The following is a 57,671-nucleotide window of genomic DNA, read 5'->3' as shown; positions in this document are numbered from 1 at the left end:
TAAAGAATTGCTAAAAGAAGATTCCGTTCGTTTATCCAAATCCCGATCTCTCGCATGGGAAGACTTGGACTTTAATGATCAATCGAAGCGCGACAAAGAGCCGGTTGTGCTCAGCCAAGCGAACCCGACGTTGACTTCTCTTGACCCGATTAAAGGGAATGACGGATCGATCAATATGCTGAATACGAATATGTATGTGCGCTTAATCAACCTGACCGATGACGATAAGATCACGTCTGATGGTTCCCTGTCATACAACTACAGCATCGGAGACGGCAATTCGGAGTACTATTTTATCCTAAGAGACGATGTGAATTTTGCCAAGATCTCTGACAAAGCAGCTGTAGATACAGGAGAGCGTGTAGGTGCCGATGATGTCATCTTCTCCTTGGATCGCGCGAAGGACAAGAATGCTGTGCCTGATCACCGCACGTACAGCTTGCACGAGCATATTAAGACCGTTGAAGTTGTAAACGATATTGCTCAATTGGACCAAAAGCAATCCGGCGGCAATGGCACTGTGAAGGAAGCGCTGGAGCAAGGCTTGGGCCAGAAGATTACGCAGCTTGTGACAGATAAGAATCAAGCAGATTCCAAAGCGGGCAAATATCAGGTAATCAAGCTAACTACGACCGAACCGTTCCCGCAAGTATTGAACTACCTAGCGCATCAATCGGCAGGCATTGTGTCCAAGAAGCAGGTTGAGAGCATCAATACGTATGATGTGGCTACCTTTGATGTGAACAAGGATATTCCATATGGGGATCAAAATACAGTAACAGAAGGGCCGAACTACAAGAACACGCTGTATGCAAGCGGCCCATACATTTTGTCCTATAAGAACGACTACAAAGCTGTATTTTACAAAAATCCAGGCTACATGAAGGGCACGGAGCATGAGCCTAAGATCAACAACGTTGAAGTGAAGTTCATTAAGGATTCCGACAGCTCCTTGTCTGCGCTTCGCAGCGGTGAGACGCATATCTTCTACGGCGTGCCTGAGACGAAGTATGATATCGTGAAGGGCGACAGCAAGCTGAAGCTGCAATCTATTGAGAGCAACGCAGTATCCTACTTGCTGTTCAACACCGCCAATCGTGAAGTTGCAAAGAGCGAGGATCTAAGAAAAGCGGTCTTGTATTCAATTAATCAAGAAGAAATCAAAGCATTCTACAATGGCAACAAGATCAACGCGGTGTCGACTGTGAGCCCGATGGTGAAGACTGGAAATGAGCTTAAAGCAGATCCTGCGAAGGCGAAGGAGTATCTGGAGAAATATAAAGCGAGCAAGTAATAGACTTTTCAGTAAGATCCAAAGACGATAGTTTGCTGCAATTCATCCACCTTGCAAAGGAAGAAGGTTATAGGAGTATTTCTACTGCCTAACTTCTTGCGCAGGGTGGATTATTTTGTTTGATTCCTGTTCTATGTGTGGATGTCTTGTTTATAGGTTTCTTGTCCCATTAATCGCAGTCGCGAGAGAACAACCACAGGCGGGTTATTGTTGAACCGGGTCGAAAAATATCATAAAACAGCATTTTGCAGGTCGGATTAATGGTAAACTAGGAAATGGACATTGCGTTGATAGTATCACTTATACATATAGAGGTGAGAGCATGATGGCACAGTATTGGTCAGAAGAGCAAATTGGCCGCATTCGTGCCCGATCGCTTGAGATGGAGCGTGCGGGAGCTGTAGATCCGGAATGGCTGCAGCAGATGGTCCATAAAAAAATGTTTAAATTGTTTGTGCCAGTTGAGCTCGGCGGAACGATGACAGCCTTGCCAGAGGCCTTGAAAGTATTTGAAGAAACGGCCTGGGTTGATGGGGGCTTAGGATGGACGGTGACGATTGGGGCAGGCGGAGGCTTCTTCGTTCCATTTATAGAGCCTGCCATCTGCAGCCATCAATTCCTGCCGGATGATGCCGTAATCGCAGGAAGCGGACAACCAACCGGGCGAGCCGTTCCTGCAGCAGGCGGATATCGTGTGAGCGGTTCATGGAAGTACTGCAGCGGGGCGCATCATGCCACCATGTTTACAGCCAATGTATGGATAGAGAGCACAAATCCGACGGATGAGCCGTCTATTCGTGCGTGCATCTTTCAGCCAGAACAAGTAAAGATTGTGGAGGATTGGGACGCATTTGGCATGAAGGCTACGGGCAGTCATACGATTGTCGTTGAAGAGGTGTTTGTGCCAGAGGAGCGAACATTTAGTCTTGCACATACTTACTCCGATTATGATCATCCCTTGTATCACTATCCGTTTGCGCTCTTTGCGGAAGTGTCCTTTGCAGCTCTTTGTCTAGGTGTAGGACGCCACTTCTTAGATGAAGCCCATCTTATGGTTGCAGATAAATTGGAGAGCTTCCCACCGCCTTCGCCAGAGAGAGCTGCTGGAATGAGCAAGGTGCTTGAGCGAGCAGAAGCTCAATTCGAAGAAATTCAAGGCTGCTTCTACGAGCAGGTGAATCTGTCCTGGCAGGAGCTAATGGATAGAGGCGAGCTTGATTCTGCGAGAGCAGATGAGGTGAGCCGCAAAGCGAAGCTGACGGCAAAGGCAATAAGAGAAATGGCGGATGGCGTATTTCCATACATGGGCTTGCTGGCTATTATGGAGAGTCATCGCATGAACCAGATTTGGCGGGATTTGCAGACAGCTTGTCAGCACTCTTCTTTGCTGATCTTTGAAGGAATTGTATAGCATTGGGCGAACAAGCCGCTAGAATGATGGAAGGCAAGCATGAGAAGTACACTGTAGTCATCACGCCTCGCGTTGTTTGGAGAGGCGGGAAATGTGTACAATAGTGAACATGAGCAAGTATTATACAAGTTAATACCTTGACTTCATTTGAAAGAGAAAGGCTGGGATATACGTGAGTTATGCGAATTACTTTAAGGAACATCGCGAGCAGCATCTGAATGAATTGAAGGAATGGCTATCCATTCCGAGCATTTCTGCATTGTCTGCGCACAAGGAAGATGTCGTGAGAGCAGCAGAATGGCTTGCAAATCGGATGCGTCAAGCAGGTCTTGAGCATGTTGAAGTACATCAAACAGACGGACATCCGATCGTAACGGGTGACTATCTGCATGCACCAGGCAAACCGACCATCCTCATTTATGGACATTATGATGTTCAGCCGGTTGACCCGCTGAATCTATGGACAACACCACCATTCGAGCCGGAGGTGCGTGACAATAAGCTGTTTGCCCGCGGTGCAACGGACGACAAGGGCCAGCTGTACTTGCACGTTCTGGCCGTAGAGGCGCTGCTGCAGCAGGAGAAGGAACTGCCTGTCAATATCAAGTTCTGCGTAGAGGGAGAAGAAGAGGTTGCGAGCGCAAGCCTGCCACCTTTCCTTGAGTCTCACCGCGATAAGCTTGCTTGTGATGCTATTGTCATCTCGGACACCTCGCTTCTAGAGCCAGGCAAGCCTGCTATCAGTACCGGTCTGCGCGGTTTATGCTCGCTTGAAGTGACGGTTCATACGGCCAACACGGATCTTCATTCAGGTACATACGGAGGCGGCGTGCCGAATGCGCTGCATGCGATCGTGGAATTGCTGGCTTCGCTTCATGACAAGGAAGGACGCGTTACGGTGGACGGCTTCTACGACGGCGTGCCTGAGCTGTCGGATATGATGCGTGAAGAGTTCAAAAAGCAGGGCTTCAGCGATGATAAGCTGCGTGAGGAGCTGCAGCTGAGCGCTTTATACGGCGAGAAGGGGTACTCCTTTGTCGAGCGTGTAGGAGCTCGTCCAACACTGGAGCTGAATGGGGTATATGGCGGCTTCCAGGGCGAAGGCACCAAGACGGTGATTCCCAAAGAAGCAACAGCCAAAATTACATGCCGGCTCGTAGGCGAGCAAGATCCACAAGCCGTGCTGGATCATATCATTAAGCACTTGAAGGAGCATGTTCAACCTGGAGCAAAGCTTACCATTACCGAAGGGGAAAAAGCGCGCGCCTTCAATATGGATCCTTCCAATCACATGCTTCAGGTGGCTGCGGATGCGTATGAAGCAGTATATGGCACACGTGCCTTGTTCACAAAGGATGGAGGCTCGATTCCGATTGTCGAGACGTTCTCCCGTGTGCTGGAATCACCGGTTGTCATGATGGGCTTTGGTCTGCCTAATGAGAATTTGCACGCGCCAAATGAGCACTTCAACCTAGAGAACTTTGATAAAGGTCTGCTTACACTGGTTGAATTTCTTAAGCGTGTGTAGCTTCCATACTCAGAGGAGAACACTTCTCCAGCATCATTTCGCCCTCACGTCTGTTTATTGCGAACACTCAACTTAGATGGCTTAGCGCATACGGCCGAGGGTTTTATAAGAATACAGGCATATTGAGCAGCATGGTTCTACTTCTTGATAAGAACAGCCGCTTTAATATGCCTGTTCTTTGTATAAGGGAGCAGTCCCCTTGATCCCTCTTGTTTGAGGGATGAATTATACTGGCTGCCTATCCTAGCTGGTTCTTTATTTGTTATAGTAGATGTACGAGTGCGATGAACGATGGGGGCGTGTCATGTGGTAAGTATAAAGGACATTGCAAAGAAGGCTGGAGTCTCCATATCAACGGTGTCTTATGCCTTGAATGGAAGCCCGAAGGTAAACGCAGACACTAGCCGTCGGATTCTTCAAATTGCCGATGAACTGAACTATGTGCCCAATGCAGCTGCACGAACGCTGAAAAAAAGGCATACGATGATTGTTGGAGCCTTCATCACAAGCTTTGAAGGGGCTTTCTATGGCGAACTGCTTCAAGGCATGAAGGATATGCTGAATAAACAGGGCTATGATCTAATTATTTGCAGCGGTACGCAGTCCCATCGACTTCTGCCTGAAGGGATGCTGGATGGCGCGATTATTTTGGATGCAACGTTCGATAGCGATGAGCTGCTAAAATATGCGAACCGCGGACATAAGCTGGTTGTGCTTGATCGTGAATTGAAGCATGAGAATATTTCACAGGTCCTTCTAGACAATAAGGCTGGCGCAACCTTGGCGATGGAATACCTCATTGAATCCGGTCATCGCAAGATCTACGCCGTCACGGGTCCAACGGAGTCATTTGATGCGGAGCAGCGGCTGCAGGCGGTCAGGCTGACGGTGGAGCGGAATCATCCGCTTGAGTACATCGAGATTCAAGGGGATTTTACAAAGAGCAGCGGAGAAGAGGCGGCTAGACGAATTAAAGATGAGTACAGTGGTCCTGCGGCTGTGTTCTGCCTGAATGATGAAATGGCGGTTGGGCTGTATCATGAGCTGAAGAAGTCGCCTTACCGTATTGGCGAGGACATCTTCGTAGTAGGCTTTGATAATATTGAGACAGCTTCGTACTTGCAGCCTCAGCTTGCAACGATCGATTATTCCAAGCGCCGCTTTGGTGCGGTGGCCGCGGAGCAGCTGCTCCATCTGATTGCAGGCGGGCCGAGTGTGCATGAGCGCATCTATGTCAATCTCATTAAGACCCCTTCGGTATTTTAGGTTTATCTCTAGCAGCATGCTGACATGCTGCTGCTGCTCTGCTGTGCCGATGAGCTATCTGCTAGCCTGTTGACATGATCAAAATGCTGTTTAATCTTATAAGTCAATACCCTATTAAGTCACAATAGGCTGAATGCTTGGGCAAAGTGCCCTGACCAAGCATTCAGCCTATTTCGCATGCTATCAACAGGTGAGTGGGAGGGATGCCAAAGCCAACATTTCTAACGAAGCAGGCAAATTGTACGCTTGTATGTGGTCCAATCGTCGTGCCGATACACGGTGTGGACTAATATATTGTAATACCTTGGCGAAGGAGGTGGACCGTATTCTGTTCACGCGAGCAAGCTGGGACAGAACCGTAGGGTATGAAACCAATTATTGCTTGTTTCTCTCATATGTGCAATCTCTCGTATATTACGGGGGCAGAGAAACTGATGCTGTTCTTGCTTCGTGAACTGTCGCATGCGTATACCTGCGTCTTGGTTGTGCCAGAGCATGGGATGCTCTCCAGGCAGGCCGAGGCTTATGGGATCCGCTGTCGTATCCAGACTTGTCCGCTGTTCTTTGAGATGGTTCACCCGAATGCCATGCTGTACGAACAGATTGAAATGGCGAAGCACCTCCCTGAATGGCATGGAATCGTTCGGGTGCTTCAGGAAATTCAACCTGATTATGTGTTTATCAATACGAGCGTTCATGTCCTGCCAGCGATAGCAGCCTATGAACAGCAGATTCCAGTCCTATGGCAAATTACAGAGCTCATTCATCACAACACTCATACCGAGATGGCGGTGCGGCTCATTCAGCAGCATGCGGCCCTTGTCATCGGCATTTCCGATACGGTTCTACAGCCTTTTCACCAGCATCCTGCTTCTGCTCGGACGCTCTATTACAAGCTTCCTCCTTCCTGGCATATGGAGACGCTGGAGCCTGCCACATGGCCGTATGCGCGCGAGTCATTGCGCATGCAGCTGGGCATACCGGGTTCTGCTTGCCTTATTGGTTATATTTCCTCCGCGATCTACGCACATAAAGGCTTAGAGCATTTTATCCAAATGGGGCTCTCCTTGCTAACAGAGACGCCTTCCCTTCATTTTCTCATCGTAGGAGAGCCGCATGACCCTGATTATCTGAAGCGCTGCTTGAAGCTGACCGAATATATGGGGCACTCGGATCGCTTCCATGTGCTGGAGTTCGAACCTCGGGTCCAGCAAGTGTATCCAGCGATGGATATTGTCGTCATCCCTTCGCTTCAACCTGAAGGCTTTGGCATGACTGCGCTTGAAGGGATGCTGTTCGGCAAGGCTGTCGTCAGCTATCGCGCCGGCGGCCTTCAAGAGATTCATGAGATGACGGGCAATGCTCACTATACAGCGGAATGCGGCAATATGCGCGAGCTTATGCATATTGTCGAGCAGCTGGCCGCTTATCCAGAAGAAAGACAGCATCTAGGCCAGCACAATGCCCGCGCTGCACTTGAGGCATATGGGGCAGCTGCCTTTCGCAGAAGGCTTGAACCGATGTTTGTGGAGCTCGTCATGGAGCGGGAGGACTGGTTCCCCGCCATACAGGGCAGCTCGAACCTTGTATATATTCGAGTCGGCAGGGCTTATCGTCCTATGCGCCATCCGCATGAGCTCAATGAACAAGGCATTACAGCGCCAAGGCGAATAGCAGAGCGAGTGCTGCAAGCCCTGCCCAAGCTTCCTGCTCCTGATGATAACGATACGAATAGGGATAAACCTGCGAAGCGAAGATCTTCGACAACACGCCGCTTGCGAAGACGAAAGAGAGGGAGCGGGCGCAAGCCCTACTCTCGAACAAGATCTCAATATCGCCAGAGAAGGTCTTCATCAAGCAGGATCAAGCGCGGCTTGAAGCGCCCTATCGCGAAGAGGCGAACCATCCGGCTTCGCCGCAAGCGAAGCATAAAGCGATGATTCAAAAGGAGGTGGCTCACGAATGAAAATCATGACGGTCGTTGGCACGCGCCCAGAAATTATCCGGCTGAGTCTGATCATCAAGCTGCTTGATCAATGGGCAGATCAGCATATTCTTGTGCATACCGGGCAGAACTTCGCTCCAACGCTAAGTGACATCTTTTTTGAGGAGCTTGAGCTTCGCAAGCCTGATTACATGCTGCAATTGAAGGAGCGCACATTAGGTGGACAGCTCGGCATGATGTTTTGCAGCATAGAGCAGATCTGTCTAACAGAGAAGCCGGATAAGGTTCTGCTGCTTGGCGATACGAACAGCGCCCTATGCGCTCTGCTGATCGAGCGGATGGGCATTCCTGTTGTTCATATGGAAGCAGGCAACCGCTGCTATGACTTAAGCGTGCCTGAGGAGAAGAATCGGCGAGTCATTGATGCGATTGCGTCCATTAACATGCCGTATACGATCAACAGCAAGCGCAATCTAGAGCGGGAAGGGATACCCAGTCACAAAATCATATTAACAGGCAACCCCATCTATGAAGTCATGAACCATTACAAGTCCAAGATTGATCACAGCACCATATTGGAGCTGCTGAAGCTTGAACCACAGTCCTACTTCATTGTAACGACTCATCGGGCGGAGAACGTGGATGACCCTAATCGTCTAGCGCACATTCTAGCGGGATTCCATGGCATAGCGGAACGGCTTCAGAAACGACTGATCTTAAGCGTTCATCCTAGAACGAAAGACAAGATCAAAGAGCTCTCCTTCAAGCTTCACCCTTTAGTGGAATGCTATGAGCCTTTTGGATTTTTCGACTTTGTTCAATTGGAGAAGCACGCCTACGGGGCGATTACAGACAGTGGGACCGTACAAGAGGAGTGCTGCATCCTGCGCGTGCCGACCGTAACGATACGACATTCTACAGAGCGGCCGGAGACTGTAGATTGCGGCAGTAATGTGATTGCAGGATTGAATCCATCACAGATCGTATCCGCAGCGGTTGTCATGACCGAAGGGAAGAGAGAGTGGTCCTGCCCAGAAGGGTACGAGGCAGCGCATGTATCAAGTATTGTGGCCAAATTTTTGCTTGGAGGGAAAACGGATGTTTAATAACAAGCGCATTCTCGTAACCGGCGGTACGGGATCTTGGGGGCACGAATTGGTACGACAGCTGCTTCCGCAAGAGCCGCTTGAGATCATTGTGTTCTCTCGCAATGAATCGAGCCAAGTCGCGATGAGCCGGGAGTTCGAGGACGCGCGGCTAACCTTTCATATCGGAGATATACGAGATAAGGAGGCCTTGTCTCATGCGTGCAGAGGTGTTGATTATGTCTTCCATCTGGCAGCGCTCAAGCATGTTCCTGTATGCGAGGAGCAGCCTTATGAGGCGCTAAAGACCAATGTGATCGGCACGCAAAATGTCATTGAGACCGCGATGGACAACAAGGTTGACAAGGTGATCTATATTTCCACCGACAAAGCCGCAAATCCATCGAATTTCTATGGCATGACAAAGGCTATCGGCGAGAAGCTGATTGTGTACGCTAATCTCCTGCGCAGCTCCACAAGCTTCGTCTGTGTCCGCGGCGGCAATGTGCTTGGAACCAACGGCAGTGTCGTCCACCTGTTCAAGGATCAGATCAAGCAAAAGCGCAAGGTGGGCATTACGAGCAAGGAGATGACCCGCTTCTTCCTCACCTTGCAAGATGCCATTAAGCTGTTGTTCAAGGCGACGGAAGTCAGCGTGGGCGGCGAGATCTTCGTGATAACGATGCCGACCTGCCGGATTGTCGATCTGGCGGAAGTGCTGATTGAGGCATCAGGGGAGCCTTCCGTAGAGATTGTGGAAAAGGGCATTCGGCCAGGAGAGAAAATTCATGAGATTCTTATGAGTGATTATGAGAGTCTGACGACGATCGTTTATGATGAGCAGTACCTTGTCATTTTGCCTACGCTAGAGATTCCTGGCTTGAAGGACGTGTATCGGCATTATCCAAAGGTAACCTTCCCAAGCTTCAGCTCCGAACACCAATTGATGACAAAAGAGGAGATTCGGCTCCTGCTGGCGGAGGGAGGCTTCTTATAATGAAGCTGCTCATCTTGGGTGGAAGCGGCATGGCGGGCCACACGCTGGTCCGCTACTTTCGCCGCTATACCGAGCATGCGGTATTCTATACACGCCGGGATGCTGATGATGACCATGCGCTGCTGCTTGATGGGCGAGATACGGAGCAGCTTGACCGTATCGTTCATGTGATTCGTCCTCAGGTGATCATCAATGCCATGGGAATTCTGAACGACGCTGCAGAAGAGCATCCGATCACAGCCTTTCAGGTGAACAGCCTGCTCCCTCATCGCTTGAAGGTGCTGGCTGACTCTATAGGAGCGAAGGTTATTCATATCAGTACAGACTGTGTGTTTTTAGGCGATAAAGGTAGCTATGCTGAAGCGGATCATCCTGATGGGCAATCGATGTATGCGATAACCAAATCACTGGGAGAGATTCGTAATCATCCCGTTCATTTGACGATCCGCACGTCCATTATTGGGCCGCAGATTCGACCGCAGGGCATTGGGCTGTTTGCATGGCTGATGCGGCAAACGGGCTCTGTATCAGGCTATAAGCAGGTATGGTGGAATGGTGTCACGACACTGGAGCTGTCAAAAGCGATTCATTACTACATGGATCGGCCTGTAGCTGGATTGATCCATTTGACCGCCCCGTGTCCGATCACCAAATGCGATCTGCTGGTGCAGCTTGCCATCGCATTCCGTCGAGAAGATCTCGTTATTGTTCCTCAGGATTATCCGATCTTGGATCGGACGCTTATCAATACAAGAGCGGATGCGGATTACACTGTGCCTGAGTACTCTCGCATGTTGAGGGCTTTGGCGGAATGGGTGGTACGTCTATGACCAACTTAGCGGGGGCCACTCTGCTTATTACGGGTGCCTCGGGTTTTACAGGCCGCCATGCCTGCACTCATTTTTCGCAAAAGGGAATGCATGTGGTTGCGCTGACAAGAGACAAGGCGGCATGGGAAGCTCAAGGAATTGAAGGGACGGCTCTTTATTGCGATTTATCAAACGAGCAGGGCATCCGGGACGCGGTAGCCCGTGTCCAGCCAGACTATGTTCTTCATCTGGCCGGTCAGAATGCGGTTCGTTCTTCATGGCAGGAGCCGCTTCACACGGTGCAGGTAAATATGCTGGGCACGCTTTATCTGTTGGATGCGCTTCGCGCGTGCAGATCGTCACGGATCATCGTGGTCACCTCCAAGCTTAAGAGCAGCTTGTTCGAATTGTTCACACCAACGCATCCTTATGGCTTCAGCAAAGGGCTGCAGGAGCTTGCAGCTTATGCGTGGGGATCGCTGTTTGATCTAGACGTTGTTCTTGCGGAGCCATCCAATCTGATTGGTCCAGGACCGTCAACTGGCATATGCTCGCTTCTCGCTCAGCATGCAGTCGAGCAGGAGCGGGGCTGCAATAAAGGGGCCTTTACTCTCCATCATGGCCATTCGACCCGTGACTATGTAGACGTACGAGATGCAGTGTCAGCTTATGAGCAGCTGTTTGTGGCAGGAGAGCGCGGGGTGTCCTATGAGATTGAAAGCGGGGTGCAGCGCACGCTCGTAGAGGTGGTTAAGGTGTTGAATGCCTGTGCTGCAGTGGATATCGAGGTAAAATGGCAGCAGGATCCTGCCGTTGGGGATGGCGATGCACAAATAGCGCTGGATAAAGCTTCTGAGCGCATATCCTCTACGGAAGCCTCCAAAATGTTGGAGGAGGAACAAGCGGCACAGCAGTCAAGCAGCAAGCCTCCCGTCAGATCTGCTGCCGTGCTTGGGTGGCGGCGGTCCTTCTCGTTTGAGCAGTCTATCCAAGATATAATGGCTTATCATCAGGAGCGAGTGAGGTGAGCGCATGAAGCCCTTAGTAACGATTGTCATTCCCTTCTATAATGATCCCTATGTTCCTGAAGCAATTGAAAGTGCCCTGGGGCAGACCTACAGCCCCATTGAAGTTATCGTTGTGGATGATGGCTCCAGCCAGCACGCCGACCGGATTCAGCCTTATCGCTCGCGCATTCATTATCTGGGCAAGTCGAATGGAGGGACGGCTTCTGCCTTGAATCATGGGTTGCGCTGTGCTTCTGGCAAATACATCGCTTGGCTTAGCTCTGACGACAAATTCTATCCGACCAAGGTAAGCGAGCAAGTGGCGTATATGGAGCAGTATCAGGCGATGATCAGCTTTACAGATTTTGATTATATGAATACATTCAGTCAGGTGACAAAAGCGAATGCCGCACAGCGGTATTTGAATGTATTTGAGTTCTACAATGCTTTCTTTACCTATAACCCTATTAACGGTTGTACAGTGATGTTTAGACAAGATTTGATCAAGCGGATCGGCATGTTCAATGAACAGCTCCCGTATACACATGATCTTGATTTATGGTTTCGAACCATATTGGCAGGAACGGATATTCACTTCATTCCTTTATCTTTGACCGCGTATCGATGGCATGAGGGCATGGGAACCCTGCGCCATCAGCCGGCAGTCGAGCATGAGATGCGCTCGGTTATCCAACATTACCATGATCGCTTGGCTCAGTTCATTCAACAGCTGATCCATCGTTAAAATAAGCCTCAATCCACGTAGTAGGTGGGTTGAGGCTTTCTGCTTATTCGTGTCAAGCTGTGCTGCCGAGGATTGCATCCTGTTTGCTTTAATCTGCGCTTGGGATCTGCGATACAATTGGGGCCAGCACTTCATCGTCAGGAAGCGTATACACAGGAGGCAGGTAGCGAATCAGCTCATTCCATATCTTTGACTCCACATGCACATCAGCTTCGCTTGGCGGTGTCGTAAACAGGTTGCTGTACAATCTGCCTGGTATTTGCACTTCAATCAGCTCCTTCTTAAGCCTTGCTCCTAGTGGAGGAATAGCTGCAGACTACACCTTCTTGCCAGTCAGTGCGTAATATTGACGGAATATATCCTTGTGATAGCGCTGGATCGACCAATGCTCGGCTGCTTGCCGCTTCGCTTCCTGCTGGAGCTTCTGTCGAAGCGCTGTATTCTCCAACAATTCATTCAGCTGCTGGCACCAGCCATCTGGCGTGTGTACAGGAACGATCCAGCCGGTTGCACCGTGCTCGACCATTTCCGGAAGTCCCGTGGCAGGAGACACGACAACGGCATTGCCTGCGATCTGCGCTTCGATCACGGATAAAGGCTGATTATCCTGCAGACTTGGCTGAACATATATATCTGTCAGCGCGAGCAAGCGGGGAATATCTTGGCGTGGACCTAGAAAGGTTACGTACTGCTGAAGTCCGAGCTCGGCCGTTAAGGCGGTGTATCGCTCTCGTTCAGCGCCTTCGCCAATCATCCAGCACACCCAGTCCTGCCGAATGGCTTGCAGGGCTTTGAGCGCATGCAGCAGAATTTCAATGCCTTTGAGGTAGACCATTCTTCCAGCAAAGGCGATCACCTTTTTGCCATAAGGACGCAAATATTCATTGGGAATTCGCATTTTTGCCTTGAATGGCTCGATAGGAATTCCATAAGGAGACACGCTAATGCGTTTTTCGGGGATCCCGTGTTCTTGAACAAAGATTTGCTTGAGCCAGCGGGAGGAGGTTGTAATATGAGTCGCCGACATCAAGCCAGCCGTTTCCATGCGTTCATAGTAGCTCTTCAGCAGATTCAATTGAATATTGGGCAGTCCATTCGACTCAATCAGCAGTCTGATCTCACCCTTTAACGAGCCGTGGGGATTGACGAGCAGGGGAACATGCGGAGGTTTGACTCTGGCTGCAGCCCGTCCGGCTATGGCATCCTGAACATGGATCAAGTCGTAGTCAGCAAGCCTTAATCTCGCAAGCACTAGCTCCATCATATAACGGTCCAGCTCTGTATTGTAAATAATAGGCGAGCGAGCAAGCATGGTTCCGTTAAGATGAGATTCTAGAAGAGGGCGGTAGTCTGACTTCATATAGCGCTTCTTGCGGTTGAACACATGATAGTAAGCCTCAGCATTGCCGAAGAGATCAACCTCATGACCTCTGTCCGCCAGAGCATGGGCCAGCCGCTGCATAAGCGGCCATACGCCTCCTAGATGAGGGATCTCCCAGTATGTGGCGAGCAGAATCTTCATGCTCTCCCTCCTTATTAAGCCGCTTATTGATTTTAGTATATGGATAAGAGAGAGGATCGGTACAGGGCAATCCATAGTCATATCAAAAGTCAGGCAGCAAATAGGCGCTGGCCCTCGCCTAATCCTAGATGCTTGCATATGTTAACAACGAATTGTAGGGGGAGTTCTAGAGATGGAGGGATCAACATGGGCGTCTATTATTCAGATATGTTTGACAACCCTGTTACGGACGGTGAACCGCTGATAAAGGCAGCAGAGCTTCAGCTTACCAACTTGTATGATCACGGAGCGAATGTGCTCATTCGATTGATCTGTGATGGAAGTGTGGCTGCCGAGCATCTGTATAAATTGAACCCGAAGGGCCAATCCCAATCCGTCGTTCGTATTCCTGAGCTGAGGCTTGCCTCGGGGCCTTTTTGCTTTCAAGTGTTCACGACGATTACAGGGCATCATCCCGTTGAGGTGCTGGTGCACCTGAAGGATCAACAGCGCACTACACTGAAGACGCTTCGAACGGATGCTTTTAAGGAAGTGGATGTTATCACGTAGAAGCCGTGCATAGGAAGGATGAACGACATGAGGGTAATCGTGACAGGCGGAGGAGGCTTCATTGGCTCTCATCTTGTGGAATTGCTGATCGAAGAGGGGCATGATGTGCATGTCATTGACAACTGGTCCACGGGCAATAAGGAATGGGTGCATCCAAGTGCCGCCGTGTACGAGATGGATATAACCGATCACAAAGTTATCCCCCTAGCCGCCTCCATCAAGCCTGAGGTGATTGTTCATCTTGCTGCTCAAGCAGATGTGTCGCGTTCAATTGCCAATCCTGTGCATGATCTGCAGGTCAATACAATTGGGACGCTTCATATGCTGGAAGCCTGTGTACAGGCGAACATCCCTTCGCTGCTGCTTGCTTCCTCGTCCGCCGTGTATGGAATGCCGCCAGCGCTTGATGGCGCATCGCCATGGAACATTACAGAAGAGACGCCTGTTAAGCCGACCTCCTGCTATGGATTGTCGAAGCTGATGGCAGAACGATATGCCGAGCTGTATGCCGAGCTGCACGGCGTTGAAGTTCTTATTCTTCGATTTGCCAATGTATATGGCCCAAGGCAGCTTCCGAAGGGAGAAGGCGGCGTAATCGCTTTGTATTTGAAGCAGGTTCAAGAGGGTCAATCCATTCGCATTCATGGGGACGGTCGGCAAACCCGTGACTTCATCTATGTGAAGGATATATGCGATGCGTGCCTATTGTGTTTGAAGAAGGGGATAACGGGAACATATCAGGTATGTACAGGGGAAGCCCTGTCTATTGAAGGGCTCGCGCATCAGATCGAGCGGATGCTGGGTCAGGATATAAAGCGAGAATATGCTCCGGCCCGAACTGGCGATATCCGACACAGCCAATTGTCGCCGTTGAAGCTTGAGGAGGCTTCGGGGTGGCGTGCAGGAACCCCTTTTAACGAAGGACTAAGAAGAACATTTGAAGCCTGGGAAAAGGGGGAGCCTTGAAGACAAAGAGGCAGAGTCATTGTCCTCGGGCGAGCGCGGGCAATGAGCAGCCGAGGACGACAGCGGGAACCTTCGAGCATTCTGAACATACAGAGCTATCGCCCTCATGGCAGCCTGGGCAGCTAACATCTCATGGATAATGCTACAAGACATGTAGTTCGTGAAGCATGCGCTTGAATGCTCTTCCATACTGCTGCGCAGAGAAGTTCTTCTTGATATGCTCCACACCTTGTGATCGAATCGACGCGCGAAGATCATGCTCGCTCATCAGCTCAAGCCCCTCATGAACAGCTGCTTGAATATTGCCTTGGGGATAGAATTTTCCAGTGACATTATGGGAAATAAACACTCTTACCCCCTCGGAATCCGTGCTGAGCACGGGACATCGGCAGGACATCGCTTCTGCCACCGCATATCCGAAGCCTTCCATAATAGAGGTGGAGAGCAAGAAGCCGCCAGAGTCTCCAACAGCAGAGAGCAGGGCGCTCATATCGGCGTGCGGCACGTTGCTCCTTAGCACCATGCATGAAGCAAGCCCGAGATGCTGGATCATGTCATAAAAATGAATTTGATCCTCCTTGATGTAGATTTGATCATCATGGAACATCCACAGCTCGATTGGCGGTTTGATGCGGCGAATATAATAGGCGATCTCCAAACAGTGCTTCCAGTTCTTATTTGGCTCAAGCCTGCCGATCCATGCTAGTATCGGGACGGGAGGGAGTGGACCCCGCTTGTAATGAAAATGCGCGATATCAACGACATTGTGGAATACATACTGAGGCAGGGACGGGCAATATTGACGAAATAAGGCGATCAAGTGAGGCGTTGAGGGGAGATGGACAGCTTGAGCGTGCTGCTTCAGCATAGCCGCAGCTTCTTGCACATAGAGCTCTGCCGCCTCCTTCGTGCCGAGACCTTGGGCCTCATAGATAATAGGGCCTTGATAGCCTAATCGGCGCAGGCGATCAAGCATCGTATAATCAGAAGAAACAACGATTGCCGCATAATGATGGCTTCGCAGCAGCACTTTGATGTCTTCATCATAATTGGTGATGTACGTAGGAATGTTCGAAATGTTCTGCACCCCGGCTCCTTGCTGGGTATACAGCAGATGCCCCTGAATTCCTACTCGTCTTAGTGCCATGCATCGCTGGCGATTCAAAGTTTCCATGCCGCCGCTTGGTACATAGAAGGTAAATAGTATATTCATCTTTATTCTCCTTCGTGATGAGGGGTTATAAAGGGTTCAGCCTTATATTGTTAATACCATATGATGTGAAGGGGATGTCGGTGTGGGTCGCTGCTTGTCCCAGCTGCCTTGGGAGACATGGGGATATGAGGACTTGTGCAGTCTTTAAGTTGAGGGATATGCCATCGCATACGATAAAATTGTATAGTTCATCTTTAAAATTGTTGGTAGCCAGAAGAGGGGATCGTCCGGTATGTTCATCACGTAGCGACCATTACTTCGGCAAAGGAGATGGATGATGTTGAGAAAAAAGAATGCGGAAAAGCGGCTTCGGCGTGGTGTATGCCTGCTAGCGCTCGCGGTATTCATGGTTCAGCCGCCAACCTTGGTGTATGCGCAAGACAGCCCAACAGCAGGTGAAGAAAGGCTGGCCGCAGCAAGCGAGAGCAGCAGGACTATTGTGCAGCATGACTTGGATGTGATTTATGAGGACCTATCTGGCTACCCTTCTGTATCTGCAACCTACAACGGCGGCGTAGCTGCCATTGGAGACCAAGCCTTCGTGCTTGCGACGAACCCCGATACGACCCCGATTCTAGCTGCAGCTCATTATGGAGCTGGACGAGTCATCCTTGCTGGAGATGATTCCTACTTCAAGTTCGCTTCGGACATTACAGATGATAGAAGCACGGTAGCACGCAACATCCTCTTATGGCTTACGGAAGATGCTGAGCCGCTGACGTATAGAGAAGCACTCGCTGGACAAGGAACCCTTCCCATCCTGACGGCTACGACCAAGAGCTTCCCGATTGCTTCCAACTACCCCATCGAAGTCATACAACGAGATTCCTTCCTGTCATTACCCTTAGATCCTGTAGAGCATCCTGTTGCCTATGTGGATGCAACGATGAAAGACAATGAGATTGATGCGTTAGCCGCTTATGTTGAGCAAGGCGGAAGCGTGGTGGTTGCGATGAAGGGCTGGGTGATGGAGCAGTATCCGCATGTCTTTCTTGGCAGTGCCTATCAAGGACGCACAGCGAAGCTGAGCGAGGATTATCCGCTGCAGCGATTGCTGAATCGCATGGGACTTGGAATAATGAACAATATTGCCACGACGAAGACCGCTACCTTACCGAAGCTGTCCGTATCCGCTGCCCAAGCTTATCACGCAGCAATGCTCGTCGATCAAGCGAAGCAAGTAGAGGCGGGACAATTTGACCCCAATGAACTTGAGATCGGCCCAGCAGGCGCGGATGCAAAAAAGAAGCTGCAGGTGCTGGCTGCTGTCACGGGCGGCACATTCGGCAGTCTAACAGATGAGAGCGCCATGTATGCTCAGATTAAGCAGGATGCAGAAGAGCTCGGCCAGCATCTTAGCTTTCCGCTTGATCGTTCGTTATCTCCTTATTCCAGTGCGCTGTTAGCTTACAACTTAAGCCTCGTCGGCAATCAGCTTGATGCTCCCAAATCGCCTTATGCGGACAACTTCCCAGGCGCTGTTCCCTCGGATGCGCCAAGAGTGGAGCAGAAGCGCATTCCAGTTGATTTTGATTATTCCACCTTTGATTATTTGCGTCAGGGAACAGTGCCCAAGCATTGGATCAGCACGGGATTGTATGCTCCTGCTGGTGAATGGATCACCGTTCATGTGCCTGAAGGCACGACAGGACTTGATGTGCAGATCGGCGCCCATACGGATAATCTGACGAGTCAGAATGTCTGGAAGCGCCTTCCGATTGTTACCCAGCGCAAGACGCTTTCTCCTGGCGACCATCAGATTCGCAGCCCCTATGGCGGGCTTCTCTATCTTATTCCTACGAAGCCGCAGCCAGGGATAGTAAAGGAGATTACGATCGAAGGCGGCGTTCAGGCCCCTTATTATGTGCTTGGTGAGACCACTGACGAAGCATGGACGAGTATTCGTGAATATCAAGCGCCATGGGCGGAGCTTCAAAGCAGACGTGTTATTCTCACGCTCCCTTCTGAATATGTAAGGACGCTTGATGATCCTCAAGCGCTGCTTGAGAAGTGGGATCAAATAGTGGATTATACGGATGAAGCAGCAGGCTTGTCCCCGGATTCGTCTCTGCCGCACCGAAGCGTTGATCTTCCATTCCGCTATGTGGCCGATCGGCAGATCAGCGCGGGCTTCATGCATGCAGGATATCCGATCATGTTCCAGATCGATCCATCTGCGGCACATGCCGTGGATATTGAGCGCGTCACGCGCAATGGATGGGGCTTCTGGCATGAGACCGGTCATGAATATCAGCAGGGCGCGTGGAATTGGGATGTGACCGGCGAGGTTACCGTTAATATCTACTCGCTCTATGTACAGCAGAAGTTCGGCAATCCGAGCAATCTCCTTACTCGCAATGCGCAGGGCAAGGATTTTTACGATCGTGCCTTTGAGCATATGGCGACAAGTGATCCGAATACGACTGTCTATGGCAAATCAGGCCAAGATTTGTTTGTGAATCTGGTTATGTTCAGACAGCTCTCCTTGGCCTATGGCTGGGACTATTATGCTGATCTGCACCGTGCTTATCGGGAGCTTCCTGCCAGTCAGCTGCCAGCGAACAATCAGGCTGAAATTGACACCTTCGTTGTTATGGCGTCAAAGACAGCAGGAGAGGACTTGACGGAGTTTTTTGACAAATGGTTCTTAAAATATACGCCAAGCACTGTGAAAGCTCAGATTGAAGCCTTGAATCTGCCCAAGCCTTCTCAGGACATCTGGACGCTTCGCGAAACGGAAGGAATAGAAGCGCCAACCTTAGAGCTCAGCAGCGGAACCGAGCAGGATTGGCATTCATCAGAAGTGACGGTGACAGTCACGAATCCAACGCCTATCGATGAGGGGAGCGGGCTGCGCAACCAATATAAGCTTGGCGCAGATGGCGCATGGACAGCTTATACGACGCCGATTGTGATTGCTGATGAAGGCGAGACTACCGTCTATGCACGTGTACGACAGCTGTCGGGTGTTACAAGCGATGAGGTAAGCACTACGGTTAAGCTGGATCTAACAGCACCATCAATTGAGGCTTCTGTGGCTGAGGCTGTATATGGCGATACCCCAATTGAAGTTCCCATTCAAGTGTTGGATGTCTTAAGCGGGGTGAAGACCATCACCGTGCTGCTTGATGGACAACCGCTTGAAGCCCCCTATGTGATTGATCCGGCAGTCCTGGCTCAAGGAACGCATGAACTCGTCGTCACAGCCATTGATCAGGCAGGAAATACTGCTGATAAGTCCGTTTCGTTTCAAGTGATCAAGGCGGCGGCTGTGCAGGATCTGTACGAGATCGTAGAACGTGCAAGCGATGCAGGCTTGATCTCGAACCATGGCATTGCTCAGGCGCTTAGGAGCCATATTGCGAAGCTGGAGAGACAGGATTTAACGAATCCTAAGTCTTATGAGCCGCTCGTAAAGTTTATCCAAGCGCAGACCGGCAAGCATATGGATGAGAACACGGCTCAGGAATTGCTGTCTGTCATTGAAAGGCTGCAGCAGCAGTAAGCAGAAGCAGCCGTTGTGATCTTGGAATCGGCAGCATTGCAGTGATCCTGAAGCATATCGAACAGAACAAGAGCTGCTGCTCGCAATTGCTTTATCCTTGCCCGCCTGCGGTATAATTGGGATGAACAAGATGCCCTTTCTAGAGCCATTCTTCGCATATGAAGGATGGCTCTTCTTCATCATGCCCGACTACATAAGGGGAAAAGACCACTAATCTGCAAAAAAATCAGCTGATCATAAAAAAAGTCAGTCCCCTTTCTTAAATAAATATGGTCGATCTAACAAGCTGAGCGTGTTCAGTCTAAGAAAGAATCAGGTATGGTAGAGGAAACACACGTGGAAGGCGGTTCCTGTTGTCTTGCGAACCTTATACGATTTGGCTGCTCTTTTGGCTGATCTTATTAATAAGGCTGGATAGGGAATTTGTTTCAACGTGGGGTATCCGTGAAGATAGCGAACATGTTATATCGGTTTTGAAATCTTTTAAGCTTATGTTAAGGGGGACATGTGAATTGAAGTCATTATATTCATTAAAGCGTGCAAGCATCCTAATCCTGGCAGTCATTTTATCCATCTCTTTGACCGCGTGCAGCGACTCCGGAACAAAGGGCCAAGCTGGGAGCGGAGACGATGCAGCGAACGAGCCTGAGAAGCTGACCCATCTATCCTATTGGGTACAGATGGTGAGTCAAGTGTCCGCAACGTTAAAGAGCTATAACGAGATTGAAGCTTATAAGGAGCTGGAGCAGGTTACAGGGGTGAAGGTCGACTTCCAGCATCCTCCGGAAGGCCAGCAGGCCAAGGAGCAGTTTAACCTTATGCTGACCTCGGATAAGCTGCCTGACGTGATTGAATATTCATGGATCGGCTATCCAGGAGGTCCAGAGAAGGCGATTAAAGATGGGAAAATTATTCGGCTGAACGAGCTGATCGATGAGCATGCGCCGAACTTGAAGAAGGTGCTTGAGGAGCATCCGGAGTGGAAGAAGGAAATCATGACCGATGAGGGCAGCATCTATGCCTTCCCGTTTATTCGCTCTCATGACCGTTTGAAAGTATTTCTAGGGCCTACGATCCGTCAGGATTGGCTCGATAAGCTTAATCTGGAGATGCCTACAACGATTGAAGAATGGTACACCGTGCTCAAAGCCTTCAAAGCAAACGATATGAACGGCAATGGAGAAGCCGATGAGATACCGCTCTATCTTACAAAAGGCGATGTTGACACCTCTACAGCGTTCCTAGGCGCCTTTGGCATCAATGCGGGATTCTATCAGGATGGGGGCGTGGTCAAGTATGGACCAACCGATCCAACATTCAAGGAATTCCTCGCGCTGATGAACAAGTGGTATCAAGCGGGACTGTTGGACCGTGACTTTGCCACCACGGATGCGAAGCTGCTTGAGGCAAAGATTACTGGGGGACAGATCGGTTCTGCTGTGCTGTATACCGGCAGCGGCATTGGGAAGTACAACACGCTGATGAAGGAAAAGGATCCGAATTTTCATCTGGTAGCAGCTCCATATCCGGTGATGAATAAAGGAGACAAGCAGATCTGGGGGTATAAAGACTTTGCTTATACCGGCATTGGTGCTGCCATTACGACAAGCAATAAGAATCCAATCGAGACGGTAAAATGGCTTGATTATGCATACTCGGAAGCCGGAACCCTTCTCTTTAACTTTGGAAAAGAAGGGGCGAGCTACACCATGGAGGACGGCAAGCCGGTCTTTAAGCCTGAGGTGCTGAACAATCCTTCCGGACTGCCGGTTATCCAGTCGATGTCCCAGCATAATCGTGCAACCTTCAGCGGTCCTTTTATGCTCGACATACGATTTGATGAACAGTACACCACGTCGGAAGATCAGCTTGCCTCTAAGGAGATCTGGGCTGAACCGACCCTTGATCTGAAGCTGCCGCGTACGACGCCTAACAGTCAGGAGAGCAGCCGCTACGCTTCGATCATGAATGATATCAACACCTTCAAGGATGAGATGTACTTGAAGTTCATTATGGGTCAGGAGCCGCTTGATAACTTCGATAAGTATGTCAAGACGATGGAGAGCATGGGGCTTCAAGAAGCCATTGAGATTCAGCAGCACGCACTGGAGCGCTACAACAAGCGTTAATGCTTATTTGCGAAGCGGGAGATTCACTCTCTCGCTTCTTCCATACAACAAGGAAAGTGGGGAAACGCATGGCAGCATCACCACGTGCACCACATGCGCCGCAGCCGGATTCTCCTGCGAAGCAGCGCAAGCTGGAGCGACGGTCCTTAATCAAGAAGGACCTTAAGCGCAATAAGTTTATCTATTTGCTCGCCCTTCCAATTATCGCTTATTACGGTATTTTTCACTATGGTCCGATGTATGGCCTGCTTATGGCGTTTAAGGATTTCAGCATTGCGGATGGCATATGGGGCAGCAGATGGATCGGCTTCGATCATTTCGAGAATTTCTTCAACAGCTATTATTTTGGACGCCTCATACGCAATACGATTCTCATTAATATTTACGAGCTATTGTTTGCATTCCCAGCCCCCATCCTATTGGCGCTGCTGCTTAATGAGATTCGCGGTCGAATCTTCAAGCGTACCGTACAGACGATCTCCTATCTGCCGCACTTTATCTCGATTGTGGTCGTAGTCGGCATGATGTTTGATTTTCTCGCACGCGACGGGCTAATCAACCAATTGCTCGGTTTCTTCGGCATCGACAGCATTCCGTTTATGTCTGAGCCTGGCTGGTTTCGAACTTTGTTCGTCGGCTCTGGCATATGGCAGGGACTTGGATGGGGTTCGATTATCTATCTTGCCGCTATTGCAACCATTGACCCTACCTTGTATGAGGCAGCGAAGATGGACGGAGCAGGCCGCTTCAAGCAGGTGCTGCACATTACGATTCCAGGCATTATGCCGACCATTGTCATTATGTTCATTCTGAATATGGGCTCAATGATGAGCGTGGGAAGTGAGAAAGTACTGCTGATGTATAGTCCGCTGACCTATGAGACGGCGGATGTCATCTCTACCTTTGTGTATCGCAGAGGGGTGCTTGATTCGGATTATGGCTTTACGACAGCGGTAGGCTTGTTCAACTCGATAGTCAGCTTTATTCTCCTTGTTGCCTCCAACACGATCAGCAAGCGAGTCAGCGAGCACAAATTATGGTAGAGAGGAGGCGCCCAGATGAAGACCACAATTGGTGAGAAATGTTTTGTCGCAGTAAATACGCTGTTCATGCTGCTGTTATGCTTCGTGACGCTTTATCCGTTCATCTATGTCTTCTTCGCTTCGCTAAGCAATCCGGCAGCGCTTGCCTCCCATCGCGGCTTGCTTCTGCTTCCGCTTGATCTGAATATGAACGCTTATAAGGCGGTATTCGATAACCCGATGATCACCACGGGGTACCGCAATACGATCTTCTATGTTGTCTGTGGGACGGCGATCAATCTGCTGTTGACCGCGCTTGGAGCATATGTGCTGTCTCGACGGAATCTGTATTTTAAAAATATGCTCATGCTGCTGATCGTCATCACAATGTTCTTTGGCGGCGGACTGATCCCAACTTATCTACTCATTAATAAGCTCGGCATGCTGAACAGTGTATGGGCGCTGTTGATACCTGGGGCCATCAGCACCTTCAATATGATTATCATGAGGACAGGATTCCAAGCCGTTCCGATCAGCCTCGAAGAATCGGCGCGAATGGATGGCGCCAATGATCTCGTCATTCTCTTTCGGATCATTATTCCGCTGTCCATGCCCGTCATTGCTGTCATGATTCTGTGGTATGCGGTAGGGCATTGGAATTCTTATTTCAGCGCATTGATCTATCTGAGAGATCGGGAGCTGTTCCCGCTGCAGCTCGTGCTTCGCGAGATTCTGATTACGAATTCCACAGACAGCATGATGACCGATGCGGGGGCGCAAGATCGGATTGCGATCGCAGAGACGATTAAGTATGCCACGATTATCGTGTCTACGCTGCCGATTCTGCTTCTATACCCATTCCTGCAAAAGTACTTTGTCAAAGGAGTGCTAATTGGGGCAATAAAAGAATAGTTTGGGCAAGCGCGATATGAGCAGTGAAGCCGCAATAAATAGCGGATAATAGCCGCAGTATAGCTGAGACGAATGCCAGAGCAAAGCCTGAAATACAATCACGATGTCCGAACATACGTCATACTTTAGATGGATTGTCAGGGCAAAAAGTATGATTTTGGATAAAATAATCAGGAAAAAGAAGGAAAAATAGATCGTGTTCACGAAGGATACATGATTCATTCCGAATTCATCTCATGGGGGGATCATGATGAGATCCATAGTGAGCCTTCTTCCGAAGCTTGGCAAGCGCAGCTTAAGTCGGGTATTCACGGCGATGATTGTATCGAACCTGATCTTGCTTCTGATTCCGGTCTCCATGGGGCTGTTTCTGTACACCAAGGTAGAGGACGTGCTGGAAGGGAATGCGCGCCGACAGAATACCGCGATGCTGGAACAGCTCAGGCTATCCTTGGATAACAAGCTTAAGGAGATGGACATTCTGGCGAAGCAGCTTGCCTTTAATCCGAAGCTCGCCACGCTGCTCAGCTATAGTGGAACGCCTGAAGATGAAGCCTACAAGCAGGTAGAGTTCGTGCGTAACGATCTGAATCGCTATCAGAGCTTCGCCAGCGGCTTTGTGAAGGACTTCTATGTCTATCTGCAAGCAAATGATCTGATTCTAAAGCCTGGAGTGCGCACGGATACAGAAACCTTTTACAACAAGTACTATCAATATGAGAATGCCAGCTATCATGAGTGGCAAGAGGTGCTGGGAAGCTATCACAACTTGTCTTTCCAGCCATCGGCAGCACTTTGGCAGGACCCTGTTAATCTAGGAAATAAGGCTCGCGTCATCACCTTTTTGCAATCGCTTCCAATCTATGAGGTGACTGAGACTCGCGGATCGCTTGTGATTCTGATTGATGAAGCTAAGATACAGGAGATGTTCAAGCAGCTTGAGCTGGCCAATGACAGCACAATCTTCATCGTCGATCAAGCCGAGCGTATTATAGCTTCTACTGATCAGGATACCTCTTTGGGTGAAGGCCTCCTTCAGCGACTGACGAGAGCATCAGGCTTATTTCACGATCAATGGAATGGTACCGATAGCATTATCTCGTATACGTCGTCCAAACAGGCGGATTGGTATTATGTCTCCATCATGCCGAAAGATCTGTTTATGCAAAAAGTAGAGAGCATGAAGCATATTGCCTTATTGGTGCTCATTGTGGCCCTTGTATGTGGAGGAGCAGCCGCGTGCTGGATCGCTTATCGCCAGTACAGCCCTGTGAAGAGGATGGTAGCGGCCATTATTCAGGGACGGCCGAGTGCAAGAGTGAAGGCAGGCAATGAGTATGATTTCATTACAGCGTCCATTGAGGGAACATTGCTTGAGGAACGGCATCTGAGAAGCCGGCTAATGGAACAAGCGCCAGTCATTCAGACCAATTTCTTGTCGCGCTTGATCCGAGGGTATGTCGATTTGGAGCAGGAATCGATGGATGCACAGCTTGACTTTATGAATATCCAATTCATCTCAGACACCTTCGCGGTATTTATCGTCCAGATTGAAGATATCGCGGAATATGCGCAAGTCGAGTCAGAAGCAAAGTGGACGCAGGTTCGATTTATCATTTCGAATATCGCGCTGGATCTGATGAATGAGCGTCATGTCGGCTATGCCGTGGAGCTGGAGCGGGATCGAATCGCCTTTTTGCTTAATATGGAGACAGAACGAGCTGATCGACATGCTGAGGAGCTTCATGTGATGCAAGAGCAGCTGCTGCAGATCATGCAGGATCGCTTCAAGGTGTGCATGACGATTGCAGTCAGCGATATTCATGAGGGGACAGCCGAGATCGGTCATGCCTATCTAGAAGCGATGGCGGCATTCGACTACCGGATGTTCCGCGGACAGAATGCGATCATCCACTTTGGAGAACTGCAGGAGACAACGCCGCATTACTATTATCCGCTGGAGTTCGAAGTTCAGCTTGTTAACCATGTGAAAAGCGGCGACATCGACAATGTGGCTAAGCTTTTGGACAACATCTATGAGATGAACTTCAATACGGCGAAGATGACACTTGAGCTGGGTTTATGCTTGTTTTTCAACATCATCAGTACATTCCTCAAAATAACAAACACCACGAACAGCCAGCTGGAACCGCTGCTTGGTCCTAATGCCGATCCGATTAAAAATCTGTTCAACTGCAAGACGGTTGATGAGATGCATAAGGAAACCAAACGGCTGTATGCACAGTTAACCGCATCTTTTAGAACATCTCAGAGTGACCACAGCAAGCAGCTGCTCATGGATATCACCGAGATGATCGACCTTCATCTGCGGGATCAAAATCTTGGGCTTGTGATGATCGCAGATCACTTTGGCATGACGCCGCAATATGTATCGAGCTTCTTTAAAAAAGCAAGCGGCCAGAATCTTACCGACTATATTACTCGCGCACGCATTGAGCTTGCCAAGCAATCTATGATGTTGTCCGAATACACCAATGCTCAATTGGCCCACATGGTTGGGTACACCAATGACGTGGTGTTTATCCGGGCATTCAAGAAGCTGGAAGGGGTGACGCCCGGCAAATATAGAGTGAGCATCCAGCGTGCATCTCGTGAACAAAACAAGGAGGCAAGAGGATGAATACAAGTGCAAAAGTCATTTATGAAGAGGTGTGCCGTCCTGAACGATTCCATGTGAAAGAAGACATCAGATGGACCAAGGAGCAATGCAGACAGGCTATCGACTATGTGCTGGCGCAGCTAGATCGCAGCTTGGATCTGTTTGCCCATCAATTTCCTGCCCCGGCGAGTGTAAATCTTGTCTATCCGGCGATAGGCAATACAGAATGGACCTCTTCTTTTTGGACGGGCATGCTCTGGCTCGCCTATGAGGTGACAGGTGATGACAAATACCGTGCCAAGGCAGAGCTTCAGCTTGACAGCTTCAAGGAGAGGGTCGAACAGCGAATTGGTACAGAAACGCATGATCTGGGCTTCTTATACACCTTGTCTTGTGTGGCGGCTTATAAGCTGACAGGCAATGAGGAAGCCAAGCAGACAGCGCTTCTCGCTGCCGATATGCTGATGGAACGCTATTTTGAGCAGGCAGGCATTATTCAGGCTTGGGGCAATCTCAACAATCCGAGCCAGCGCGGCCGTATGATTATTGATTGCGCGATGAATCTGCCGCTGCTCTACTGGGCCTCCGAGACAACAGGGGATCCGCGCTACTATCAAGCGGCAGAATGCCATATTCAGCAGACAGCCAAATATATCATTCGCGAGGATGCATCCACCTATCATACCTTTTATATGGATACAGAGTCGGGTGAGCCACGATACGGGAAGACCTCGCAAGGCTACTCGGATGATTCCTGCTGGTCTCGCGGTCAGGCTTGGGCGATCTATGGGCTGCCGCTCAGCTATCGCTACACAGGGGACTCGTCGCTCATCAGGCTTGCGGAGAAGGTGGCCAATTACTATTTGAACCGACTGCCAGAAGACTATGTCTGCTACTGGGATCTGATCTTCACGGAAGGCGATGAGGAGCGAGACAGCTCTGCGGCTGCTATTGCTGCCTGCGGCATGCTTGAACTGGCGAAGCATCTACCGCTCGTAGAGGAGTCTCGCCGACGCTATGAGAATGCGGCGCTATTGACGCTGGAATCCTTGGCGGCCCATTATACGACGGTGACACGACCTGAATCAAACGGTATCCTGCTCCATGCTGTATACGGCAAGCCGCTTGGCAATGGCATTGATGAGTGCTGCATTTGGGGCGATTACTATTACTTTGAAGCTCTCGTTCGAACGTATCAGGACTGGAAGCCGTATTGGTAGAGCTTGAGGATACTTCTTTCAATTTGTACATGTACCAATAGAGGATGTTAACAGAGAATAGAAGAGGAAGGGGCACAAACACATGCAACCGATTACAGCTGTATTGATTGGCGCGGGCGCCCGCGGTGCGGGAGGTTATGCGCCATATGCGCTTGATTATCCGCATGAATTGACTTTCGTCGCTGTCGCGGAAGCGAATCCAGAACGGCGCGCCAAGTTTGCGAACGCTCATCATATTCCGCAGGAGCGCCAGTATGCCTCTTGGGAGGAACTGCTCCAAGAGCCTAAGCTTGCAGATGCGGCGTTTATTTGTACACAGGATCGGATGCACTATCATCCGACGATTACAGCATTGGAGAAAAAGTATCATGTGCTGCTGGAGAAGCCCATGTCCCCTGACCCAAGGGAATGCATTGAGATGGAGCTTGCAGCGAAGAAGCATGACCGTCAGCTGACGATCTGCCATGTGCTGCGCTATACGCCATTCTGGTCAGCCCTCAAGAAGCTCATTGCCGATGGCCGCATCGGTGAGGTTGTATCTATCCAATTGAATGAGAATGTAGGCTATTGGCATATCGCACACAGCTTCGTGCGCGGTAATTGGAACAACTCCGATACCTCAAGCCCCATGATTCTGGCCAAATCCTGTCATGACATGGATGTGCTCTCATGGCTGATGGATCAGCCTTGCGTTCGGGTCAGCTCCTATGGCTCGCTCATGCATTTTCACAAGGGCAATGCGCCAGAAGGAGCAACGGACTATTGTCTGGATGGCTGTCCTGTGGAAGCGGGCTGCGCTTATTCTGCGCCTCGCTTCTATTTTGGCGAAGGCAAGGGCTGGGCAAGGCACTTTACGGAGGAGCTGACGCGCGAGAATATCATCAAGGGCCTGAAGGAGACGGACTACGGCCGCTGCGTGTATAAGAGCAGCAACAATGTGGTCGATCATCAGGTCGTCAATATGGAGTTTCAAAATGGAGCGACCGCTATGTTCAGCATGAGCGGCTTCACAAGGCATCAGGAGCGGCGCATACAGATCATGGGAACGAAGGGCGAGCTTCGCGGCGAGAATGGGCGTATCATGCTCATGGACTTCTTGACTCATGAGAAGACGGAGATTGAGATCCCGCCGCAGACGACCGGCCATGGCGGCGGCGACAGCGGTATTGTGCGCAGCTTCCTAAGAGAGATAGCCCAATATGGAACCAGCGCAAGCCTGACTTCTGCCGAGGTATCCGTAAGAAGCCATCTTATGGCCTTTGCCGCTGAGGAATCAAGACTGAACAAGGGACAGTCTATCGAGCTAGCTGATTACTATGCCAAGCTGATTAAGGACCAAGTCCATGCTTAGATGAAGGTGAAGCGGGTGAATGACAGGCTTGTCCAAACTGGACTATGGAGAGGTGTTGTGAGGATGCGTTGGAAAAAAGCAGCATGTACCTGTATTAGTGTATCCATGGTGTTGACGTTGATGGGGAGCATCGTTCAGGCAGAAGGGGACGACATGAACGTGAACGGCTTGGAAACAAAGTCTAGCCGGACACAGGAGCGAACAATGGACCTATCAGGACTCAATCACTCGCCTGTAAGACCGATGACAGATGAAGCTCATCTAGAAGAGGATCTTGCGATGTTGTATAAGGATTTGGACACGATCCCGATCTTCTCAAGCACCGGAGGTATCGGGATACTAAACGATGCAGCCTTTGCGATTACAGCTCCCGAAGGAATGGCCGGCCTTGGTGCGTCACGGCATGGGAAGGGACGGATTGTGGTGGCAGGCAGCACGTCGTATATGAACCTCAAAGAGGGAGCAGACGCTGTTCAACGCCTTATCGCACGCAATGTACTGTTATGGCTGACGGATGAGGGGCATCATTCGCCAGGCCTTGGAACAACCTATACAGGGCGATATGAAGACGCTCTTGCCAGTCAGGGCCACAAAAAGATCCAAGTGATGACGACCATGGATTGGAATATTGATCCGAGCTTGCCAATTGAGCTGGTGAAGGTTAACCAATGGGAGAAGCAAAAGCTGAATCCGCAAAAGATTGCGATTGCACTCGTGGATGCCTGGGCAACCGAGGATGAAGTCGAGGCGCTGGAGCTTTATATGGCACGAGGAGGCAATATTGTGCTTGCACAGAACGGCCGCAGCCTAGAGACCATTACTCGCTCCACGCCGATCGAAGAGCGGGCTAGAATTGGCAACTGGAGAGGGGCGCGCATCAGTGAGCAGTTCCCTATTCAGAAGCTGCTGAACCGTGCTGGCCTTAGCCTGATGAACCGTGAGGTGCCCGTTCAAGCAGCTCCTCCTAAGTTGACTGCGGAAGCGGCTAAAAATAGCCGTATCGGCTACTGGCTGGAGCAGGGAAAGGCCATTGAAGACGGTACATTGACTGATGATGGTCTTGCTATAGGCCTGCCTGATGCAACTGCAGCCAAGAAGAGGCAGCTGCTAACCGATGTGCTCTTTGAGACGCTAGAAACCATAACGATTGAAACATCTTGGTACACATGGGCGGAGCAGGAAGCTAAGCGCTTGGGCGAGGTTTCTTTTCCAATTGACCGCAATGATTATCCTTACCGCAATGCCCTACTGAACTTCCAATTCAGCCATTTTACGCTAGCGCCTCATCAAGAGGCTTCTCCATATGCAGCAGACTATCCAGGGGCGGTGCAGCAGGATGCGGAGATTGTGATGGGCCGTACGGTGGAGGTGGAGCTGGACTTTCCATATGACATGAATTACTCGCTGCGACTCCCCAACAAGAACTGGGTCAGTACAGGGCTATATGCTCCTCCTGGCAAGACGATTACGTTAGAAGTGCCACAGGGCGCAGGGCATGTTTCCGTGCAAATTGGGTCTCAGGACGATGATTTGCGTGGAGCGAAGACATGGAGTCGAGTTCCTTTGCTGACTCATTTCAAGAAGCTGAACCAAGGAACCACTCAAGTAAGCAGTCCTTATGGTGGCATGATTTATCTCATCCCGATGAAGCCCGCTGCTGGATCGAAGGTCAACATTACCATCAGCGGCGCTGTGCAGGCACCTTATTATGAGCTCGGCAAGACGACGCAAGAACAGTGGGATGCGATGAGAGCAGATCCGATGACACCGATCGCTGAATTAAAAAGTGAGCGTGTTGTGCTTAATGTCCCATCCGAGTTTATTCGTGAGGTCACCAATCCTGAGGAACTGATGAAGACTTGGGATAAGATTGTGAATGACGCAGACCGCTTGTCAGGACAATCAATGAATGCACCACTGCCTCATATGGCTGATCGATATCCGCGCTACTATGTGGTGGACCGCCAGATCACCTCGGGGGCGCTTCATGCCATTTGGAGCTGGCAAGGATCTCGTGAACCTTGAATATGTCACCACAAAGGCATGGGGGTATTGGCATGAGCTTGGCCATGAATATCAGCAAAGCGCATGGACATGGGGCGATGTTGGGGAAGTGACAGTCAATATCTTCTCCCTCTATATACAGGAGCAATTCGGCAATCCATCTGAGCTGCTGAAGGAGAAGAATGGCAAGACCTACTATGAACGGGCGTTTGAGTTTCTGAATAGTGAAGACCCGGACAAACGCTACGGCAAGATCGATCATTATGATCGCTTGGTGCTGTTCAAACAGCTCCAGCTTGCCTATGGCTGGGAACTATATACGTCGATATTTACTGCATATCGTGAGTTGCCTAAGGAAGATCTGCCAAGGACCAATCAAGAGCAGATCGATGCGTTTGCCGTGATGGCGTCACGACTTGCCGGGGAGGACCTGACCTTATTTTTCACCAAGTGGGCGGTAGGTCTGTCTGACGCAGGCAAGGATCGTATTAGGGCTCTTCAGCTTCCACAGCCTGAAGTAGAGCCTTGGACCTTACAGGAAACCTAAATTGAAATGGTTGTTATAAATAGGATGCTCTCCTGTTCAATGCCTAGTTTAGGTTCTGCGACAGGGGAGCTTTTTATGCTTATTTTCTTATAGATGCAGAAAAGCCGTTTGTTATCGCACCTTCATTCCAGTTCGCTGCCAGCGAGTATTAAAGTCGATTAGGAGGAAGGTGCTTGGAGAGGAAGGATGATGAAGGATAAGAACTATAGGCCCCGAGCATTCTAAAGGATGAAGTTATGACAATCTTGATCCCTTGAAGGAGGCCATTATGAAGATCAAATCCGCAATTCTTGTACTTTCTGCTGCACTCATGATGTCATCGATGTTCGCTGGTTGTGGGAATAAGGATATGACTGCAAAAGGTGTGCGTACCAACAACGTAACCAATGATGGACGTTTGAATCGTCCTGGAAGCACCATGTATGGTACGGGTAATTATGGTACTTATAATGTCAATGATCGAGGCATTTATTCGATGCAGGATCGCGATCTAATGAACAATCGTTATCCGGTAGGGCGCTATGGATTCAATACCGACAACAGCATGGGAATGAACAATAATGGAATGAATCGCAATGGCATGAACAACTACAATGCGAACAGTACGGATCGCAATGGCATGATGACTGGCAATATGCAGCTTAGTCAGAAGATCGCTGATCGTATTTCCAAGATCAACGGCGTCGATACAGCAAATGTGATGATTACCGATAACAACGCTTATGTTGCGGTTTCAACAGAATCGAAAATGAATACGAAGATGAAATATGCAGGTCCGGACCGTACGTATTTGAACTCGTACAATACGAAGACGAAATCCGATAATCTGCCCGCAAACCTGAAGTCACAGATTGCGGATATCGTTAAAAAGGCGGACCCAAGCATTAAAAACTGCTATGTATCTGCTGATGCCAACTTTGTGGATCGCATGAACGAATATGCGGACCATGTACGTCAAGGTCGTCCTTTGCAAGGTCTGAATACAGAGTTTCAAGAGATGATTAACCGCTTATTCCCTACTAATGCTGCTAATCAAACAGCACCAATGAACAGATAATTTGTTACAGTTAACATTAGGCTAGATTACCTGAATTCTTTGCGCCGAGTTCGATACGGATGTCAAGACAGGTGCGCTAGCCTATTTTTCTGATGAATCGCACCAAGTGCATGCGCCTGTCATAGTATAACTTTGACTGTATCCCTTAACCTTGTTATATAACAAAAACTTGGGCAAGGAGGGGTGACACTTGAAGGGTAGCGATCATAAAAGCAAATTCCTGTTGACTAACCGTGAGCGTGAGGTTTTTGAACTATTGGTTCAAGACAAGACGACCCGCGACATCGCACAGCAACTCTTCATCAGTGAAAAAACTGTGCGCAATCATATCTCGAATGTGATGGGGTTTGAAAAAGCAGATCCATACAAAAATGCAGCTTGCTGCATGCAAAGTCAGCTCAGCTTTAAGCAAGTGATAAGGGACAAACTGTCTATTTTATAGCTAAAAGTCGCACAAGAGACAAGTTCACAATTATTTCAAGACCTAATTTTGTCTAAAATGTGACGAATGGAAGCGAGATTTATATGCCTTTTCAGTCATAAAATAACAAAATAATATTTTTCGTATTTCACTTCTAAGATTTGTCTGCTATAATCGCGGTAACCATAGCTGATATATATGGTCAATTGCACAATAGCTGTAGATGAGGGAGTCCCAATGCTAAAAGATGAACGTGGTTTCGCACTGCCTATGGTGTTGATATTCGCGACGGCTCTGACGCTATTAGGCATTACCTTACTAGGCGTGAGCCTTAATCAAGCAACCCGCACGATGCAGCAAGAGAAGCGAGAGCAAGCCTTCTATATCGCCAAATCAGGCGCAGATGCTGTAGCTTCACACATTATTGAACGTTTTAATCCAATCACCTTAGATTCGGCCTCCATTACCGACCTCAACGACAATTATCTCAAAGACATACCTTTTGGCGCTGGAAGCTTTAGCGCTACCTTAACCAAAGACTCAAGCACAGATGAAGTAAAGATTCTATCCGTCGGAGAAGTAGACGGTGTTCACAACCAGACCGCGCTCACGCTTGCCATGGATGCTCCTGCAGAGACGATGACTCATGCAATCCTTTCAGGAAATAATATCAATACAAATGCTTCGATTGTTATTAATAACGGTGGAAATGTTGCAGCCAAGAACAATATCAATGACATCCCTGCAATTCATTTCTCTGGAGGCGGCAAAAAAGAACCTTCTTCATCCGTAGAATTTCCGAGTCCATTGCCTTCGCCTGATGTCAGTGCATGGCCTGTGCTTGGATTCAGCAGCGGCATGACGATTAACAAATCGGGCCGGTATGATTCGATTGAAGTTGCGGGTTCCCAATCTTTCAATATTGTCGTTCCTGATCATCGTGAGATGCACATTGTCTTCAAGAATGTAGTTGGCGAGAAGGTTGGAGAATTGATTAAGGGAGAATTGGAAATCAAAGTCTCGGGACCAGGAAATGGCATAGTACATATATACATGGATGAGCTTGATCTAACTAACTTCTTAATCAAAAATTCCACTGAAAAGAAGATCATACTTCATGTGAAGTCATCACTTAATTTGCGAGGGAGCAGTACTCTGCAAGGGGTATTGATATTCGCCCCTAGTGTTAATTACTCTAAAGTAAAAGGCTCCTTAATAATCCAAAAAGGAGCAATGGTAATTGGAGATATTACAGAACTTACAGGAAGTATTACTATCAATTATGATCCTGATTTCGCCAATCTGATCAAAGCAACCAGAAGATATGTGCGACACCATTGGAGCGGGACGTAGGGAGGGATCGTGCTGAAACAGTTGCAATCAGAACGAGGATTCACCTTGCTTGAAGTGTTGGCTGCCTTTGTTCTACTGGCGTTGATGTCAGCCCTTGTCATTGGCATCTTTCTCAATGGGTACAAGTCCATTACGAAGATGGGAGATCGCAGTGAGAAGATGCATATTACGCGAAGTCTAGTAGAGCAGTCCAGCAGCGGTACGGCGGTTAACTTGAACTTGCCGAATGCTTCCGGCTCAGGCAGCATTACGATCTCAGGCGAAGAAGTTAATGCGCTTATCGATGGTACAGCTAGCAGCAATATTACGCTCTTTATTCCAACACCGCCAGCATGGACAAGCGGCACCTCTTATACCCTGCATGATAAAGTTCGTCACAACAATGTGAACTATATTTGCCTAGTGCCCCATGTAGCGGATAGCAGCAACAAGCCGCACAATACAAGCTCGTACTGGAAAGTAACGTCGTCCTAATAAGTTAATGCGCTTAAATATATAAGTAGAATGGATGAGGAGGAGAGATCATGAAACGGAAAAGACTTGATGAGCGGGGAGTAACGCTTATTGAGCTGCTGGCATCAATGAGCTTACTCATGATCTTTTTAGCCTTAGCCTTTATGGCCTACTCCTTCGGCATTCAATCTTTTCAACGGGCAGATGAGCAAAGCGAGCTTCAGGATCAAGTACGTCTAGCCTCGACGCTTGTTACAGACAAGCTTCGATATGCGGGAGAAATCAACTTGCTAGGTGCCTGCCCAACGACCCCGGTTGCAGGGTATGAATACATATGCACAAGTTCAACGAAAAATACGATTCAACATACTTATGAGCAAGGCGGCACCTTTCAGACCGTGCCATTATTGACATCACGACCTTCACGCACAATAACCTACCATTTAACCTTCAAAAAGAATGACAGTACTCGATTGACTTATATCATTGCAAGCGATCTAGACAATCAGAGCTTTGAAGTTGCCTCAGATCTAACATTGCTTAATATGCAGCTTCGAAGCAATCCTATCAAAGACGACAGCTCGACGACTTTTACAGCCATAGCATACAAGGCGGCACCTTGAATCACAGACGTTAACCATCATAAGCGGATATGGGTGATGAAATGATCAATAAATCTCGCAAACGAATTGGAGATTTGTTAGTAGAGCATGGACTCATTACAGAAGACCAACTGCAGCTTGCCCTGAAGGAGAAGAAGCCGAATCAACGACTTGGCGAGACGATTATGCAGCTTGGCTTCATTACCGAGCAGCGCTTGATCGAGGTTCTTGAATTCCAGTTGGGCATTCCTCATGTCAGCTTATTCAAATATCCGATAGACACGAAGCTGCTAAGCGTCATACCTAAAGAAATCGCTGAGCGCAACAAGTGTATTCCGCTGAAGAAGGAAGGCAACAAGCTGTATGTTGCGATGGCGGACCCGATGGACTTTTATGCGATTGATGACCTGCGCTTGTCCACAGGCTTCCAGATTGAGGTCTCGATCTCGACCAAAGAAGATATTCATAAAGCGATTAATAAGTATTACAGCCTTGTTGAGAACATGGAAGACCTGATTGGCGAGGATTTGAAAAAAGGAAAAGGCAAAGAAGAGGATACCGTTACAGATGAGGATTCGCCAATCGTCAAGCTCGTAAATCAGCTGATTCTTGCTGCTTACCAGCAAAGGGCGAGCGATATTCATATTGACCCTAGAGAAGGGGACGTTGTCGTTCGCTACCGAGTGGACGGCATCCTTAGAACGGAGCGCAAATTCCCTCGCAACATGCTCAGCATGCTTGTGGCGCGCATTAAGATCATTTCGAACCTGAACATTACAGAGTTTCGAATTCCGCAGGACGGACGCATCAAGATTATATTGGACGGCAACCCGATTGACCTGCGTGTCTCGACACTGCCTACCGTATATGGCGAGAAAGTCGTTATGCGGATATTGGACTTGGGCAGTTCGGCCATTGACTTAAAGCGGATGAACTTTCACCCCGTTAACTATGATCGATTCATCGACATGATCGAGAAGCCGACTGGCATTGTTCTTATTACGGGTCCTACCGGATCAGGGAAGTCATCGACGCTCTATTCCGCGCTCAATCAACTGAATTCGCCAGAGGTCAACATCATTACGGTTGAGGACCCTGTAGAGTATCGGCTTGAAGGCATTAATCAGGTGCAGGTGAACACGAGCACGGGCATGACGTTCGCCAAAGGGCTGCGGGCTATTCTGAGACAAGACCCCAATATTGTCATGGTGGGGGAAATACGAGATACAGAGACGGCCGAGATCGCAGTCCGGGCTTCACTAACAGGGCACTTGGTGCTGAGCACCATACATACCAATGACTCGATTAGTACGATAACGCGCTTGACGGATATGGGAATAGAGCCGTTTCTGGTGGCGGCGTCACTATCGGGCATCGTAGCGCAGCGTCTCGTTCGCCGCATATGTCAAGAGTGCAAGCAGATGGATGCGCCGACTGAGCGCGAGCGCGAGATCTTCGCGAAGCGCGGCATGACGCTTGAGGTGGTTGCGCGGGGCAAAGGCTGCGGAACCTGCAATATGACCGGCTATAAAGGCCGCATTGCGGTTCATGAAATATTGGTCATCGATGAGGAGATCCGCCGCATGATCATGGACAATCGTTCGATCGAGCAGATCAAGCAGGCGGCCATCGGCAAAGGCACCATCTTTTTGATCGATGATGGCCTTATGAAAGTCAAGGAAGGATACACGACGACGGAGGAAGTGCTGCGAGTCGCAATCGATGACTAGGAGGGGAAACGATGGAGCGTTTGGACCAGATCCTTCATATGGCATTTGAGCAGAAGGCATCGGACGTGCATCTGACCGTTGGTGTTCCTCCCATGATTCGGATTAATGGTGATCTGAAGCAGCATGGAGAAGAGCTGCTTACACCTGAGGATACGGTCAGGATGGCTAAAAGCATTATGACGAAGGAACAGTGGGAGACGCTGCTAGAGAAGCGGGAGCTGGACTTTTCCTTTGGCATCAAGGAGCTTACACGGTTCCGCGTCAATGTGTACCATCAGCGGTCCAATATCGGGATTGCCCTGCGCCTAATCCCAACCAGGATTCCGGAGCTTGATTCCCTTCATGTGCCGGAAACGCTGCAGCAGCTGTGCACGAAGGCGCAAGGGCTGATTCTCGTTACAGGGCCGACGGGTAGCGGAAAGTCAACGACATTGGCATCGCTTATCAATTATATGAACAAGAAGATGCGCAAGCATGTCATCACACTTGAAGACCCGATCGAGTATTTGCACCAGAATCACTTTTCAGTCATTAACCAGCGCGAGATTGGCCATGATTCCCTTAGCTTCGCGAACGGGCTGCGTGCTGCCTTGCGTCAGGACCCGGACGTTATTCTGGTCGGCGAGCTTCGGGATCTGGAGACCATTTCGATAGCCATTACAGCGGCAGAGACAGGACATCTTGTATTTGGAACGCTGCATACACCTAATGCACCGGCTACGATTGACCGGATACTGGACGTCTTTCCTGCGAATCAGCAGGGCCAAATTCGTATTCAGCTGGCATCAGTGCTGATTGCGATTCTCTCGCAGCGGCTGTTCCCAACCGCAGACAATCGCGCCAGACGAGTCGCGACCGAACTTCTCATCAATAATCACGCTGTCGCGAATCTCATCCGCAACGAGAAGGTGCATCAGATCTTCAACTTCATGCAGACAAGCAAGTCGCTCGGCATGCATACGCTTGAGATGTCCATGAATGAGCTGATCGACAAGAAGATCATTACACGCGAGGTAGCCGCACCATACTTTAGGGAGATGAGTTGATGGCTCAGTTTGAATATGTTGGTCGGGACCGGCTTGGCAAGGCGCGCAAGGGCAAGGTGACGGGAGCCACGCGCAAGGAAGTCGTCATTGCGCTTCGAGAAAAAGGAATTGCGGTCTCAGACATCGTCGAGATCGAGACAAGCTTTCTCAATCAGGACATTTCCATTGGCAGTCCGGTGAAGACACAGGACTTTGTCATATATCTCAGACAGTTCTCCACCCTTATTGAAGCTGGGGTCTCAGTAGCGGAGGCTACACGAATACTTGGCCAGCAGACCGCAAGCAAGGCGCTGAAGAAGGCGCTGCTTCAGGTGGAAGAGCAGATTCGCTCCGGCAAGCCTATCTCAGTGGCGGCTAGGGAGCACCCCAAGATCTTCCCGCCCATGTTCATAAACTTGGTGCAGGCAGGCGAGGCTTCAGGGGATTTGGATGAGACGCTGGATCGACTGGCGACTTACTTTGAGAAGCAGCATTACACAGTCCAAAAAGTAAAGTCAGCCCTAACGTATCCGATTGCGATTACGATCGTAGCGATTGGCGTCGTCATCTTCTTGTTAACCAACATCGTGCCGACGTTTGCCTCCATGTTCATGCAATTTGGAGCGGAGCTGCCGTGGATTACGAAGATGGTGCTTGCTATCAGTGATTGGATGCAAGCCTTCTGGTGGCTCATTATTTTGCTTCTCATAGGCAATGTAATAGGCATTATCGCAGTGAGGCGTAATCCTACGAGCAAATATTATCTGGATCATGCCATTCTGCGGGTCCCGATCTTCGGCAAGCTGGTTCAGAAGTCGATGATCGCAAGGATGACGCGTACGCTAAGCTCCTTGTTCAAGAGTTCGGTTCCGATTCTTGATGCGCTTAACATCGTCGAGAAGGTCGTCATGAATGAGGTCATGTCCCGCGTGCTGAAGGAATCGCGAGTTTCTCTGCAGGACGGCAAGACGCTGTCTGGTCCGATGAAGGAGCACTGGATCTTTCCTCCGCTTGTTACACAGATGATCGCGATCGGAGAGCAGTCAGGTTCGCTTGACTTTATGCTCGAGAAGATCGCGGACTTCTATGAGAAGGAAGTGGATTCCACTGCGGATGCGTTAAAAGGGTTGATTGAGCCGATTATGATCATTATGCTTGCGGGCATTGTGGGCCTTATCGTGCTCTCGATCATCGTGCCGATGTTCGATATCTTCAACCACGTGAAGTAGGTTATAGTGCATCACTATAATAAATTATTTAGATGTTCAAAGGGAGGAAACAAACAGATGGGACAATTGGTCATGAAGAAGGTCAAAAATGAAAAGGGTTTAACCCTGATCGAGCTGCTCGCCGTCGTGGTTATTCTCGGCATCATTGCAGCAATCGCGATTCCTGCGATTGGCGGAATTATTGAGAACAGCAAGAAGGATGCGCATGCTGCGAATGCAATGCAAATGATTAGTTCAGCTAAAATTGCTGTGGCTGGCGATGCTACTATTAGACCTAATCCAGGATCATCATCGACAGTTACGCTAGATTGGTTAATCACTAAGGGTTATATTGAAGTTATTCGTGACCCACACGGTGGTACTTACGATAGCACCGCTTCACAGGTTGTTATTACGGCAGGAGCCACAGGAGCTCTTACCTATCAGGTATTAATTACAAACGGAACAAACGGAATTATTACTTTAACTCCTGAGGCAAATGTGAAGAGGGACGCAGTAAGTTAATAGAGAGAAGTGAGTAATGGCGGTTCTCTTCTAGTATTAAACCCAATTTCACAGGAGGCTAAACCATGACCACGCTCTACTTCATCTATGCTGCAATAGCTGGCCTTGTGCTCGGCTCCTTCTACAATGTGGTAGGTTTACGTGTTCCGGTTGGAGAATCGATTATTCGGCCACGCTCGCATTGCACGACATGTCAACGGACATTAGGGGCAGGCGAGCTGGTCCCTTTTTTTTCTTACCTTGTGCAAAAAGGGACCTGCAAAGGCTGCGGTACATCTATCTCTATCCTGTATCCGCTTACGGAGATCGGGACAGCGGCTTTGTTCGTCGCGATGCCGATCCTGATCGGGTGGCAGCCTGAGGTCTTCGTCGTATGGACCTTAATCTCGCTGCTTATTCTCATTTGCATTACGGATCTCCGCTATATGCTTATTCCAGACAAGATCCTGCTTGTATTTGCGATCTTGTTTGTTGCGTTACGGCTGGTTATTCCCGCAGGACCTTGGTGGAACATGCCGCTTGGAGCGGTGGCGGGCTTCACCCTGCTGCTTCTCATCGCGCTTGTCAGCAAAAATGGCATGGGCGGCGGCGATATCAAGCTCTTTGGCGTGCTTGGTCTGGCATTAGGCTGGAAGTGCGTTCTGCTCGCTTTTTTATTTTCCGCGTGCTTTGGAACGATCATCGGTCTGCTCGGCATGCTGTTCGGCAAGGTAAAGCGGGGAGAGCCGATGCCGTTCGGTCCAGCGATTGCGCTCGGCACAATAGCCGCTTATTTATGGGGGGATAGGCTGCTGTCATGGTATTTTCAGTTACTGTAACGTTATGGGGGTGAGAAGATGAGAGCTGTTAAGGCAGGAGTACGGAATCGAATTCGCCAGGACCGAGGCAGCACAGGAGCCAAGTCAGCTGACCGCAAAATCCCTAAAAAGAAAATGGTCAGCCTTGTAATCAAGGATCATGTCATTCGGTACGTGGATGCCAAGAAACCAAGCCTCTACGGAGCGACCTCCTTCGGCGAGGTCTACCTTCCCTCCGGCATTGTGCAAGAGGGGCGAATCGCAGATCCAGAGCGGCTGAGGGCAATGCTTAAGGAACATGTTCAAAAATGGAAGCTCAGGGATCGGGAGGTCCAGTTTATCGTCCCTGATTCCGTCGTCATCGTGCGCAAGCTGGAAATACCATCGGATATTCCAGATGAGGAGATTAAGGGCTATCTGTACCTGGAGCTAGGCACAAGCATTCATCTTCCGTTCGAAGATCCGGTCTTTGATATCGATTATCTTGAACGGCACGAGGACAAGCATGAGATCTTGCTCTTTGCCGCGCCGGAGCAGGTCGTCAAGGAATACGCGCAGCTGCTCTCAAGCGTCGGGCTGAAGCCTGTGGCAGCAGACATCTCGGCCTTAGCCATCTATCGACTGTACTATAAGTCGAATGACAAGCTGGAGCTTGAACTTCAAGCAGAGGCTCCGCTTCTGTCGATCCAATTCGATCTTCAATCGGTCATGGTAAGCATTATTCACAAGCATAAGGTTATGCTGCTGCGGCAGTTCAAGATGAACCTGTCCATTGACAACTGGGAGAGCCAATTGAACAAGCGTGGTGTCTTAACTCCCGTATGGACAGGGGATGAGAGCTACCTTACGTATGAAATCAACGTCATGATTAGTGAGATTCAGCGGGTCATTGGCTTCTATCGTTCCGTGACTCATCATCATGAGGATGAGATCGATAAAATCATTTTAACCGGCGATTATCCGTATTTAGATGATCTTGCGCTTGCGATGCAAGAGAGCTTCGGCAAGCTGCCGTTTACGTTCTCGAAGGAGCTGTTCGAGACACAGGCGAAGGATTTGATTGAGCCGAAGTATTATCTCGCTTTAGGCCTCGCCCTCAAGGGGGGAGTGTAATGCTGAGTGAAATTAACCTGCTGCCGCAGCGGGAAGAACGAAGCTTCTTTTTCTTCGTGTCGGTCATCGTATTGGCGGCGGTTGTGCTGCTTGGCTCCGTCGGCTTATTCATTACCCATTATGTGCTGAGTCAAGAAGAGCAAAGAGTGCAGCAGGAGTCGAAGCAATTGGAGAAGCAGATTGAAGTGGTATCTGCGAAGCTGCTGCAGGGCGTCAGTGCATCGATTGTCGATCAGTATGCACAGATTGTGGAGTCCGTGGAGATGCTGCCGCTAAATACGGGCAGCATTATTGATCAGCTTTCGTCGCTGCTGCCTGCGAATGGCTTTTTCAAATCCTACGCTTATGTAGAACCAGGTGTGATTAATATTGCGGCCAAATTCGACAATTCGGCTGAGGCTGCGCAATATGTCCACCATTTAACTTATGCGGAGTGGGTTGTAACGGCGGAGATACGTTCACTCGTGAAGCAAAAGGGTGAGACGGCAGGCCCAGGTCAATATGAGGGACAATTCCTCATAGAAGTGGACCGGGAAGCATTCAAGCTGAGAGGAGCGGATGGCTCATGATGAATGCCAAGCAGCTGCGGCTCATTGCTCTGATCGCGGCCTCTATTGTAATCATAAGCGGATTGGCCCTGTACTATGTTTACGGCATACAGCCGATCAAGCAGACGATTGCTCAGGAAAAGGACAAGATCAAGCTGAATCAAAAGATGCTAGAGACCCTGCAAGCGCAAACGCAGCTCTCAAAGCAAAGTGAAGCGGACCTAGTAGAGCTGCAGAAGAAGGTGCCGGTTGAATCCTTCTCGGACCTGCTTATCATGGAGCTTCGCAAGCGAGAACAGGATACAAGCAGCGTTATTACGAACTACTCCTTTACATCTACGCTGTCCAATACCGAAGAATTGCTTCAGGCTGTGCCAATAGCAAAAGGAGATGCCAATACAGCAGGAGCAGGTGCTGGACGGGCAGCGGCGCCTGCTGCAGCCGAAGCGCCAACGGATGGGACGAAGGATGATGGAGCAGAGGGAGCTGCTTCAACAGCAGAGGCGGGAGAGCAGGCTCCAGCAGCTGTTCCGCTATCCCTGGACGTGTATAAGTTATCTGTCAATCTGGAAGTGGAGTCTCCAAGCTATGTGAAATTCAACAGCTTTCTGAAATCGGTGGAGGCGATGGAGCGGGTTGTGAAGGTGGATTCGATAACCTTTGATGACAGTAAAAATACGTATTCTTTATCGATAACGGTCTTCTACGCACCGCAATTCTATGGCATAGAAGAGCAGCTTCCTCCAGGAACGTTCCCTGCGCCAAGCGGGAAGAAGGTTCCCGTTCGATCGATCAATCCCGTGAATGTGCCAACAGAACCATAAGAGGGAGGGTGAATCTGCGATGTCACTTCGCATTTTAATCGTTGATGATACCAAGTTTTTGCGTCTCATGCTAACCGATATTTTAACCAAGTCCGGCTATGAGGTTGTAGGACAAGCAGAGAATGGACGAATCGGTGTAGATCTGTATCGTGAATTAAGGCCAGACCTCGTCATCATGGATATCACCATGCCTGAAATGGATGGTATTACAGCATTGAAGGAAATTCGCGGAATCAACCCTCATTCGGTTATTCTGATTTGCTCAGCCATGAGCCAGCGGGATTTGATCTCGAAGGCGTTGAAGGCAGGCGCGAATCAGTATGTGATGAAGCCGTTTGAGCCAGAGCGTGTCAATGAAGTGATCGAAGAGGTCATGCCATTGATTCGCAATGCGCAGGAGCTCACGAAGAAGGAGCAAGAGGAGAAAGAAGCGGCAATGGAGAGAGCTGCGCTTGAACAGCAGCAGGCCCTAGAGAAGCGGGAAGCATTGGAACGTGCAGCGCGAGAAGCAGAGCAAGCTGTGTCTGTGGCACAAGAAGATCCTTCTTATGTTAGCAGACCCGCATTACAGGAGCAGAAGACGGAGACGAAGCAAGAGAAGAATCAGAAGCAAGAGCAAGCGAGGGAGCAGAAGCAGGAGCTGGCACGTCCAACACCGTTTCATCTGCCTCTTGAGCCGCAGGGGAAGGCGTATTCTGCTGATTCATCTGATCAGCAGAATCCATTACATACTGAAGTGTCTGTACAGGCGCCGAGCGGAGAGGCAATGGCTTTATCCAATGACGAAGGCTCCAAGGAGGTAAAGCACACGGGATCAGGGGCATATTCAGATGCAGGGAGAGCGCTTACGGACAGCAATGAAGGTTCAGAAGCGATTGAGCGAGCAGAAAAAAGCCGTTCCGCGATATCGTCAACAAGGGAAGATGAGGAGTTCGGATCTTTATTGCAGCGTGACGCGAAGCAAGCTCAAGCCGAGGAGCGGGACGAGAAGCGTAATGTGGAGCTGCAAGCTAATGAGTATGCATTTGGCAAGGGGATATATGAGAGCGGTCAGCGAGGAGAGCTGACTGCGCAGGAGGAGACCCTTACCATGCGGGCAGAGGATTGGTCTCAACCGCTTACAACAGCCGAATTGGAGCAGCTGCTGGCTTCTGTAGAAGTCAAGGATGGCATGGAGCAGCCGCTTGCGATATCGACAGATCCGCTGGATCGTCAGCTTGAGAATGGGAGAGAAGAGGCTTCCTTTTATACAGGGGAAAATAAACGCAATTTATACGAAGCAGGAGAACCTGCCGATTATGATGAGCACCGCTATGGTCACGAGCAGTCGATGACGGAGTCCTTCATGTCCCGTCCAGATAGCAGGCCAGAGCAAGCAAAGGGAGGCTGGGGCGCACAGTGTGAACAGAGCAATGCGAATCCAGTGAATGCTGCAGCTCATACGCCAAGCTCTGCTTATGGAGAAGCAGAGAGGGATCTTGACCAGGGGAATGCTCGTGATCATTGGCGCTTGGATGATCAGAGGGGGCTTCGACCACAATCTGAGGACTTACAAGGGGCTGCAGCGGAGCCTCTTGCGGCCATCGCACAGTCTGCGGCAGCCGCAGCTAACGGTACAACGACATTTCATGCTTCAAATGTAAGGGACGAGGAAGCTTGGCGGGATCGGCAGGACAACCAGTACGCATCAGGGTTAGCGCAGAAGAGCCGTTTAGAGCAAGTAAAGAACGCACATGAAGCGGAGGAGATAACCATGACAGCGTCAGGACAGTCTATGTTGGAGCAAGAAGGAACGCTCGCCAGCCATCAGACACGGAGCGCTCAGGAGCATGAGCTTGATTTGAAGCGCAAAAAGATGAGAAATATTGAAAGCAGCATTATGTGCAAATGGAATGACCAGCTTGATAATGTAGATGTAAACTACTCCGTCATTTATAACGAATTTGATGGAACGATTCGCATCGACATGGTGACAGGTGACGACAAGAAGGAGAGCGTACAGTTGTCGATGGATGGCTTCTCCTTCTTGATTGGCTGGCTAGAGCTGAAAGGCGTCAAGATCGAGAAGTATATCTGATCGATGGAGGAACAAAGTTAAGGGGGATCAGCATGAAGCCGAAGAAATTCAAAAATCTAACTTTGTGTGACTCGTATCCGCATTCTCCGGTCACTTCCATCAAAAGTGCTAAGCATATTTATCGCAAGATCGTACAGGTGTACGACAGCCGCGAGGATGTGCATGAGTGCTATAAGTCAAATCATATGTACCAAGCGATTCAGCATATCGGCGAAGAGACCCTGCTTATCGTGGTTCATCTGGATAGCAAATGGTGGACGCCATGGAAAGGCTCAGTCACGGAGGATGTTTACTATTATAATGAAGAAAGCGGCTCGGCTTCCTCCATCTAAGATACAAGGCGGATAGAGGTTGAGCTAAGCTTTTTTGTAAAGCCACGAGCAGCTATTGCTGTATCAGATGGCGATTCATTGAAGCAGTCGCCTACTACAAGGGTGTTTCATGTGAGGCTGTGGGCGCAACTTCAAATCAGCAGATCATCATATGTAAACGAGGACCTTAACGACCACTTCATCGCAGTGGCCGCTAGGGTCTTTTTTTGCGTGTGCACATGAATCATAGACCAAGCTTCTCTTCGAATAGGTTGTAGTAACAACCAAGGAGGGATGCTGAGTGAAGAAGAATCAGAGCTTTACGATTCATTATCATCAGGGTATGAAAGACCCCAAAGTGCTGTTGGATTCGTTAGCAAGAACAATCGTGAAGCGAGCGGTGCATGAGGCGAAGGCAGTAAGGGGAGTAAGGAACAGCAAAGTGAGCAAGTAAGATCAAAGTAAGAGCAAATAAGAGAAGCACAGTCTGCGGCAGTCCTATATGCTTCAACGAGGGAGGCGTATGCGTATGAAACAAGCGGAGCAGCTTATCGATGCAGCAGTATACGTCCGAGTCAGCACAACGAAGGAGAGTCAGCGCGACAGCCCTGAGCATCAGCTTGGCATTTGCCGCGAGAAAGCAAGGCTGCTTGGCTTCAGGCAGCCGGATGAACTGGTGTTCGAGGATCGGGATACAGGAACGAGCATCGTCGATCGTCTTGCCATCAAGCAGCTGATGGCGCATGCGAAGGAGGGGGACTTTAAGGCAGTTATCTTTGCTTCACTGTCACGATTTTCTCGGGATATGATGGACTCCTTGATGCTCAAGCGAATGCTGGTGGATTCGCTGTCGATTCGCTTAATATCGATTGACGAGAACTTTGACTCGTATCTCGACAATGATGAGTTTAAGTTTCAGATCTTCGCTGCAGTGAATCAAAAGCAAAGCGAGTTGATCAGCTTAAGCTCCAGAAGAGGGCTTCGTCAATCAGGGCTCAAAGGCAATTTTACAGGCAGCATTGCGCCTTATGGATACCGGAAGACTGAGATTAACGGGCGCAAATCGCTTGATCCCGATCCCATGCAGCAGCAGATTGTACGTGAGATCTTTGACCTCTACACCGAGCACCAGTACGGGGAAAAGGCGATTGTAAAGCATTTGAATGAGCAGGGCATTCCTTCTCCGAAGCGCGGGTGCTGGGGAGTGACAACCATACAGCGCATCCTGCAGAATGCGGTCTATACGGGGGAAAACTGGTTTAGCAAATATGAAATTGTGAAGGTTCATCAGTTAGAAGATCTTCATCATCGCAAAAAGAAATTGGTGCAGCGAGAACGAACACTATGGGAGCAATCGCTGCAGGAAGTCACCCATCCGCCGATCATTGATGTGAAAGTATTCGAGAAGGCGCAGCAGCTGCGGCTTGAACGGGGAGGCGGCAAACGGGGCGGCGTCCGCCATAAGGTCAATGTCTTTGCAGGGCTGATAACATGCAAGGAGTGCAGCTCAGCGATGGTGAGTGTGAAGTCGCGCGGCAGCAACAGCGGCAGAAGCGAGTATCGATATTTGGTTTGCTCCAAGCGCAGACGACAAGGCAGAGCAGGCTGCAGCAATGCATATTGGCTGCCTTATGAGCCGTTCTGTCAGGAGATCCGCAAGCAGCTCGCGGCCATGATGCAGCAGCTTATAAGCGCTGAAGAGCTGCTCGAACGGCAGCGGGATTGCTTCGACAGCACATCGAGCGAGATGCTGGAACAGGAGCAGCTGCAGCTTAAGATCAGCCGCTACCGCGAGGCGCTGTATAGGCTTAAGAAATCGCTTCTCGATTGTGAACTCGATCCCAAGCAGTATGAGTATGAGCGGGAGCGATTCGAACAGGAGCTTAAGCGCTGTGAGCAGCAGTGGGAGCAGCTTGAATCTGCTGAGGGCAAGGATTGGCAGCAATCAGCAATCGAGGAGCATGCGCGCGAACGATTGGAGCAGCTGCTGAGTCAAGCAGTCCTGTCAGATGCTTCTGTAGATGAAGAGGCCCGATTCATCAAGCATTGGATTGAACGCATCGAAGTGAATGAAGATGGACAGATCAAGGTGTATCTGACCTATCGCTCAGGTGAAGCTTGGCAGAATGCCTAACAGAATACATCACGAATGTGATGCAGAAATTAAACGTGAAGGGTCGGTCGCAAGCGGTAGTCGAGCTGATAAAGCTTGGGGAGTTAAAGATCTGACAATACCTATCGCCCTGAATGCAACCTTCTAATTCCTTCACCGTACGATAGCGGTGCGGGAAGGTGGGTCACGATGCGCAAGTCGGTTACGCTTGCGTCGAATAGATGACAGCGTCAAGCCTGCTTTCTCTGACTGCCCGCAAGCAGGAGAGAAAGAAGGCAAGGCGCTTTATTTTTGACGAAGCGAACCTCTTACGCAGTTACACCGTCACCTTTGCTCGTCCGACGAACGATCGTATGGCTTGGTTAGCGGCACCAAGCAGTGTAGAGCGCTGCTGAAGCGGGGCATATACGATGTTCAGGTTTTGCTGATGAGATTGAAGCGCGCGCTGCTTCACGCTCCGCAGGACAGCGGCTTTGATCCATCGTTCCAAATGGGCAAATTGATTGCCGATGATAATCAGATCCGGATTGAAACCATTGACAAGATTTGCAATGCCAATACCCAAGTATTCGCCTAGCTGATAAAGGAAATGGAGCGCATCGGCATCATCTCGCTCCGCCGCTTGTATCGCTTCATAAAGAGTATGAAAGGGAAGGCTCTTCTGCGGATCAAGGATAGCCTTCTCTGAAGCGTACAGCTCCCAGCAGCCGCGATTGCCGCAGCTGCATTTTCGTCCATGAACATCAATGGTCATATGACCAAGCTCACCGGAGTAACCCATTGCTCCGCGGAAGATCTCGCCGCGGGTCATGATGCCTGTTCCGATGCCTGCCCCCGCGCTTACATAGATAAGATGCTGGACATGCTTGCCTGCTCCGTATTCATATTCGCCAATGGCGCCTGCATTGGCTTCATTATCCACAAGCACAGGGATGTGAGTGAAGCGATCCTGAAGCCATTGTCTCAATGGAATCTGCTCCCACCCAAGGTTGGGTGCAAACAATACGCAGCCCTGCTCATCCACCATGCCCGGAGCACCAACACCGATTCCGATCACCCCGTAGGGAGAGGCTGGTGCGAGATCAATGAGCTCTTGGATAACGCTGCTTAGCTGCTCCGTAACTTGTACGGGGTCCGAATGAAGCAGACGCAAGTTGAGCTTCTCGAAAAGGATCTGCCCGGAAAGATCGCATAGTGCGATGGAGAAGGAATGCACATCCAGATGAATGCCGATCGAGTGTCCTGCGTGGCGGTTGAACAGCAGCAGCAGCGGCTTGCGGCCTCCGCTGGACTGGCCTGGACCGATCTCTGTGACGAGCTGCTGCTCCAAGAGATCGCTGACTAGATTCGAGACGGTTGCCTTATTAAGGCCAGTCAGCTCCGCAACTTGTGCACGAGATACAGGGGCATGAACCCGAATCGTCTCAAGGGCAAGCGACATATTTATTTTTTTGACTAATGCTTGATCTCCAGTTATACTCACGACCATCTTCCTATCTCATCTTTGTTTAGGAGGTAAATAAAGAATTTGCTCTCTCTAGTCTAGTTAGAAATGAGGAAATGTGCAAGAAATGCTTATTTAGATGAAAGCGAGTGCTAGAGATGGAAAAAGCTTTGCAAAGTACTTAGTTTATTGGATAGACAAAGTTGGTCGGATTGTGCTAGTATGATCATAATTTAGATCAGGGAGGCATCATGATGGCTTATTTTGATAGCGTTGCCAAAGTTACATATGAAGGGGCATATTCCAAAAATCCGTTCGCGTTTAAGCAATACAATCCTAAGGAAATCGTGCTTGGCAAGACAATGGAGGAGCATCTTCGGTTTGCGATGGCGTATTGGCACACCTTAACCTATGGCGGAAGTGACCCATTTGGCGATGATGTGATGGAGCGTCCTTTCCGTGGCTATGACGGCATGGATCTGGCCAAGGCCCGCGTGGAGGCGGCCTTCGAACTGATGGAGAAGCTTGGCTTGAAGTACTTCTGCTTCCACGATCGAGATATTGCGCCGGAAGGAGCAACGCTTCGCGAGACGAATCGCAACATCGATGTTATTGTCAGCATGATGAAGGAATATATGGCCTCAACCGGACGCAAGCTGCTGTGGAACACGCAGAATATGTTTTCCCATCCGCGATATGTGCACGGCGCAGCCACGACTTGCAATGCGGATGTGTTCGCTTATGCAGCCGCACAGGTGAAAAAAGGGCTTGAGGTTGGGAAGGAGCTCGGAGCTCTCAACTATGTATTCTGGGGCGGGCGTGAAGGGTATGAGACGCTGCTCAATACGAATATGGAGCTGGAATTGGACAATATGGCTCGCTTATTCCATATGGCGGTGGATTATGCGAAGGAGATCGGCTTTGAGGCGCAGTTCCTGATTGAGCCTAAGCCGAAGGAGCCGATGAAGCACCAGTATGACTTTGATGCAGCCTCAGCAGTAGCCTTTTTGCAAAAATATGAACTGCTGGAGCACTTTAAGCTGAATTTGGAAGCCAATCACGCAACGCTTGCTCAGCATACGTTTGAGCATGAGCTGCATTATGCACGCATTCATGGGGTGCTTGGCTCACTCGATGCCAATCAGGGCGACCTGCTGCTCGGCTGGGATACGGATGAGTTCCCAACAGATCTGTACAGCACCACGCTAACGATGCTTGAAGTGTTGAGAAATGGAGGGCTTCATCAAGGCGGCATTAACTTTGATGCCAAGGTGCGCCGAGGTTCATTTGAGAAAGAAGATCTGTTCCTTGCTCATATTGCGGGAATGGATGCTTATGCGAAAGGCTTGAAGGTAGCTGCGAAGCTATTGAAGGAGCGCGTATTTGAACAAATCATGGATAAGCGCTACGCAAGCTTCAAGGAAGGGATTGGGCTTGAGATTGTGTCAGGAGAAGCGAACCTGAAGACGCTGGAAGCCTACGCACTAGAGCATGGGATTAGACGCAATGCATCCGGTCATCAGGAGCAGTTAAGATCGATATTGAATCAGTACATCTGGAATAATGAATGATCCCTTGAATAAGAAAACATGCCTGCACTCGATTCAAGATGCATGTCATTGCTTTATATGTACGATAAGAAAACGGTAAGGAGGGGGAAGCATGTCTTACGTGATCGGCATTGATCTTGGAACGAGTGCAGTAAAGGCAATTATGGTCAGTCGAAGCGGCATGGTTATTGATGAAGCATCCCGCGTGTATCCGCTGTATCAGGAGCAGCCGGGGTACCGAGAGCAGCAGCCTGAGGATTGGTTCCAGGGCACTATGGATGCGGTGTCGGAGCTGATACAGAAGACAGGTGTGCAGCCTGAAGAGGTGGAGGGACTGAGCTATTCTGGACAGATGCATGGCTTGGTGCTTCTTGATGACCGAGGAGAGGTGCTAAGGCCTGCGATTCTATGGAATGATACACGAACGAGTGATGAATGCAGGGACATTGAGGAGCGGCTTGGCGAGAGGCTGCTTGATGTTGCAAGAAACCGAGCGTTGGAAGGCTTTACGCTTCCGAAGTTGTTATGGGTGAAGCAGCATGAGCCTGACATTTGGCAGCAGGCCAAGGTCTTCTTGCTGCCCAAGGATTATGTTCGCTATCGCATGACAGGTCAGCTTGGCCTAGATCTGTCCGATGCGGCAGGCACACTGCTGCTTAACATTGTAGAGCAGCGTTGGAGCGAAGAGATTGCGGAAGCGAATGGCATCCCGACAGCAATGCTCCCGCCGCTGGTTGAATCTGCTGCAGACACAGGCACGCTGCTGCCTCATGTGGCTGAGCGCATGGGCCTTCATGAGCGAGTTCGCGTGTTTGCAGGCGGGGCAGACAATGCCTGCGGGGCTATTGGGGCAGGCATAATCAAGCCGTGCACGGCGATGTGCAGCATTGGCACCTCAGGTGTCGTGCTGGCATATGAGGAGCGCGTCGATGCTGATTATCGAGGGAGACTGCATTATTTTAACCACAGCATCCCCGATGGATATTATGTGATGGGGGTTACGCTTGCGGCAGGATACAGCATGCAGTGGTTCAGAGATGCGTTTGCAAGCGAGATGAGCTTCGAGGAGCTGCTCGCGGGTATTGAACGTGTGCCGCCAGGCGCGGGCGGCTTATTGTTTACGCCTTATCTGGCCGGAGAGCGCACACCTCATGCGGATGCGAATATTCGAGCCAGCTTCATTGGGCTTGACAGCAAGCATACTCGCACGCAGGTAGCCAGGGCCGTCATGGAAGGTGTAACCTTCTCGCTGTGTGAATCACTTGATATGCTTCGTGACAGCGGTAAAGTGATTCAAGAGGTGATTGCGATTGGCGGCGGAGCTAAAAATGAAGCATGGCTGCAAATGCAAGCGGATATTTTTGGCCTCGATGTCGTACGATTAGAGCGAGAGCAGGGACCCGCGATGGGAGCAGCCATTATTGCCGCCTATGGCTGCGGTTGGTTTGAATCGATGGAAGAAGCGGTTGCGAGCTTCGTCAAGCAGGCGGGGCGCTGGCATCCTGATCCTGAGCGGCAGCTGATCTATAGAGGGCTGTATGGGATCTATAAGCAGATTTATCAGGCCACGAAGGCATTGAATGAATGCTTGGCGCCTTATCGTTAATTAGATATGCTCGTCTACATGAAAATCTCGTTGCGGCTTCTAAGCTGCTGCGAGATTTTTTTGCACTGGAAGCCAACTGTTAAGCCGGTGGTTGTAGCTGTTATTGCCTGTATCCGTTTTTTTCATAAGAAAACTTTATTTTCGCATCATGTTTGTTGCTTTTTCGACTAACGGCGATCATAACAGCTTATTCGATAGCCTCTTATCAGGTGCTTTGGGATACATTCAGGCTTATATTTGGAGGCTTCTCCTCTCCTCTACGCGATCAACCATACCAACAGCGGCACATGAACATAGAATAATAGGGCGATATAGGAAAAGGTAATCAATGGTTAGGAGGTCTCCCATTAGAATGACACAGGACGAAAATCAAGAAAAGAAAGAGGAAGGTTTCCTGCTGCCTAATAGTGTCGTTGAATTGCTGATCACTGACTCCTTTCAACGGAATGGTATTTCGATGGAGTCGACAGAGCCCGTGTCGGATGAGAATAAAGAGCAGATGCGCCGCATGATCGATGATCTCTCTAGACAAGTTACGCAATATATGGATCAGCAAAAGAAAAATGAGGAAGAGCGAAAAAATCTCGTCAACCAGGCGGATTACGAGGCTTTTATGCGTGAGCAGCAGCGGAAAAAGGAGCAAAGCAGAAGAATGAATCCACCTGCAGCACGGCGGGAGGAAGCGAGGCCTGTCAGCCGTTCGTCGGAGCGTGCGAGGGAGGATCGGTTGAAGGAGGAGCGCGTCAAAAAGAAAAAAGTGGAGAAGCGCACTCGATCCACTGAAGAGAAAAAGAAACGTAAAAAGAAGGATTAATGTGTCAAGCACCTATCGGTGCTTTTTTTATGTCCAAAGAATCTAGCAGATTGGGTCTTTGAGATGAGAGAGTACCCATGCACGTTTCCCTTCAGCTGAATAAGAATAGAGTACAAGGAGGTGATATTCTATGAATCAAGCAGAACTTGAGCAATATGCAGATGAGATCATCGATAACTTTCAAGGTTCGGATGAGATCATCGTTATTAAAGATTCATGCGGTATCACAGTAGAATCTACGGACACGAAGATTGCGGCTACGCTTCAGATTGCCCTCCAAGCCGCGATTGCCATCGTGGTGAGCATATCTATCGCAGATAGTGAACGCGCAAAGAGTGTCACACAGGAGCTGCTGCAGAAGGTACAGGTTCAGCAGCAAACGTACCAACGTACGATTATTGAATGTTCCGCCAATGTAAGAGTAGCCACAACAAGCACGGATGTGTCCTTGAATATTCAAGCTCTTCTACAGATTTTGCTGGCGCTCGTTATTAAACTGGATGTGTTCTAATCCAACATATGAGATGGATAGGAGGATCAACGTATGGGCTATGACGTGAAGCACGACAAGAAAAAGCACAAGAAGCACGACTCTAAGCATGATAGATGCCATAGAGACTATGATTGTTGTGACGATGATTACGATGACGATGATGACAAATGCGATAAGAAGAAAAAGAAGGATCCTTGCTGGACGCCATTTAGCAAGTGCAGACATCCATTAGACTCTGCTATAGAGCAAGAAGCAGATCAAGAAATTAAGAATGTTCAGAGATCCTTTGAGGAGATTGTCATTCGGGATTCCTGCGATGTAGATGTAACGACTACGGACACGAAGATTGCTGCATCGATTCAAGCTTCTCTTCAGGCTGCGCTGGTTGCGGTCATTAGCATCTCGATTGGAAGTTCTTCGCGTGCGGAAGCAATTGTTCAGGATCTGATGCAGAAGATCAATGTGACGCAAAGTAATCGTCAACGGGTGTATGTCCAGAATTCTAAGGGCGTTGTAGTGTCGACAACAGATTCCTTTGTATCTGTTAATATTCAAGTTTTGCTGCAAATTCTGCTTGCCTTGGTCGTGCAATTAGACGTGCTGTAAATCTCGAACGCCTACAATCGATCAAGGGAGGAGGGATTCTTTGTGGCGGAGATTAAAAATATAGATGATGTATTGGAAGGGCTAAAAGCTTATAACGAGAAAAAAATGCAGGAGCTGTTCGCTCTGGCACGCGAGAAGAGAGCAAGACAGAAGTTTGAGCGCGCGGAAAAAGCGGCGAACGGGGAATTGGAGAAGGTAGAAGCGGTAGTTGAAGAATCCGCCGAGCCTAAAGCAAATGAGACCTTGGAACGGTGGAAGGCCTTGCTTGGAGAGCTTGGCAAAAAGTAAGCATCACCGATGTGGCATCCTTCTAGACGAGTTGGATATAAATGCGCCATGGGAACGGAATGCTTGATAAAACCAAAAACAGTAGGCTTGTATCTGGTAGGGGTACAAGCCTTTGTTTTGTTGGATGTGTGATGTGGATGGTACAGTGAGATAAGTCCTTACATATCAACGGATTAGAGGGTGTTACAGTATATCTTCATTTACAGGTACAGATTATAAAAATAGGTGTTGATGTGAATTTGATGTGAAAAAGCTTAGACAGGCACAATAAAGGAGACAAATTCTGAGGAAAATCCAATAAAAAAGACGACATGAAATGAGCTCATCCATGCGTCTTTTTGTCATCTGTTTTAGCTGATATCGTAAACAGGTTATTCAGTTTTTCTGCAGCCATTTGATCTGCAGTTTGGAGGGCATGCCCATATATGTTCATTGTGGTGGTAATGTTACTGTGCCCCAAACGTTCAGAAATGATCTTAGCGTGTACCCCTTGATTGATTAGCAAGGTAGCAGACGTATGCCGAAGATCATGGAAGCGGATATGACGGAAGCCGTTTCTTTGAGTGAATTTCTTGAACCAAATATAAGGGCGCTCCTGGTTGAATGCTTTGCCATTTGGATGTGAGAAGACAAAGAAGTGATCCCCGCCTTTCCACGCGTCCCCAATCTTGTCCCGCTCCCTTACCCGAGAGGTATAGTAGTTTTTAAACTCTTCAAGTATTGAGCTAGGCAGGGAGACCTTGCGGCGTTTATTATTCTTAGGTTCTTTAAGGTTAGCAAGCCCATCAACTGATTTTGTAACGCTTTGTACGACCTCTATAATGCCTGTCTTCCAGTTCACATGTTTCCACTCTAGCCCAAGCAGCTCTCCACGTCTTAGGCCTGTTGTTAGAGCAAGAGTGATCATCATGCGCCAATGGAACGGTTCGTTCTGGAGGGCAAGCATTAGTTGACTTACTTCATCTTCGTCATATGGTACAACTTCTTTATATTGCACTTTAGGCTTTCGAACATCACTTACAGGGTTATTCTTAATGAATTTCCATTCAACAGCTCTTGTAAACACGTTCTTTAAGACACGATGGTGATATTGTATCGTTCCAGATGACAAGCTTCCTTCTTTCTTGTCCTTCCGAGCACCACCTTTATTAAGTGTGTCTAGGTAGTTGATGATGTGTATTGTCTTTATCTGATCCAAGCGCATATGTCCGAATACAGGTAGCAAGTGCTTATTTATCGTGGAATCATAAGCATACAAGGTTCTTTCCCCGAGATGCTTCACTCCATACTTTTCACGCCAATCCTCGATGAAAGCCCCGAATGTCATCTTCTCAGGTGCGATATACTCGCCAGCTTGTACCTCTTGACGAAACTTTGCGTATTCATCATCAATGTAGTCCTGAAGCTTCTTCTTTGTCTTTAATAACGCTTGATCGGTTATCGTAATTGTTTTTGTCTTCCGTCCATACTTCCCATCTGGTCCTCGTCCTGTGTATATCGTGAAGAACCAGGAGTTAGGTCCTCGTTGTTGGATGTTAGCCATTTAGGAAAACTCCCTCCTCAACAATTTGTTTTAATTATCTTCAGGTCTATTATCTTCGTAAGGAAACATTATATGAAGCATATCAAGTATTCGTTGACGATCACCTCTAGAAAGTTTCCTATTATTAAAAGTTAAAGAGTTAGATTGTAATACTTTGGATAAATCACCGCTAAACAATAAAGGATCTACAACTTCGTTGTGCCACTCTGCCACTTCATTTAATTCCTCAATCCAATTTTGAATTATTTCAAGATCCCCATCATAACCACACACCGTATCCAAAATATCTCTAGGAGAAATATAGTTTTTCTTTACTTTGAAAATATCTTTGAATTCATCAATTAACTTATTAAATTTAGGGTGGAAATAAGTTGTTTGCTTAAAGTGATGGTCATCTTTACCAATAATTTTAAGTAATAGCAATAAAGTTTCTATTTGAAGTTCATTATAAAAAGTTTCTAATTCAGCGTTTGATAATTCAGATGTAAATGGCATTTCTGCAATTGATACGTCCAAAGCTCTCGAAATTTTTAAAAGTGTATTTATTGGAGGAACTTTTCTTTTCCCATTTTCCAGTTGAGATAAGTACGAATGTGATAGCCCCGTTTTTTTCGCTAATTCAGTTAGTGTTAATTTTTCTTGCTTTCTGATTAATTTGAGATATTCACCAAATTCATTTTCTTTTTTCAATTTATAATATCTCCTCTACAGGTGGTTTACTTTGGGTCAATTATAATCAAAAGTTAGCTTTGTTACAAATTATAATTAAATTAATGTTGCATAGCAACAGTGTGTGTGATATATTTTCAATGTAACACAGCAACATTTTATAATGTCACAAAAATAACAGAAGGAGAGCTTATGAAGATTAAGCTAAAGAATTTAATTGAGTTTAATTCCTTATTGCTGAAAAACGGATTTAATAAAACTCAATTGGGAACGGAATTAAATATTTCTAAACCGTACTCAACGCAGATAGCTAATGGTACACGCCATCCAAGTCCGCGTACAGCAAAGAAAATTTGCAAGGTACTCCAAGTTGAATTTGACGACATCTTTGAAATCGTCCCATCGGAGAAGAAACAAGAGGGAGAGCACAAAAAAACAGTTCGGTAGTCACCAATTAAGCGAACTGACTTAATAACAGAAGGGAATGGTGTCATGAGCAAACTTATCTTGAATACAGAATGTCAATTGTATGAGATGAAAGGACAAGCAGTATATAGCAGCCGGCAGGTAGCAGAGGAATTCGGGAAACGTCATGATAGGGAACCCAAGCATTATCACTTCTCAAATGAAGCGGACATGATCAATCGTATCGTTCTTGGCATGAGTGCTAAGCAGTTTCGCAAGGTCCACAACCTTGAAAAGAATGAGTCCATACGTCCTTACCTTACCAATGAACAAATAAAGGCCGTAGAAGCCCTCCAGAGAGCTGATATTGGCTTATTGATATCTATCCCTGATTATCAGGATAGGAAGAGTAAACTAGCTGCTTACTTCGAGCGTATGAAGCTCAAATA

Annotated in this window: 49 protein-coding genes and 3 pseudogenes (2 of these 52 cut by a window edge); 46 read left to right on the top strand and 6 right to left on the bottom strand. The window is 49.0% G+C overall.

What is annotated here, in order from left to right; genetic code table 11:
- From B9Y93_RS20380 to B9Y93_RS20335, 10 genes are all read left to right on the top strand, one after another.
- Positions 1–1,294, top strand: partial view of an ABC transporter substrate-binding protein gene (locus B9Y93_RS20380; protein WP_085497665.1) — the 3' portion only. Its footprint begins 527 nt before the window's first position; the window shows 1,294 of its 1,821 coding nt (coding positions 528–1,821); its start codon lies beyond the left edge, outside the window; it ends in the stop codon at positions 1,292–1,294.
- A 322-nt stretch (positions 1,295–1,616) separates the two neighbouring features.
- Positions 1,617–2,705, top strand: a complete 1,089-nt coding sequence (locus B9Y93_RS20375) for an acyl-CoA dehydrogenase family protein (protein ID WP_085497663.1) — start codon at positions 1,617–1,619, stop codon at positions 2,703–2,705.
- Between the two features lie 172 nt (positions 2,706–2,877).
- Positions 2,878–4,233, top strand: coding sequence for a dipeptidase (locus B9Y93_RS20370; protein WP_097676318.1), 1,356 nt, complete (start codon positions 2,878–2,880; stop codon positions 4,231–4,233).
- Between the two features lie 306 nt (positions 4,234–4,539).
- The gene (locus B9Y93_RS20365; protein ID WP_085497659.1) at positions 4,540–5,499 is read left to right on the top strand and encodes a LacI family DNA-binding transcriptional regulator; all 960 of its coding nucleotides are present in this window, start codon (positions 4,540–4,542) and stop codon (positions 5,497–5,499) included.
- Positions 5,500–5,864: 365 nt separating this feature from the next.
- Positions 5,865–7,439 carry a glycosyltransferase family 4 protein gene (locus B9Y93_RS20360; RefSeq protein ID WP_085497657.1) on the top strand — a complete coding sequence of 525 codons (1,575 nt, stop codon included), beginning with the start codon at positions 5,865–5,867 and terminating at the stop codon, positions 7,437–7,439.
- 22 nt (positions 7,440–7,461) lie between these two features.
- The gene (gene wecB, locus B9Y93_RS20355) at positions 7,462–8,550 is read left to right on the top strand and encodes a non-hydrolyzing UDP-N-acetylglucosamine 2-epimerase (RefSeq protein ID WP_085497655.1); all 1,089 of its coding nucleotides are present in this window, start codon (positions 7,462–7,464) and stop codon (positions 8,548–8,550) included.
- Positions 8,543–9,526: a polysaccharide biosynthesis protein gene (locus B9Y93_RS20350; protein ID WP_085497653.1), complete on the top strand. Its 984-nt coding sequence runs from the start codon at positions 8,543–8,545 to the stop codon at positions 9,524–9,526. Before wecB ends, B9Y93_RS20350 begins: the two co-directional genes overlap by 8 nt.
- On the top strand, positions 9,526–10,356 hold the full coding sequence (locus B9Y93_RS20345) for a dTDP-4-dehydrorhamnose reductase family protein (protein WP_085497652.1): 831 nt from the start codon (positions 9,526–9,528) through the stop codon (positions 10,354–10,356). The genes B9Y93_RS20350 and B9Y93_RS20345 overlap by 1 nt, the downstream gene beginning before the upstream one ends.
- A complete protein-coding gene (locus B9Y93_RS20340) occupies positions 10,353–11,363 on the top strand; it encodes an NAD-dependent epimerase/dehydratase family protein (RefSeq protein WP_176228995.1) in 1,011 nt (336 codons plus the stop codon). Before B9Y93_RS20345 ends, B9Y93_RS20340 begins: the two co-directional genes overlap by 4 nt.
- Positions 11,364–11,367: 4 nt before the next feature.
- Positions 11,368–12,087, top strand: a complete 720-nt coding sequence (locus tag B9Y93_RS20335) for a glycosyltransferase (RefSeq protein WP_085497648.1) — start codon at positions 11,368–11,370, stop codon at positions 12,085–12,087.
- A gap of 88 nt (positions 12,088–12,175) precedes the next feature.
- Here B9Y93_RS20335 and B9Y93_RS24705 read toward each other — a convergent pair whose 3' ends face one another.
- Both B9Y93_RS24705 and B9Y93_RS20330 read right to left on the bottom strand, forming a co-directional pair.
- Positions 12,176–12,352, bottom strand: a complete 177-nt coding sequence (locus B9Y93_RS24705; RefSeq protein WP_176228994.1) for a hypothetical protein — start codon at positions 12,350–12,352, stop codon at positions 12,176–12,178.
- Positions 12,353–12,403: 51 nt separating this feature from the next.
- Positions 12,404–13,609: a glycosyltransferase family 4 protein gene (locus B9Y93_RS20330; protein WP_170936560.1), complete on the bottom strand. Its 1,206-nt coding sequence runs from the start codon at positions 13,607–13,609 to the stop codon at positions 12,404–12,406.
- A 186-nt stretch (positions 13,610–13,795) separates the two neighbouring features.
- Between B9Y93_RS20330 and B9Y93_RS20325 the strand changes: the two genes are divergently transcribed.
- Positions 13,796–14,158: a hypothetical protein gene (locus B9Y93_RS20325; protein ID WP_085497645.1), complete on the top strand. Its 363-nt coding sequence runs from the start codon at positions 13,796–13,798 to the stop codon at positions 14,156–14,158.
- A gap of 27 nt (positions 14,159–14,185) precedes the next feature.
- Positions 14,186–15,124 (top strand): NAD-dependent epimerase/dehydratase family protein, encoded by a 939-nt coding sequence (locus tag B9Y93_RS20320; RefSeq protein ID WP_085497644.1) that lies wholly within the window; start codon positions 14,186–14,188, stop codon positions 15,122–15,124.
- Positions 15,125–15,266: 142 nt separating this feature from the next.
- Here B9Y93_RS20320 and B9Y93_RS20315 read toward each other — a convergent pair whose 3' ends face one another.
- Positions 15,267–16,337: a glycosyltransferase family 4 protein gene (locus B9Y93_RS20315; RefSeq protein WP_085497642.1), complete on the bottom strand. Its 1,071-nt coding sequence runs from the start codon at positions 16,335–16,337 to the stop codon at positions 15,267–15,269.
- A gap of 277 nt (positions 16,338–16,614) precedes the next feature.
- Here B9Y93_RS20315 and B9Y93_RS20310 point away from each other — a divergent pair, with 277 nt between their 5' ends.
- From B9Y93_RS20310 to B9Y93_RS25275, 26 genes and pseudogenes are all read left to right on the top strand, one after another.
- Positions 16,615–19,842, top strand: coding sequence for a M60 family metallopeptidase (locus tag B9Y93_RS20310; protein ID WP_244903512.1), 3,228 nt, complete (start codon positions 16,615–16,617; stop codon positions 19,840–19,842).
- Between the two features lie 512 nt (positions 19,843–20,354).
- On the top strand, positions 20,355–21,971 hold the full coding sequence (locus tag B9Y93_RS20305) for a type 2 periplasmic-binding domain-containing protein (protein ID WP_425320364.1): 1,617 nt from the start codon (positions 20,355–20,357) through the stop codon (positions 21,969–21,971).
- Between the two features lie 68 nt (positions 21,972–22,039).
- A complete protein-coding gene (locus B9Y93_RS20300; protein ID WP_085497638.1) occupies positions 22,040–23,014 on the top strand; it encodes an ABC transporter permease in 975 nt (324 codons plus the stop codon).
- Between the two features lie 15 nt (positions 23,015–23,029).
- Positions 23,030–23,905 carry a carbohydrate ABC transporter permease gene (locus B9Y93_RS20295; protein WP_085497636.1) on the top strand — a complete coding sequence of 292 codons (876 nt, stop codon included), beginning with the start codon at positions 23,030–23,032 and terminating at the stop codon, positions 23,903–23,905.
- Positions 23,906–24,152: 247 nt separating this feature from the next.
- Positions 24,153–26,546 carry a helix-turn-helix domain-containing protein gene (locus B9Y93_RS20290; protein WP_240967909.1) on the top strand — a complete coding sequence of 798 codons (2,394 nt, stop codon included), beginning with the start codon at positions 24,153–24,155 and terminating at the stop codon, positions 26,544–26,546.
- Positions 26,543–27,745: a glycoside hydrolase family 88 protein gene (locus B9Y93_RS20285; protein WP_085497631.1), complete on the top strand. Its 1,203-nt coding sequence runs from the start codon at positions 26,543–26,545 to the stop codon at positions 27,743–27,745. Before B9Y93_RS20290 ends, B9Y93_RS20285 begins: the two co-directional genes overlap by 4 nt.
- Before the next feature lie 82 nt (positions 27,746–27,827).
- On the top strand, positions 27,828–29,096 hold the full coding sequence (locus B9Y93_RS20280; protein ID WP_085497629.1) for a Gfo/Idh/MocA family protein: 1,269 nt from the start codon (positions 27,828–27,830) through the stop codon (positions 29,094–29,096).
- A pseudogene (locus B9Y93_RS20275) lies at positions 29,097–31,647 on the top strand (M60 family metallopeptidase).
- Positions 31,648–31,915: 268 nt separating this feature from the next.
- Positions 31,916–32,704, top strand: coding sequence for a YhcN/YlaJ family sporulation lipoprotein (locus B9Y93_RS20270; RefSeq protein WP_085497627.1), 789 nt, complete (start codon positions 31,916–31,918; stop codon positions 32,702–32,704).
- A 190-nt stretch (positions 32,705–32,894) separates the two neighbouring features.
- Positions 32,895–33,146 (top strand): helix-turn-helix domain-containing protein, encoded by a 252-nt coding sequence (locus B9Y93_RS25100; RefSeq protein WP_280522904.1) that lies wholly within the window; start codon positions 32,895–32,897, stop codon positions 33,144–33,146.
- Positions 33,147–33,362: 216 nt separating this feature from the next.
- Positions 33,363–34,478: a hypothetical protein gene (locus B9Y93_RS20260; protein ID WP_085497624.1), complete on the top strand. Its 1,116-nt coding sequence runs from the start codon at positions 33,363–33,365 to the stop codon at positions 34,476–34,478.
- A gap of 9 nt (positions 34,479–34,487) precedes the next feature.
- Entirely contained in the window at positions 34,488–34,952 is a 465-nt protein-coding gene (locus B9Y93_RS20255; protein ID WP_176228993.1) for a carbohydrate-binding protein, read from the top strand.
- 50 nt (positions 34,953–35,002) lie between these two features.
- Complete coding sequence (locus B9Y93_RS20250) at positions 35,003–35,554, top strand: PulJ/GspJ family protein (protein ID WP_085497618.1); 552 nt, start codon at positions 35,003–35,005, stop codon at positions 35,552–35,554.
- 41 nt (positions 35,555–35,595) lie between these two features.
- On the top strand, positions 35,596–37,263 hold the full coding sequence (locus tag B9Y93_RS20245) for a GspE/PulE family protein (protein ID WP_176228992.1): 1,668 nt from the start codon (positions 35,596–35,598) through the stop codon (positions 37,261–37,263).
- 11 nt (positions 37,264–37,274) lie between these two features.
- Positions 37,275–38,309 (top strand): type IV pilus twitching motility protein PilT, encoded by a 1,035-nt coding sequence (locus B9Y93_RS20240; RefSeq protein ID WP_085497616.1) that lies wholly within the window; start codon positions 37,275–37,277, stop codon positions 38,307–38,309.
- Complete coding sequence (locus B9Y93_RS20235) at positions 38,309–39,517, top strand: type II secretion system F family protein (protein WP_085497614.1); 1,209 nt, start codon at positions 38,309–38,311, stop codon at positions 39,515–39,517. Before B9Y93_RS20240 ends, B9Y93_RS20235 begins: the two co-directional genes overlap by 1 nt.
- A 57-nt stretch (positions 39,518–39,574) precedes the next feature.
- Positions 39,575–40,021, top strand: a complete 447-nt coding sequence (locus B9Y93_RS20230; RefSeq protein WP_244903509.1) for a prepilin-type N-terminal cleavage/methylation domain-containing protein — start codon at positions 39,575–39,577, stop codon at positions 40,019–40,021.
- A 65-nt stretch (positions 40,022–40,086) separates the two neighbouring features.
- Positions 40,087–40,839, top strand: coding sequence for a prepilin peptidase (locus tag B9Y93_RS20225; RefSeq protein WP_085497612.1), 753 nt, complete (start codon positions 40,087–40,089; stop codon positions 40,837–40,839).
- An 18-nt stretch (positions 40,840–40,857) separates the two neighbouring features.
- Positions 40,858–41,931, top strand: a complete 1,074-nt coding sequence (pilM, locus tag B9Y93_RS20220) for a type IV pilus biogenesis protein PilM (protein WP_085497609.1) — start codon at positions 40,858–40,860, stop codon at positions 41,929–41,931.
- Entirely contained in the window at positions 41,931–42,500 is a 570-nt protein-coding gene (locus tag B9Y93_RS20215; protein WP_085497608.1) for a PilN domain-containing protein, read from the top strand. Before pilM ends, B9Y93_RS20215 begins: the two co-directional genes overlap by 1 nt.
- Positions 42,497–43,303 (top strand): hypothetical protein, encoded by an 807-nt coding sequence (locus B9Y93_RS20210; RefSeq protein WP_085497605.1) that lies wholly within the window; start codon positions 42,497–42,499, stop codon positions 43,301–43,303. The genes B9Y93_RS20215 and B9Y93_RS20210 overlap by 4 nt, the downstream gene beginning before the upstream one ends.
- A gap of 19 nt (positions 43,304–43,322) precedes the next feature.
- Positions 43,323–43,679, top strand: a pseudogene (locus tag B9Y93_RS24970) (response regulator); the annotation flags it as partial.
- A gap of 1,733 nt (positions 43,680–45,412) precedes the next feature.
- A complete protein-coding gene (locus B9Y93_RS20200; protein WP_085497602.1) occupies positions 45,413–45,712 on the top strand; it encodes a hypothetical protein in 300 nt (99 codons plus the stop codon).
- Positions 45,713–45,992: 280 nt separating this feature from the next.
- Positions 45,993–46,145 (top strand): hypothetical protein, encoded by a 153-nt coding sequence (locus B9Y93_RS24700; RefSeq protein WP_176228991.1) that lies wholly within the window; start codon positions 45,993–45,995, stop codon positions 46,143–46,145.
- 75 nt (positions 46,146–46,220) lie between these two features.
- Complete coding sequence (locus tag B9Y93_RS20195; RefSeq protein WP_085497601.1) at positions 46,221–47,825, top strand: recombinase family protein; 1,605 nt, start codon at positions 46,221–46,223, stop codon at positions 47,823–47,825.
- 5 nt (positions 47,826–47,830) lie between these two features.
- Positions 47,831–47,920: pseudogene (locus tag B9Y93_RS25275) on the top strand (helix-turn-helix domain-containing protein); the annotation flags it as partial.
- Between the two features lie 200 nt (positions 47,921–48,120).
- On the opposite strand, the gene B9Y93_RS20190 reads toward B9Y93_RS25275, so the two are convergent.
- Positions 48,121–49,287 (bottom strand): ROK family transcriptional regulator, encoded by a 1,167-nt coding sequence (locus B9Y93_RS20190; protein ID WP_176228990.1) that lies wholly within the window; start codon positions 49,285–49,287, stop codon positions 48,121–48,123.
- Between the two features lie 215 nt (positions 49,288–49,502).
- Here B9Y93_RS20190 and xylA point away from each other — a divergent pair, with 215 nt between their 5' ends.
- From xylA to B9Y93_RS20160, 6 genes are all read left to right on the top strand, one after another.
- Complete coding sequence (xylA, locus tag B9Y93_RS20185) at positions 49,503–50,819, top strand: xylose isomerase (protein ID WP_085497598.1); 1,317 nt, start codon at positions 49,503–49,505, stop codon at positions 50,817–50,819.
- A gap of 91 nt (positions 50,820–50,910) precedes the next feature.
- Positions 50,911–52,404 carry a xylulokinase gene (xylB, locus tag B9Y93_RS20180; RefSeq protein ID WP_085497596.1) on the top strand — a complete coding sequence of 498 codons (1,494 nt, stop codon included), beginning with the start codon at positions 50,911–50,913 and terminating at the stop codon, positions 52,402–52,404.
- 352 nt (positions 52,405–52,756) lie between these two features.
- The gene (locus B9Y93_RS20175) at positions 52,757–53,218 is read left to right on the top strand and encodes a hypothetical protein (RefSeq protein WP_085497594.1); all 462 of its coding nucleotides are present in this window, start codon (positions 52,757–52,759) and stop codon (positions 53,216–53,218) included.
- A gap of 130 nt (positions 53,219–53,348) precedes the next feature.
- On the top strand, positions 53,349–53,729 hold the full coding sequence (locus B9Y93_RS20170; RefSeq protein ID WP_085497592.1) for a spore coat protein: 381 nt from the start codon (positions 53,349–53,351) through the stop codon (positions 53,727–53,729).
- 33 nt (positions 53,730–53,762) lie between these two features.
- Positions 53,763–54,317 (top strand): spore coat protein, encoded by a 555-nt coding sequence (locus B9Y93_RS20165; protein ID WP_085497590.1) that lies wholly within the window; start codon positions 53,763–53,765, stop codon positions 54,315–54,317.
- Between the two features lie 42 nt (positions 54,318–54,359).
- A complete protein-coding gene (locus tag B9Y93_RS20160) occupies positions 54,360–54,605 on the top strand; it encodes a hypothetical protein (protein WP_085497588.1) in 246 nt (81 codons plus the stop codon).
- A gap of 322 nt (positions 54,606–54,927) precedes the next feature.
- Here the strand turns inward: B9Y93_RS20160 and B9Y93_RS20155 are convergent, their stop codons facing one another.
- Together B9Y93_RS20155 and B9Y93_RS20150 are read right to left on the bottom strand one after the other, a co-directional pair.
- Positions 54,928–56,148, bottom strand: a complete 1,221-nt coding sequence (locus B9Y93_RS20155) for a site-specific integrase (protein ID WP_085497585.1) — start codon at positions 56,146–56,148, stop codon at positions 54,928–54,930.
- Between the two features lie 30 nt (positions 56,149–56,178).
- Positions 56,179–56,838, bottom strand: a complete 660-nt coding sequence (locus B9Y93_RS20150; RefSeq protein ID WP_085497583.1) for a helix-turn-helix domain-containing protein — start codon at positions 56,836–56,838, stop codon at positions 56,179–56,181.
- 171 nt (positions 56,839–57,009) lie between these two features.
- Between B9Y93_RS20150 and B9Y93_RS20145 the strand changes: the two genes are divergently transcribed.
- Both B9Y93_RS20145 and B9Y93_RS20140 read left to right on the top strand, forming a co-directional pair.
- Positions 57,010–57,264, top strand: coding sequence for a helix-turn-helix transcriptional regulator (locus B9Y93_RS20145; protein ID WP_085497581.1), 255 nt, complete (start codon positions 57,010–57,012; stop codon positions 57,262–57,264).
- A 45-nt stretch (positions 57,265–57,309) separates the two neighbouring features.
- Positions 57,310–57,671: the 5' portion of a hypothetical protein gene (locus B9Y93_RS20140; RefSeq protein WP_085497578.1), read on the top strand. Its footprint extends 10 nt past the window's final position; the window shows 362 of its 372 coding nt (coding positions 1–362); it begins with the start codon at positions 57,310–57,312; the stop codon falls past the right edge of the window.

Origin of the sequence: Paenibacillus aquistagni (assembly GCF_900177815.1) — a bacterium.
In the GTDB taxonomy this organism is placed as follows: domain Bacteria; phylum Bacillota; class Bacilli; order Paenibacillales; family Paenibacillaceae; genus Paenibacillus_B; species Paenibacillus_B aquistagni.
The sequence above is the reverse complement of the archived record's forward strand: the minus strand, read 5'-3'. Positions and strand labels throughout refer to the sequence as shown.

Coding starts and splice junctions, on each gene's coding strand:
- B9Y93_RS20310 (WP_244903512.1), top strand. CDS start 16,615: ATGTTGAGAAAAAAGAATGCGGAAAAGCGGCTTCGGCGTGGTGTATGC.
- B9Y93_RS20325 (WP_085497645.1), top strand. CDS start 13,796: ATGGGCGTCTATTATTCAGATATGTTTGACAACCCTGTTACGGACGGT.
- B9Y93_RS20330 (WP_170936560.1), bottom strand. CDS start 13,609: ATGAAGATTCTGCTCGCCACATACTGGGAGATCCCTCATCTAGGAGGC.
- B9Y93_RS20230 (WP_244903509.1), top strand. CDS start 39,575: ATGGGACAATTGGTCATGAAGAAGGTCAAAAATGAAAAGGGTTTAACC.
- B9Y93_RS20375 (WP_085497663.1), top strand. CDS start 1,617: ATGATGGCACAGTATTGGTCAGAAGAGCAAATTGGCCGCATTCGTGCC.
- B9Y93_RS20280 (WP_085497629.1), top strand. CDS start 27,828: ATGCAACCGATTACAGCTGTATTGATTGGCGCGGGCGCCCGCGGTGCG.
- B9Y93_RS20350 (WP_085497653.1), top strand. CDS start 8,543: ATGTTTAATAACAAGCGCATTCTCGTAACCGGCGGTACGGGATCTTGG.
- B9Y93_RS20340 (WP_176228995.1), top strand. CDS start 10,353: ATGACCAACTTAGCGGGGGCCACTCTGCTTATTACGGGTGCCTCGGGT.
- B9Y93_RS20270 (WP_085497627.1), top strand. CDS start 31,916: ATGAAGATCAAATCCGCAATTCTTGTACTTTCTGCTGCACTCATGATG.
- B9Y93_RS20170 (WP_085497592.1), top strand. CDS start 53,349: ATGAATCAAGCAGAACTTGAGCAATATGCAGATGAGATCATCGATAAC.
- B9Y93_RS20295 (WP_085497636.1), top strand. CDS start 23,030: ATGAAGACCACAATTGGTGAGAAATGTTTTGTCGCAGTAAATACGCTG.
- B9Y93_RS20210 (WP_085497605.1), top strand. CDS start 42,497: ATGATGAATGCCAAGCAGCTGCGGCTCATTGCTCTGATCGCGGCCTCT.
- B9Y93_RS20235 (WP_085497614.1), top strand. CDS start 38,309: ATGGCTCAGTTTGAATATGTTGGTCGGGACCGGCTTGGCAAGGCGCGC.
- B9Y93_RS20155 (WP_085497585.1), bottom strand. CDS start 56,148: ATGGCTAACATCCAACAACGAGGACCTAACTCCTGGTTCTTCACGATA.
- B9Y93_RS20335 (WP_085497648.1), top strand. CDS start 11,368: ATGAAGCCCTTAGTAACGATTGTCATTCCCTTCTATAATGATCCCTAT.
- B9Y93_RS20240 (WP_085497616.1), top strand. CDS start 37,275: ATGGAGCGTTTGGACCAGATCCTTCATATGGCATTTGAGCAGAAGGCA.
- B9Y93_RS20245 (WP_176228992.1), top strand. CDS start 35,596: ATGATCAATAAATCTCGCAAACGAATTGGAGATTTGTTAGTAGAGCAT.
- xylA (WP_085497598.1), top strand. CDS start 49,503: ATGGCTTATTTTGATAGCGTTGCCAAAGTTACATATGAAGGGGCATAT.
- pilM (WP_085497609.1), top strand. CDS start 40,858: ATGAGAGCTGTTAAGGCAGGAGTACGGAATCGAATTCGCCAGGACCGA.
- wecB (WP_085497655.1), top strand. CDS start 7,462: ATGAAAATCATGACGGTCGTTGGCACGCGCCCAGAAATTATCCGGCTG.
- B9Y93_RS20195 (WP_085497601.1), top strand. CDS start 46,221: ATGAAACAAGCGGAGCAGCTTATCGATGCAGCAGTATACGTCCGAGTC.
- B9Y93_RS20360 (WP_085497657.1), top strand. CDS start 5,865: ATGAAACCAATTATTGCTTGTTTCTCTCATATGTGCAATCTCTCGTAT.
- B9Y93_RS20345 (WP_085497652.1), top strand. CDS start 9,526: ATGAAGCTGCTCATCTTGGGTGGAAGCGGCATGGCGGGCCACACGCTG.
- B9Y93_RS20300 (WP_085497638.1), top strand. CDS start 22,040: ATGGCAGCATCACCACGTGCACCACATGCGCCGCAGCCGGATTCTCCT.
- B9Y93_RS20175 (WP_085497594.1), top strand. CDS start 52,757: ATGACACAGGACGAAAATCAAGAAAAGAAAGAGGAAGGTTTCCTGCTG.
- xylB (WP_085497596.1), top strand. CDS start 50,911: ATGTCTTACGTGATCGGCATTGATCTTGGAACGAGTGCAGTAAAGGCA.
- B9Y93_RS20285 (WP_085497631.1), top strand. CDS start 26,543: ATGAATACAAGTGCAAAAGTCATTTATGAAGAGGTGTGCCGTCCTGAA.
- B9Y93_RS20320 (WP_085497644.1), top strand. CDS start 14,186: ATGAGGGTAATCGTGACAGGCGGAGGAGGCTTCATTGGCTCTCATCTT.
- B9Y93_RS20145 (WP_085497581.1), top strand. CDS start 57,010: ATGAAGATTAAGCTAAAGAATTTAATTGAGTTTAATTCCTTATTGCTG.
- B9Y93_RS20315 (WP_085497642.1), bottom strand. CDS start 16,337: ATGAATATACTATTTACCTTCTATGTACCAAGCGGCGGCATGGAAACT.
- B9Y93_RS20215 (WP_085497608.1), top strand. CDS start 41,931: ATGCTGAGTGAAATTAACCTGCTGCCGCAGCGGGAAGAACGAAGCTTC.
- B9Y93_RS20165 (WP_085497590.1), top strand. CDS start 53,763: ATGGGCTATGACGTGAAGCACGACAAGAAAAAGCACAAGAAGCACGAC.
- B9Y93_RS20260 (WP_085497624.1), top strand. CDS start 33,363: ATGCTAAAAGATGAACGTGGTTTCGCACTGCCTATGGTGTTGATATTC.
- B9Y93_RS20200 (WP_085497602.1), top strand. CDS start 45,413: ATGAAGCCGAAGAAATTCAAAAATCTAACTTTGTGTGACTCGTATCCG.
- B9Y93_RS20225 (WP_085497612.1), top strand. CDS start 40,087: ATGACCACGCTCTACTTCATCTATGCTGCAATAGCTGGCCTTGTGCTC.
- B9Y93_RS20250 (WP_085497618.1), top strand. CDS start 35,003: ATGAAACGGAAAAGACTTGATGAGCGGGGAGTAACGCTTATTGAGCTG.
- B9Y93_RS20290 (WP_240967909.1), top strand. CDS start 24,153: ATGATGAGATCCATAGTGAGCCTTCTTCCGAAGCTTGGCAAGCGCAGC.